Here is a 54543-nt window from a genome sequence, read left to right on the forward strand (position 1 = left end):
GCCGAGTCCGCGCCGCCGGACCCGGCGGGGGCGGGTTCGTGTCCCTGGGTGTCCGGTCGCGCGCTTTCCGTGACGCATGGTGGCCGAATGCTTCGGCAGTATGTCGAGTGCATGGCAGGGGTGGCCGAAAGCTGGTGCCGTCCGACGGTGCGGACCAGGCTGGAGCTCGCACATTCGTGCCCCTGATCCATCCGCAGAAAGTCCACGCCGCAGATGCACACGCCCCTTCGACCCGGCATCCCCGAAATGCGCCCTCCACGCGCGGGGAGGAGGTGGCGCGCGTGGTCCGCCATGTGATCCGCAAGGCGACCGGCTGGCTCCTGATGATCGTGGTCGCCACCAACGCAACCTACTTTCTGGCCAGTTGGTTCCTGGACCCGAAGTCGAACTTCAGGGAGCTGCGCCCGGTCCGTACCGAGGAGCAGATCGACCGGGCCCTCGCGCCGTACAACCTGAGCTCGCAGGAGCCGCTGGTGCACCGCTGGTGGGACTGGCTCACCTCGGTGGTGCTCCACTTCGACTGGGGCAGGTCGCCCACCGGCGTCTCCGTCAACGGGGAGATCGGCTACCGGGCGCTGATCAGCGGGGAGCTGGTCATCATCGCGACCGTCCTGTCCGTGGTCATCGGCGTCGCGCTGGCCGTGTACACCGCCTCGCGGCAGTACGGCTGGGCCGACCGGATCTCGCAGGCCGTGTCCATCGCGGTGTTCAACATCCCGACCGCCGTCGCCGCGCTCGCCGTGGTCTTCGTCGCCATCTGGCTGAACCAGCACGCCGGACTGACCTTCCTCTACGTCGCCGGGGAGAACTCACCGGGCGTGGAAGGGGTGTTCGCGACGGTCGTCGACCGGCTGCTGCACCTGATCCTGCCGACCGTGAGCCTGACGCTCATGGGCTACGTCGGCTACCACCTGACGCAGCGGTCCCTGCTGCTCGACACCATCAACGCCGACTTCGTCCGCACCGCCCAGGCCACCGGACTCACCCGGTCCCGGGCGATCCGCAGGCACGCCCTGCGCGCCGCGCTCATCCCGACCGCGACCTCCGTGGCGTTCAGCATCCCGGCCATGTTCACCGGCGCCGTCATCACCGAGACGATCTTCGGCTGGAACGGCATGGGCCGCTACTTCATCCAGACCATCAGCAAGAACGACGTGCACGGCACGGTCGCGACGGCAGCCTTCGCCGCTGTCCTCACCGCGATCGGCGCGATCCTCGCGGATGTCGCCACCGTCTTCCTCGACCCCCGAGTGAGGGTGAACTGACGTGGCGACAGACCTCGGGGCCGACGCCCCGCGGAAGACCGGGGGCGCGCCCCACCTCGGCCTCGGCCGCCTCTACCTGCGGCGCTTCCTGCGCAACCGGCTCGCCGCCGTCGGCGTGGTGATCTTCCTGCTGCTGGTGCTGTTCAGCGCCTTCGGCGGGACGCTCACCCCGTACACCTACTCCGACGCCGACTTCGCCGCGCTCACCCAGCCGCCGAGCGGCACGCACTGGTTCGGCACCAACCAGGGCGGCAACGATGTCTACGCCTCCGCCGTGCACGGGCTCCAGCGCTCCCTGGCGATCGCGGTGAGCGTCTCCGTCCTGACCGTCGTCGTCGCCGCGGTGATCGGCTCCAGCGCCGCGTACTTCGGCGGCCGGGTGGAGAAGGCGACCCTCGCCGTCATCCACTTCCTGCTGGTCGTCCCCTCGTTCCTGATCCTCGCCCTGGTCTCCCACCGGCTCGCCGGGGACTGGCGGGTCCTCATCGTCGTCCTCACCGTCTTCGGCTGGATGTCGACCGCGCGGGTCGTCTGGTCCGTCTCCACCTCGCTGCGGGAACGGGACTACGTGACGGCCGCCGAGTTCATGGGTGTCGGCGCACCACGCATCATCCTGCGCCACATCATCCCCAACCTCGGCTCGCTGCTGATCGTGAACCTGACGCTCGGCGTCGTCGCGACCGTACTCAGCGAGACCGCCCTGTCCTTCCTCGGCTTCGGCGTCCAGACCCCGGACGTCTCCCTCGGCACGATGCTGGCCGACGGCGCGGGCACCGTCACCAGCGCCCCGTGGCTCTTCGCCTTCCCCGCCGGGCTGGTCGTGCTGCTCACCGTGTCGATGACCTTCGTCGGCGACGGACTGCGCGACGCCCTCGACCCCACGTCCGTGACCGGTGCGGCAGGAGGCCGACGATGACCCTCACGACCCTGGCGCAGACCCGGGAGCCCACGGCCGCCGAACCGGTGCTCTCGGTACGGGACCTGCGGGTCACCTTCCCCTCGGAGGCCGGGCCCGTCGAGGCGGTGCGCGGCGTCGGCTTCGACCTGCTGCCCGGCCGGACCCTCGGCATCGTCGGCGAGTCCGGCTCCGGCAAGTCGGCCACCGCGATGGCCGTGATGGGCCTGCTGCCGCCGTCCGCCGAGGTGGGCGGGCAGGTGCTGCTCGGCGGGCGCGACCTGGTCGGCCTCGGGGACAAGGAGATCTCCGCGATCCGCGGCAACTCCATCGGCATGGTCTTCCAGGACCCGCTGTCCGCGCTCACCCCGATCTTCTCCGTGGGCCGGCTGCTCTCCGACGCCCTGCGCGTCCACCAGGACCTGACGAGGAAGGCCGCCTGGGAGCAGGCCGTCGAACTCCTCGACCTCGTCGGCATCCCCGACCCCCGGGGCCGGGCCAAGTCCTTCCCGCACGAGTTCTCCGGCGGCATGCGCCAGCGCGTCGTCATCGCGATGGCCATCGCCAACCGGCCCTCGGTGCTCGTCGCGGACGAACCCACCACCGCCCTCGACGTCACCGTGCAGGCCCAGATCCTGGACGTGCTGCGGCTCGCCCAGCGGGAGACCGGCGCCGGGCTCGTCCTGATCACCCACGACCTCGGCGTGGTGGCCGGTCACGCCGACGACGTCGCCGTGATGTACGCGGGCCGGATCGTGGAACGGGCCGGTGTCGACCAGCTCTTCCGCCGCCCCGCGATGCCCTACACCGCCCGGCTGCTCGCCGCCGTGCCCACCGTGGACAGCGGCGTCCACCGGCCCCTGGTCCCGATCGGCGGCGAACCGCCCGCACTCGTGGACCTCCCGGCCGGCTGCCCCTTCGCGAGCCGCTGCGCCGTCGCCCAGGACGCCTGCCGGGCCGACGAACCCGCCCTGCGCGAGATCACCGGACACGGCCACGCGGCCTGCCTGCGCGCCGACGAGATCGCCGCCGGGACCCTGGACCCCGCCGGTGACCCCGCACCGGAAGCCCGGCCCGACGCGCCCGGGGAACCGGCCACCGGCGAGGTGGTGCTCCGGGTCGAGGACCTGGTCAAGACCTTCCCGGTCACCAGGGGCGCCCTCCTCAAGCGCCGGGTCGGCACCCTGCACGCCGTCAACCGGGTGAGCTTCGAACTGCGCGCCGGGGAGACCCTCGGGCTGGTCGGCGAGTCGGGCAGCGGCAAGACCACCACCCTGCTGGAGGTCCTCCGGCTGAAGCGGCCCGAGAGCGGCCGGATCGAGGTCTCCGGCACCGACATCGGTACGGTCGGATCCGCGTCCCGGATGCGGGAGCTGCGGCAGGACGTGCAGATCGTGATGCAGGACCCGCTCGGGGCCCTGAACCCGCGGCTGCCCGTCTTCCAGCTGCTCGCCGAACCGCTCCGGGCCGCCGGGAAGGACCGCGAGGCGATCGCCGCCCGGGTCGGCGAACTGCTCACGCTGGTCGGCCTGGACCCCGCGGTGAGCGGCCGCTTCCCGGCCGCGCTCTCCGGCGGCCAGCGCCAGCGGATCGGCATCGCCAGGGCCCTGGCCACCGAGCCGAAACTGCTTGCGCTCGACGAGCCGCTGTCGGCCCTGGACGTGTCGGTGCAGGCCGGGGTGATCAACCTGCTGGCCCGGCTCAAGCGCGAACTCGGCCTCGCCTACCTGGTGGTCGCCCACGACCTGGCCGTGGTGCGCCACATCTCCGACCGGATCGCGGTGATGTACCTCGGGCACATCGTCGAGACCGGGGAGACCGAGGCGATCTTCTCCGATCCCAGGCACCCCTACACCCGGGCGCTGCTGTCCGCGATCCCCGTGCCCGACCCGCGGCGGGAACGCGCCCGCGAACGGACCGTGCTCCGGGGCGAGCAGCCCAGCGCCAGCCGCCCGCCCGCGGGCTGCGTCTTCGTCGACCGCTGCCCGCTGTACCGCCTCGCCGACGAGGACGTACGCGCCCGCTGCCGCACGGAGCGCCCCGAACCCACCGAGGTGGCCACCCGCCCCGGCCACCAGTACGCCTGCCACGCCGTCTGAGCCCGCTCGCGTACGCCCCGCTCACCCCACGAGCACGAACCCTTCCCACCCCGAACCAGTAAGGAGCCCTTCCGCCATGCGCGCAAGACTGGCCCTGCCCCTCGCCCTCGTCGCCGCCGTCTCCGTCGCCGCCACCGCGTGCGACGCCTCGTCGGGGAAGGACGGGGGCGGCGCCGGAACGGCCGCCCCCAAGGCCGCCTCCTCCGTGACCGACTACAACCCGGTCCCGTACGACAAGGTCAAGGACGGCGGCACGTACACCACCGCCGGGACCTTCGACGACCAGGGCAACCCGTTCAACGTCAACGCCACCCTGACCGCGTCCCGGGTCTGGTCCTGGTACAACGCCGACGCGATCACCTACTCGCCCACCGGCGAGGTGCAGTACAACCCGGACTACTACAGCGACGTGAAGGTCACCACCGAGGGCGGCGACCAGAAGGTCGTCCTCACCATCAACGAGAAGGCCGCCTTCAACGACGGCACCCCGATCGACTGGACCGCGATCGAGGCCACCTGGAAGGCCAACAACGGCTCGGACAAGGGCTTCGACGCCTCCACCACCGACGGCTACAGCCAGATCACCTCGGTGACCAAGGGCGAGAACGCCAAGCAGGCCGTCATCACCTTCAAGGGCGTCAACCCCGCCTGGTCGACCCTCTTCACCACCTTCCTGCACCCCGAGGCCGCCACCGTCGCCAACTTCAACAAGGCGTACATCAAGAAGGCCCACCCGGAGTGGGGCGCGGGCCCGTACACCGTCGGCGAGTGGGACACCCACTCCGGCGGCATCACCTTCGTCCGCAACCCGAAGTGGTGGGGCAAGAAGGGCAAGCTCGACAAGCGCGTCTACGTCAACCTGGAGTCGACCGCCGCGGTCAACGCCTTCAAGAACGGCCAGCTCGACTACACCTCGGCCGTCGACGCCGAGAGCCTCAAGCAGGTCAAGGGACTGAAGGGGACGGAGATCCGCAGCGGCGGCAGCCCCTTCGAGTACTCGCTGCACTTCAACACCAAGTCCGCGAACCTCGCCGACACGGCCGTCCGCAAGGCCGTCCAGCAGAGCATCGACCGTTCCCAGATCGCGAAGATCCAGTTCCAGGGGCTCGACTACAAGGAGCCGCTGCCCGGCTCGGCCGTGCTGTACAGCTTCCAGAAGGGCTACGAGGACAACGTCTCGAAGGTCCTGACGTACGCGCCGGACGAGGCGAGGAAGACGCTCGACGAGGCCGGCTGGAAGCCCGGCGCCGACGGCATCCGCGCCAAGGACGGCAAGAAGCTGACCATCGGCTACACCATGGTCGGCGAGGACCCGCTGGACAAGGCCGTCGCCGGTGCCTTCGCCGCGATGCTGAAGCCGGTCGGCGTCGATCTGGTCATCAAGAAGGCCGACGAGGCGGACTTCGCGAAGGTCATCAGCGAGCGCAGGTTCGACCTCTTCCTGTCCGGGAACCGCTCCATGGACCCGTTCGGCGCCCGCTACCTGTGCGACTTCTACTGCTCCGACCGTGACTCCAACATCACCGGCGCCGGAACCCCGGAGCTGGACAAGAAGATCCGCGACGTCCTCGGCATCGAGGACCTCGGCAAGCAGACCGCGGCCGCCAACGAGGTCGAGCGCGAGGCGCTCCAGCAGTACGCCTTCCTGCCGCTGTTCAGCGGTCCGTCGACGTACAGCGTGAAGAAGGGCCTGGCCAACGTCGGCGCCACCATCTTCTACAGCCCGCTCCCGGAGACGGTCGGCTGGGAGAAGTAACCCGCCCGCGTACGCCCGTCCCCGCCCCGGTGCCGCCGTCCGGCCGCACCGGGGCGCGGTGCGTGCGCGGGAGAGCGCGGGAGGCGTCCGGGAACGTGCCCCACGAACGGGCTTGACCTCAAGTCGAGTTGAGGTACGAAGCTCTTCGCATGGACCACACCACAGCACCCACCACCCCCGCCACCGCACCCCTGAAGGTCGCGGTCGTCCTCGCCAGCAACCGGGAGGGCCGGTTCGCCCCCGTCGTCGCGGACTGGCTCCTCGCCCACACCGACGCCCACCCCGACATCGAGACCGACCTGGTCGACGTCGTGGAGGCCGACCTCCCGACCGCCATCTCCTTCCGGCCCGAACCCGGCGCGCAGGCCCGGCTCGACGCCCTCGCGCCCCGGCTGGCCGCGGCCGACGCCTTCATCGTCGTCACCCCCGAGTACAACCACTCCTACCCGGCCCCGCTGAAGAACCTCATCGACTGGTACCGCGAGGAATGGCACGCCAAGCCCGTCGGCTTCGTCTCGTACGGCGGGGTCTCCGGCGGACTGCGCGCCGTCGAGCACCTGCGGCAGGTCTTCGCGGAGCAGCACGCCGTCTCCGTCCGCGAGACCGTCTCCTTCCACAACGCGGGCGCCCTCTTCGACGAGCAGGGAAAGCACCGCGACCCGCAGGGCTGCGACGCGGCCGCCAAGGTGCTCCTCGACCAGCTGCTCTGGTGGGGGCGGGCGCTGCGCGAGGCCAGGTCGGCGCGTCCCTACGGCGGCTGAGCGCCCGGACCCTACTCGGGAGCCGCCAGCGCCTCCACGATCCCGGTCTCCCGCGGGCCCAGGAAGTGCGGATCGGGCCTGAACACGGCGTCCAGCGCCGCCTTCCCCGCCGCGAACACCTCCCGGGTCCCGCCGTAGTACCAGGTCGCGTCGTGCACCGCGTCCACCCCGACCCCGTACGCGTCGATCCCGGCGGTCCGGCAGAGGGCGACCGCCCGGCGGATGTGGAAGCCCTGGCTCACCAGCACCGCGCGGTCGACCCCGAAGATCTTCTTGGCCCGTACACAGGAGTCCCAGGTGTCGAATCCGGCGAAATCGCTCACGATGTGCCGGTCCGGCACCCCGTGCTCCCTGAGATAGGTGCGCATGGCGTCCGGCTCGTCGTACTCCTCGCGGCCGTTGTCGCCGGTCACCAGCACGACCCGCACCTTCCCGTCCCGGTACAGCCGGGCGGCGGCATTCAGCCGGTTCGCCAGATACGGGGTCGGCCTGCCCTCCCACAGGCCGGCCCCGAACACCACCGCCACCTGCCGCGCGGGCGCGTCCGCCACCGTCCCGACCCGGGCGCCGGCGGCCGCGTACGTCCAGGTCATGGGCGCCAGCCCCAGCACGCACGCGGCCATCACCCCCTGCACGGCCCGCCGCTGCCCGCGCCGCGTCCGCGGCCACCTCGGCCATCCCACCCGCATACGAGCCCTCTCGTTCCGTGCCCCTTTGACCTGATGGACGATCAATCGGTCGAAAGGGTTCTCGAACCGGCGGAAGAGACCGGCAGCAGGCGGCGGAGCGCCCCGGCGTGGCTGTCGGTCCGGCCGTCTACTGTCGGAACCATGGACGGTACGCACGGCACCCACGGCACGGCCCCCTACAGCTCGGCGGACACCGAGCGCTGGGACACCGAGCCGGACAAACGCCCGGGCCGCACCGCGTTCCAGCGCGACCGCGCCCGGGTGCTGCACTCCGCCGCGCTGCGACGGCTCGCCGGAAAGACCCAGGTCCTCGCCCCCGGCACCCGAGGCCGCTCCTGGGACGCCAGCCCGCGCACCCGGCTCACCCACTCCCTCGAATGCGCCCAGGTCGGCCGCGAGCTCGGCGCGGCGCTCGGCTGCGACCCCGACCTGGTCGAGACGGCCTGCCTCGCCCACGACCTCGGCCACCCGCCCTTCGGGCACAACGGCGAACAGGCACTCAACGACTTCGCCTCCGACTGCGGGGGCTTCGAGGGGAACGCCCAGTCGCTGCGCCTGCTCACCCGGATCGAACCCAAGCGCTTCGTCCCCGACACCCGCACCGGCCGGCCGGTCAGCGTCGGCCTCAACCTGACCCGTGCCGCCCTGGACGCCGCCACCAAATACCCCTGGCCGCGCGGCGGACACCCCACCGACCCCGGCTCCCCGAAATTCGGCGTCTACGAGGACGACCTCCCGGTCTTCACCTGGGCCCGCGAGGACGCCCCGGAACACCGCACCTGCTTCGAGGCCCAGGTCATGGACTGGTCCGACGACGTCGCCTACTCCGTGCACGACTTCGAGGACGGGCTGCACGCCGGCCACATCGACCCCGACCGGCTCTGCGCCGCACCCGAGCGCGACGGGATCTGGACGGTCGCCGTCGGCCGCTACGTACCGGCCGACACCGACCCCGCCGAGCTGACCGCGGCACTCGAGCGGCTCACCGGCCAGGAATGGTGGCCGCGCGGCTACGACGGGACGGCCGTCGCCCAGGCCCGGCTGAAGGACGCCACCAGCCAGCTGATCGGCCGGTTCTGCCTCGCCGCCGAGCGCTCCACCCGCCGGGCGTACGGGACCGGCCGCCTGGGCCGCTACGCCGCCGCCCTCGTCGTCCCCCGCGAGGCCCGCCTGGAGTGCGCGGTGCTCAAGGCCGTCGCCGACCGGTACGTGATGCGCCGCGCCGAGCAGGAGGCCATCCGCGCGGAGCAGCGGATCGTCATCGCCGAGCTGGCCGCCGCCCTGACCGCCCGCGCCCCCGAAGGGCTGGAACCGCAGTTCCGCGCGCTCTTCGACGCCGCCCGCGACGACACGGCCCGCAAACGCGTCCTGGTCGACCAGATCGCCTCCCTGACCGACGCCGCCGCCCTCTCCCTGCACGCCGCCCTCGCCTGAGGGCCTTCCGCCCGGACCGGACGGACCGGACAGGAGCGTGCCGGACCGGATCAGGCCGGAGCGGACCGGATCAGGCCGGATCGGGCCGGATCAGGCCGGGCTCGCGTGCCGTGCCCCGTCCGGCGGGCCGGGCCCAGCAGACTGGTGGCCGGGTACACCTCTTCCGCCATCACGCCGCGTGCGGGACGCTCGCAGTGGCGGCGGAGCGCAGCAAGCACCGAGGAGGCATCACATGGTCGACGCACACCAGACGTTCGTCATCGTCGGCGCAGGACTGGCCGGAGCCAAGGCGGCCGAGACGCTCCGGACGGAGGGATTCAGCGGCCGGGTGATCATGCTCGGGGACGAACGCGACCATCCCTACGAACGGCCCCCGCTCTCCAAGGGCTATCTGACGGGCAAGGAGGAGCGCGACAGCGTCTTCGTCCACGAACCCGCCTGGTACGCGGGCGCCGAGATCGAGCTGCACCTGGGCCAGCCGGTCACCTCCCTCGACCGCAAGGCCCACGCGGTCGTGCTCGGAGACGGCACCGTCGTCCACTACGACAAGCTGCTGCTCGCCACCGGGGCCGAACCGCGCCGCCTCCCGATCCCCGGCACCGACCTGGCGGGCGTCCACCACCTGCGCCGCCTCGCCCACGCCGACCGGCTGCGTCACGTGCTGGCCGCACTCGGCCGCGACAACGGGCACCTGGTGATCTCCGGGGCCGGGTGGATCGGCCTGGAGGTCGCGGCGGCGGCGCGCGGATACGGCGCCGAGGTCACGATCATGGAGCCGGAGCCGACCCCGCTGCACCGGGTCCTCGGCCCCGAGCTCGGCCAGCTCTTCACCGACCTCCACAGCGACCACGGGGTCCGCTTCCGCTTCGGCGTCCGCCTCACCGAGATCATCGGCCAGGACGGCCTGGTCCTCGCCGTCCGCACCGACGACGGCGAGGAGCACCCGGCCCACGACGTGCTCGCCGCGATCGGCGCCGCCCCCCGCACCGCGCTGGCCGAGACCGCCGGGCTCGCCATGGCCCCGCGCGCGGACGGCGGCGGCATCGCCGTGGACGCCTCGCTGCGCACCAGCGACCCGCACATCTTCGCCGCCGGGGACGTCGCCAACGTGGCCCATCCGCTGCTCGCCACCCGGCTGCGGGTGGAGCACTGGGCCAACGCGCTGAACAGCGGACCGGCCGCGGCCCGCGCCATGCTCGGCCAGGAGGTCTCCTACGACCGGGTGCCGTACTTCTTCTCCGACCAGTACGACCTCGGCCTCGAGTACTCCGGCTGGGCACCGCCCGGCAGCTACGACCAGGTGGTGATCCGGGGCGACACGGGCAAGCGGGAGTTCATCGCCTTCTGGCTGAAGGACCAGAAGGTGCTGGCCGGGATGAACGTCAATGTGTGGGACGTCACCGAGACCGTGCAGGCGCTGATCCGGTCCGGCCTGTCGTACCTCACCCGTAGAATTCACTCGTGGCAGGCAGGATCAATGACGACGACGTGAAGGCGGTACGGGACGCGGTCCCGATCGACGCCGTCGTGTCCGAGTACCTCCAGCTGCGCAACGCTGGCGGTGGCAACCTCAAGGGCCTCTGCCCGTTCCACGACGAGAAGTCGCCCTCCTTCCAGGTCAGCCCGAGCAAGGGACTCTTCCACTGCTTCGGCTGCCAGGAGGGCGGCGACACGATCGCCTTCGTGCAGAAGATCGACCATCTGACGTTCGCGGAGGTCGTCGAGCGGCTCGCCGCCAAGGCGGGCATCACCCTGCGGTACGAGGAGGGCGGCTACAACCCCTCCCACCAGCGCGGCGAGCGCATCCGGCTGGTCGAGGCGCACAAGGCGGCCGCCCAGTTCTACACCCAGCAGCTGGAAGGGCCCGAGGCCGAGATCGGCCGCAAGTTCCTCGCCGAGCGCGGTTTCGACCAGGCCGCCGCCGCCCACTTCGGCGTCGGCTACAGCCCGGCGGGCTGGGACCACCTCACCCGCTATCTGCGCGGCAAGGGCTTCAGCGACAAGGAGCTGATCGCCTCCGGCCTCTCCCAGGACGGGCGCCGCGGCCCCATCGACCGCTTCCGCGGCCGCCTGATGTGGCCGATCAGCGACACCTCCGGCGATATCGTCGGGTTCGGCGCCCGCAAGCTCCGCGAGGACGACAACGGCCCGAAGTACCTCAACACCCCCGAGACCGCGATCTACAAGAAGTCCCAGGTGCTGTACGGCATCGACCTCGCGAAGAAGGACATCGCGAAGGCCAGCCGGGCCGTGGTCGTTGAGGGCTACACCGACGTCATGGCCTGCCACCTCGCCGGGATCACCACCGCCATCGCCACCTGCGGCACCGCCTTCGGCGGCGACCACATCAAGATCCTCCGCCGCCTCCTGATGGACAACGGCAGCGCCCGGGTGATCTTCACCTTCGACGGTGACGCGGCCGGCCAGAAGGCCGCCCTGCGCGCCTTCGAGGACGACCAGAAGTTCGCCGCGGAGACGTACATCGCCATCGCCCCGGACAGCATGGACCCCTGCGACCTGCGCCTGGTCAAGGGCGACGAGGCCGTCCGGGAGCTGGTCGAGCCCCGCACCCCGCTCTTCGAGTTCGCGCTCCGCCAGATCGTCGCCCGGTACGACCTGGAGACCCCGGCGGGCCGGGCCGCCGCGCTCGACGAGGCGGCACCCGTCGTCGCGAAGATCAAGACGCAGAGCGTCCAGCGGGAGGTCGCCGTCCAGCTCGCCGGCCTCGTCGGCATCCTCGACCAGGAGTTCGTCGTCCACCGCGTCGCCCAGTTCGCCCGCTGGGCCCGCGACCGCGGGGAGCGGGGCGACCGGGGCGACCGGAACCGCGCCCCCGGCCGCCGCGAGCAGCAGCAGCCCGCCGCGCCGGCCCCCCGAGGCCCCTCTGGCCCCGCGCTCCACCTCCGCAGCCCCGCCTTCCACACCGAGCGGGAGCTGCTGAAGCTCGCCCTCCAGCGTCCCGAGCTGGTCTCCCCGGCCTTCGACGCCTACGGCGAGGACGAGTTCACCGCCCCGCCCTACGCGGCGGTGCGCCGGTGCATCGAGGAGGCGGGCGGCGCGGAGCGCGGCCTGGCCGAGGCCCGCGAATACCTGGCCGCCGTGCTGGACGTGGCCCCCGACGACTCCGTACGGAGCCTGGTCACCGAGCTCGCCGTCGAGGTGTTCCGCGGCAAGTCCATCGACGAGACCTACGCGGGCATCCAGCTCGTCCAGGTCCGGCTGCGCGCCGTCGACCGCCGCATCGGCGACGTACAGGGCAGCCTCGCCCGCCTCGGCAGCAATGTCGCCCCCGACCACCTGGCCGCCGCGCAGAACGAGGTCTGGGTCCTCCAGCAGTACGCCCAGTCCCTGCGCAACCACGGGGCCGCCGCGCTCTGAGCGCCGCGGGCCCGGGAGCCGTCGCGTAACCGGCCGGTCACGGACCGGACCCAGAAAGTCGCCGCACGCCCCTCGTGGCGGGGATGTGTCTTCCCCCACACTGGTGGCGGTGCCTGAGACATCGGAGCGCGGCCGGCCCGCCGAGTGGTGGGCCTCCCTTCCCGCGGTCCGGCAGCGATCACCTGGAGGTCGCCCCCGTGCAGACCCGGACCCCGACCAAGACCGAGCGCGTCTCGGCCATCCCCGCGCAGAACCGGGCCGTGCGCCATCCGGAGACCGCGGTGGAATCCCCGGAGGCGTCCGAGCCGCCGGAGCCGCGTGAGGCACCCGGGGAAGCCGGGCCGCCCCGGCGCGGGAGCGGGCCGGAAGCCGCCGGGCCGTCCGCCGACCTCTTCCGCCAGTACCTGCGGGAGATAGGCCGGATCCCCCTGCTCAGCGCCGAGGACGAGGTGGAGCTGGCCCGCCGGGTCGAGGCCGGACTCTTCGCCGAGGAACGGCTGGCCGGTACCCCCGACCCCGACACCCGGCTCGCCGTCGACCTGGACCGGCTGGTGGTCATGGGGCGCACGGCCAAGCGCCGCCTCATCGAGGCCAACCTCCGGCTCGTCGTCTCCGTCGCCAAACGGTACGTGGGCCGCGGGCTGACCATGCTCGACCTGGTCCAGGAGGGCAACCTCGGGCTGATCAGGGCCGTGGAGAAGTTCGACTACGCCCGCGGCTACAAGTTCTCGACGTACGCGACCTGGTGGATCCGGCAGGCCATGTCCCGCGCCCTCGCCGACCAGGCGCGGACCATCCGGGTCCCGGTCCATGTGGTCGAGCTGATCAACCGCGTCGTACGCGTACAGCGCCGGATGCTCCAGGAGCGCGGCTGCGAACCCACCGCCGAGGAGATCGCCGACCAGCTCGACCTCACCCCGGAACGGGTCGGCGAGATCCTCGTCCTCGCCCGGGAGCCGATCTCGCTGCACGCCCCGGTCGGTGAGGAGGACGACGTCGCCCTCGGCGACCTCATCGAGGACGGCGACGCCGCGTCCCCGGCCGAGTCCGCCGCGTTCCTGCTGCTGCGCGAACACCTGGAGGCGGTGCTCTCCACCCTCGGCGAACGCGAACGCAAGGTGGTCCAGCTGCGCTACGGGCTGGACGACGGGCGGCCCCGCACCCTGGAGGAGATCGGCCGCATCTTCGGCGTGACCCGCGAACGCATCCGCCAGATCGAGTCCAAGACCCTGGGCAAACTGCGCGACCACGCCTTCGCCGACCAGCTCCGCGGCTACCTCGACTGACCGCGCCGCGCACGCGCGGGGGCCCGTACCGTCGGTACGGGCCCCCGTTCTCCGGCAAGTGGCGGAGTTGCTAGTCGACTTCGGCGACCGCCTGGGCGAACTGCGCCGAGTACAGCCGGGCGTACGCGCCGCCGGAGGCCAACAGCTCCTCGTGCGTGCCCTGTTCGACGATCGAGCCGTTCTCCATCACCAGGATGACGTCGGCGTCCCGGATGGTGGAGAGCCGGTGCGCGATCACGAAGCTGGTACGGCCGTGGGCCAGCCGCGCCATCGCCTTCTGGATCAGCACCTCCGTACGGGTGTCGACGGAGCTGGTCGCCTCGTCGAGCACCAGGATCACCGGGTCGGACAGGAACGCCCGCGCGATGGTGATCAACTGCTTCTCACCCGCGCTGACCCCGGAGCCCTCGTCGTCGATCACCGTGTCGTAGCCGTCCGGCAGCGTACGGATGAACCGGTCGGCGTGGGCCGCCCGCGCCGCCTCCTCGATCTCCTCGCGGGTGACCTCGCGGGAGGCCCCGTACGCGATGTTGTCCGCGATCGAACCGCCGAACAGCCAGGTGTCCTGGAGGACCATGCCGATGCCCTGCCGCAGCTCGTCGCGCGACATTTTCGCCACGTCCACGCCGTCCAGCGTGATCCGGCCGCCCGTCACCTCGTAGAACCGCATGAGCAGGTTGACCAGAGTGGTCTTGCCCGCGCCGGTCGGGCCGACGATCGCGACCGTGTGACCGGGCTCGACGTTCAGCGACAGGCTCTCGATGAGCGGCTTCTCCGGCTCGTAGCGGAACGACACCTTCTCCAGCGAGACGCTGCCCAGCAGCTCCTTCGGCCGCTCGCGCTCCTCGGGCAACGGGTCGGCGCCCTGCTCCTCGGCGTCCAGCAGGTCGAAGATCCGCTCGGCCGACGCGACACCCGACTGCACCAGGTTCGCCATCGAGGCGACCTGGGTCAGCGGCATCGAGAACTGCCGCGAGTACTGGATGAACGCCTGCACGTCACCGATCGACAGCGCACCCGAGGCGACCCGCAGGCCGCCCACGACGGCGATCAGCACGTAGTTCAGGTTGGAGACGAACATCATCAGCGGCTGCATGATCCCGCTGTTGAACTGCGCCTTGAACCCGGCCTCGTACAGCGCCTCGTTCTGCTCGGCGAAGTCCTTCGCGGACTCCTCCTGCCGCCCGAAGACCTTCACCAGGGTGTGCCCGGTGTACATCTCCTCGATGTGGGCGTTGAGCTTGCCCGTCACGTGCCACTGCTGGACGAACTGCGGCTGCGAGCGTTTGCCGACCTTCGCGGCCACGACCGCCGAGAGCGGCACCGTCACCAGCGCGACCACCGCCAGCAGCGGCGAGACCCAGAACATCATGACCAGCACACCGACGATGGTCAGCAGGGAGTTGATGAGCTGCCCCATCGTCTGCTGCATCGTCTGCGAGATGTTGTCGATGTCGTTCGTCGCCCGGCTGAGCACCTCGCCGCGCTTGGCCCGGTCGAAGTACGACAGCGGCAGCCGCGACAGCTTCGTCTGGATGTCCTCGCGCAGCTGGAAGACGACCCGGTTGATGATCCGGATCGACAGCCGCGTCGCCACCAGCATCAGCAGACCGGCGCCGACGTAGACCGCCAGCGCCACCAGCAGCACGTCGCGCACCGCGCCGAAGTCGATGCCGTGACCGGGGACGAAGTCCACCCCGGCGAGCATGTCGGCCAGCTTGCTGTTGCCCTCGCGCAGGCCCGCGACGGCCTGCTCCTTGGTCGCCCCCGCGGGCATGTCGCGGCCGATGACCCCGGCGAAGATCAGGTCGGTCGCCCGGCCGAGGATCTTCGGCCCGACCACCGACAGTGCGACGCTCAGCGCACAGGCCACCAGCATCACGTACAGCGAGGTCTTCTCCGTCGCGAAGCGCTTCAGCAGCCGCTTCGAGGACCCCTTGAAGTCCATCGACCGGTCGGTCGGCGCCCCGCCCGCCATCATGCGTCCGCCAGGCCCGGCCATTACGCGGCCTCCGCTTCCGTCAGCTGGGAGAGCACGATCTCCCGGTACGTTTCGTTGCCGTCCATCAGCTCGTGGTGGGTACCGGAGCCGACGACCCGGCCCTCGTCGAGCACCAGGATGCGGTCCGCGTCCCGGATGGTGGAGACCCGCTGGGCCACGATCACCACGGTCGCCTCGGCCGTCTCCCGCGTCAGCGCGCCGCGCAGCGCGGCGTCGGTGGCGTAGTCGAGCGCGGAGAACGAGTCGTCGAAGAGGTAGATCTCCGGCCGCTGCACCAGCGTCCGGGCGATCGCCAGCCGCTGCCGCTGCCCGCCCGAGACATTGGTGCCGCCCTGCGCGATCGGCGCGTCCAGGCCGTGCTCCAGCGCGGAGACGAACTCCTTGGCCTGCGCCACCTCCAGCGCGTGCCACAGCTCCTCGTCGGTCGCGTCCGGGTTCCCGTAACGCAGGTTCGTCGCCACCGTCCCGGAGAACAGGTACGGCTTCTGCGGCACCAGGCTCACGGTCCGCGCCAGCAGCGCCGCGTCCAGCGTCCGCACGTCCGTACCGTCGACCAGCACCTGGCCGTCCGTCACGTCGAACAGCCGGGGCACGAGCCCGAGCAGCGTCGACTTCCCGCTGCCGGTCGAGCCGATGATCGCGGTGGTCTCACCGGGCCGGGCCACCAGGTCCACGGACCGCAGTACCGGCTCCTCCGCCCCCGGGTAACGGAAGTCCGCGCCACGCACTTCCAGATGGCCTCGGGCGCTCAGCTCGTGGACCGGCTTCACCGGCGGGACCACACTGGACTCGGTCTCCAGCACCTCCTGGATGCGCTCGGCGCACACCTCGGCGCGCGGCACCATCATGAACATGAAGGTGGCCATCATCACCGACATGACGATCTGCATCAGATAGGCGAGGAACGCGGTCAGCGCACCGATCTCCATGCCGCCGCTGTCGATGCGGTGGGCACCGAACCAGAGCACGGCGATCGACGAGACGTTGACCACCGTCATCACGGTCGGGAACATCAGCGCCATCAGCCGGCCGGTGGACAGCGCCACATCGGTCAGCTCGGTGTTGGAGCCCCGGAAGCGCTCCTCCTCGTACTCGTCCCGGACGAAGGCGCGGATGACGCGGTTGCCGGTGATCTGCTCGCGCAGCACCCGGTTCACCGTGTCGAGCCGCTCCTGCATCGTGCGGAACAGCGGACGCATCCGCTTCACGATGAGGCTCACCGCGATGCCGAGCACCGGCACCACCGCCAGCAGCACCGCCGACAGCGGCACGTCCTGGCCGAGCGCCATGATGATGCCGCCGACACACATGATCGGCGCCGACACCATCAGCGTGAACGTCATCAGCACCAGCATCTGGACCTGCTGGACGTCGTTGGTCGTACGGGTGATCAGCGAGGGTGCCCCGAAGCGCCCGACCTCGCGCGCCGAGAACGACTGCACCCGGTCGAAGACCGCCGCCCGGACGTCACGGCCGAGCGCGGACGCGGTACGGGCGCCGTAGAAGACGGCCCCCATGTTGCAGACCACCTGGCCGATGCTGACGGCGATCATGATGGCGCCGAATTCGAGGATGTAGCCCGTGTCCCCCTTCACGACACCGTTGTCGATGATGTCGGCGTTCAGGGTGGGCAGATAGAGGCTGGCGCAGGTCTGGAGCAGCTGCAGGACGACCAGTAGCAGGATCGGCTTTCTGTACGGACCGAGATGGGCCCGCAGGAGTTTTATGAGCACGCGTGTCTCTCGGAGTCGGCAGAGGTCGGGAGTCCATCCATTTTCCGGCACCGGTGACGGAGGCCGCGACCGATTTTACTCAAGACCAGGTCAAAAAAAAGACCGAGTACACAAGTAGGGGGAAGTCGCCCCACCGGTGCACTCGGCCCTGCCGCACGGACCCGCTGCTCAGGCCGTCTTCGTTCTAGTCCGTGGGGTCGAATGCCCCCGGGTGGATCTGGTCCCGCGTCGCCGCGTACTGCTGGCGCACCGCCTGCCCGACCGCCAGCTCCTCGCCCGGCTCCAGCACCTGCGCGACCGCTCCCTGCCAGGCCGGCGGGACGAGCGGATCGGCCGTACCCCGTGCGACCCCCAGCGCCCAGGCGGCCTGCCGTGCCGCACCGAGCGCCGCGTACTCCGCGGGCTCCGGCACGACCACCTGCGTACCCAGGAGCGCCGGAGCGATCGTCTGTACGGCGTGCAGCGCCGCCGCCGCCCCCAGCAGGAACACCCGCCGCACCTCCACACCCCGGCCGCGCAGCACGTCCAGCGCGTCGGCCAGCGAGCAGAGCATCCCCTCGAAGGCGGCCCGCGCCAGGTGCTCCGGCTTCATCGACTCGCGCCGCAGCCCGCACAGCGTCCCGGCGGCGTGCGGCAGCCGCGGCGTGCGCTCGCCCTCCAGGTACGGCAGCAGCACCAGCCCGGACGCGCCCGGCGTGGACTTCAGCGCCAGCGCGGAGAGCTCGTCGAGGCTCTCGACGCCGAGCATCTCGGCGGTCCCGCGCAGCGCCCGCACCGCGTTGGAGGTGTGCACCACCGGAAGGTGCCGCCCGGTCGCGTCGGCGAACGAGGTGATCGTCCCGGTCGGGTCGGAGAGCGCCTCCCGGTGCACCGCCATGACCGACCCCGAGGCCCCCAGCGACACCACCGCGTCACCGGCCCCGACCCCGAGCCCCAGCGCCGCCGCCATCGTCTCGCCGGTCCCCGCGGAGATCAGCAGCCCCTCGGGCGTCGTCCCGGCCGCGTCGGAGGGGCCGAGCACCTCGGGCAGCGCGGCCTGGTGCCCGAGCGCGAGCTCCACCAGATCGGGCCGGTAGGCCCCGGTGCCCGCCGACCAGTAGCCGGTGCCGGACGCGGCTCCCCGGTCCGTGGTCCGCCGTGCGGGGCGCCCGAGCAGCTGCCACACCAGCCAGTCGTGCGGCTGCAGCACCGCGGCCACCCGCTGGGCCGCCTCCGGCTCGGTCCGCGCCATCCAGCGCAGCTTCGACACCGGCTGCGCGGCCTGCGGCACCGAGCCGACCGCCTCGGCCCAGGCCTGCCGCCCGCCGAGCCCGTCGATCAGGCCGGCCGCCGCGGCCTGTGCCCGCTTGTCGTTGCCGAGCAGCGCCGGACGGACGAGGTTCCCCTGGTGGTCCAGGGGAACCGTGCCGTGCTGCTGGGCGGAGACGCCGATGGCCTCCACCCCTTCGAGCAACCCGCCGCCGGCGGCCTCGCCGAGCGAGAGCAGCCATGCCTGCGGGTCCACCTCGGTGGCCCTCGCCTCGACGGGATGCGCGGCGAACCCCTGGCGCAGCACGGCGCCCGTGTCCGAATCGCAGACGACGATGTGTGTGAAGGCGGAAGAACTGTCCAGACCGGCGACTATCCCCATGGACAAGATTCTGCCGCACCGCGGGAGCTTCTCCGTACCCGTGGCGCGGCAGCGGCGGGACACCCGCCGGATCGCGTCTACGTGTTGCTGGTGCCCCAGTCGTCCTCCCCGCTCCCGGCGCGGTCCCGGCGCGGACGCAGCCGGGAGGCCACCGAAGCGGGCACCTTGTCGCCGACCTTCTCGCCCACCGCCCGGCACGCCTTGTCGGCCAGGTCCCGGCCGCCCCGGGCGGCGGATTCGGCGGTGTTACGGACGGCCGGGTTCCGGGCGATCCGGCGCGCGGACTCCTTCAGCTGCTCGTAGCGCTCCCGCCCGGCCCGTGTCCCGATCACGTATCCGAGGGCCAGTCCGGCGATGAACGTGAGCCGGTACCGCATGGGTGCCACCCTTCCTTGTGACGTGTGCTGCCCGCGTGCCTGCGGGCACCGGAGATCACCCCGGGGGATACCGATTGGCAAAGCACCCCCCTGCTTGCGCTAATGTATGTGTCGCAGCAAGCACGCGCCGCCCGGCAGTAGCCAGGAGGGGCGGGTTCGGTGCACACGCAGCAATCCCCTGTAGCTCAATTGGCAGAGCAGCCGGCTGTTAACCGGCAGGTTACTGGTTCGAGTCCAGTCGGGGGAGCGCGATCCCCTGTAGCTCAATTGGCAGAGCATTCGGCTGTTAACCGGAGGGTTACTGGTTCGAGTCCAGTCGGGGGAGCAGATCGGAAGAGGACCCCACGGGGTCCTTTTTCGTATGCCCGCCCCCGCGCCCGTCCGAGGTCCCCGGGCCCGGGTGCGGGCGGGGTGTCCATGACTCTTTCGCATGTACTTCGCTCCGCCCGGAACCACGCGGAGCACGGCGGAGTCTTCATGGTCATGCGAAGCCGACCACCCGGAGCGGGAGATCGTATGACCGGCTATGCTGCGGCAGACGGCGCGCACACTTGTACGCGCCACGCCGAAAAGGGGCGGTAGCTCAGCCGGTTAGAGCAGCGGACTCATAATCCGTCGGCCGTGGGTTCGAGTCCCACCCGCCCCACCCGGTATCCCCAGGCAGAATCGTTCTGACCTGGGGAAACGTAAAGGTCCCCGTGTCGGCGGGGGCCTTTTTGCGTCTCTCGTGATCATTCGCTCGCCCATTGCTCGCCCGAAGCGTCGGAGGAGACGGATCGGGTGGGGCGGGCGTCGTCCGTCCTCGGAAGGGGCAGAGGTCCAGGGGCGGCGGGGGCTGATCCCCAGACCGTCGCAGGTGTCCTTCGACGGGGTTGTGGCCGTCGGCGTCGTGGGCGTCGCGGCCTATGTCTGTGGCGGCGCCGTGTAGACCTGGGCCGTGAACGCGTACACCTGCTCTTCCGGCAGGTTTCGTGCGACGTCCGCCTCGGTGATCATCCCGACCAGCTTCTTGTCCTCGATCACCGGAAGCCGACGGACGTGATGCGTGCCCATCTCGTTGATCACGTCCTCCACGCTGGCGCTGCCATCGATCCAGCGGGGTGTGCCTTCGACGATGTCGGCGGCGGTGCATTGGCTCGGATCGTGACCCTCGGCGACGCACTTCACCACGATGTCGCGATCGGTGATGATCCCGCACAAGCGCTCGTCCTCGTCACTGACCGGCAGCGCGCCGACGTGCAGTCGGCGCATCCGCTGCGCGGCGTGGAGCAGCGTCTCCGTCTCGGGGACCCACTGCGCGCCCTCGTGCATGATGTCCTTGGCTGTGGTCATGGCTGTCTCTCCCGCCTGGGTGCGGTGCGCCGCCTCGTACCGGGAGGGGCGCCCCGCGTCCCTTCAATCGTTGCCCCCGCGGAGGGGTTCGGCGAGCGGGCGCTGTCGCGTTCCCGCGCGGTTCCGAAGATCGGCCCTGCCGGGGCCCGTCCGACGGTTGACGGTTGACGGGACGGCCCGTCCCTTAACGTGTTGACCGCACCCGGCAGGCAGTGCTGGAGTCGGCACGTGGACAGCACCCCCGCCAACCGGCGGCTCTGGAACCGGATCAGCAGCGCCTACCAGCACGAGCACGACCCGCACATCGGTGCCGCACCCAGGCTGTGGGGCATGTACTCCATCCCCGACGCGCACCTGCACGCCCTGGGCGACGTCACCGGCAAGCGCGTCCTCGAACTCGGCTGCGGTGCCGGCCAGTGGTCCAGGGCGCTCGCCGCCGAGGGCGCCACCGTGGTCGGGTTCGACCTGTCCGAAGCCCAACTCGCCGCGGCGGCGCGTGCGATGGGATCGGACCGCTACCCGCTGGTGCAGGGCGCCGCCGAACGACTCCCCTTCGCCGCCGACAGTTTCGACCTGGTGTTCTGCGACTTCGGTGGGCTCAGCTGGGCGCCCCCGAACCTGGCCGTCCCGCAGGCCGCACGCGTCCTGGTCCGGGGCGGGCGCCTGGTGTTCAACGTCGCCAGCCCATGGTTCGAAGCCTGCTACGACGAAGCCGCGGCCCGCGTGACCACGACGCTGCGGCAGGACTACTTCGGGCTGGACACCATTGCCGAAGGCGACGGCGCGACCAGCTATCAGCTCACCTACGGTGACTGGGTCAGGGTCCTGCGCGGCGCGGGTCTCGTCATCGACGACCTCATCGAGCCGCGGCCCGAACCCGGAGAATCCAACGGCTACAACGAGACCGATCCACCCGACTGGGCGCACCGCTGGCCGGCGGAACTGCTCTGGGTGACCCATAAACCGTGAGTTGCGCCGGGCAGGCCCGGGGCCTGCCCGGCCGGTCACGGGCGGAGCCCGAGCCGGACCGGGGGAGGGCGGCAATCCCGTGGAAGACGTAGGCGCGTTCGTCGAAGCGTGCCGCGCTCCGCCGGTCATGGCCCGAGGCGAACCGGCAGGTCGCCGACGACGGCACACGGCCGGGCACCACTGGCGCGGGTCACCCCCGCTCGTGCGGAGGCGCCCCGGTCCTTGCGCGAGGCGCGCCGGACACGCACCGCTAGGTGGTCGTACAGGGTGGGTCGTAGGGAAGTTGGGGAACGTATCGGCTCCATTGCTGCCGGCTCAGGGCTCCTGAGCTCCCGGTGCAGATACGGCTGACGGCGGATTCGACGTTCAGGTCCCAGAGCGTGGCCACGCCGTCGTCGGTGGTGGCAGCCAGGGTGTGACCGTCCGGGCTGAATGCCAGAACGGCGACGAATCCGGTATCGACGGTCAGCGGCAGGCCGATGGGTTTGGGGTGGTCGGGATCGGTGACGTCCCACAGGTTGATGGTGCCGCTGTCGGTGTCGCCGGCCGCCGCCAGGGTCTTCCCGTCGGGGCTGAACGCCACCGACCACAGGCTGCCGCCGGGCACGGTCAGGGGATTTCCCCTGCGCGTGAGGTGATGGGGGTCGGTGGAATTCCACAGGGTGACGGTGCCACGGCTGTTCCCGGTGGCGAGAGTGCGGCCGTCCGGGCTGAAAGCCACCCAGGCGCCGGTGGAGGAGGGCTGGCTGATCGGCTGCCCGATGCGGACCCCCGCGTCGGTCGTGCTCCACAGGCCGACGGTGCCGTTGCTGCTGTCGCCACCGGCCGCGAGCATGGTGCCGTCCCGGATGAACGCCAGGGATTTGACGGACGACGTGTGTGAATTGCGGATGCCGGGCTTGGAGACGGGGCGCGCGGGGTCACTGACGTCCCACAGGGCGATGCGGCCGTACTCGTCGTCGCCGGCCGCGGCCAGGGTGCGGCCGTCCGGGCTGAACGCCAAGGAGAAGATCAGCCCGTCCGCCCCGGTGAGGGTCTCGGTGAAGCGAACGGGATGGTTGGGGTCGGCGGTGTTCCACAACGTGACGGTGCCACCGCCGTCGCCGGCGGCCAGGGTGCGGCCGTCGGGGCTGAACGCCACGGCGTCGACCGGCTCCCCGGGGCCGGTGAGCGGATCGCCGCGGGGAGCGGGGTTGTTGGGGTCGGAGGTGTTCCACAGGGAGACGGTCTTGTTCTGGTTCCCCGCGGCCAGGGTGCGTCCGTCGGGGCTGAACGCCACGGATGCCACATTGCCGCCGGCGCCGATGATCCGGGTCGGCGGCAGACTCCACAGATCGACGTTGCCGTCGCGGTTCCCGGCGGCGAGGGTGCGGCTGTCGGGGCTGAACACCACGTCGCTGACCGCGTCGCCGGGACCGGTCAGCGGCCGGCCCAGCGGGCCGATGGTCCCGGGGTGGGTGACGTTCCACAGCCGGACGGTGTGGTCCGCGCTGCCGGCCGCCAGGGTGTGGCCGTCGGGGCTGAACGCCACCGACATGACGGGCTGGGCGGGCCCCGTCAGCGGTTTGCCCAGGGGAGCGGGGCGGCCGGGATCGGCGACCTTCCAGAGGTGGACCTTGCTGTCACTGGAGCCGGCGGCCAGGGTGTCTCCGCCGGGGCTGAACGCCAGGGAGTTGACGTGATACCCGGCCTTCAGGGAACGGCCGCGGTCGGGGTGGGCCGGGTCGGCGGTGTCCCACAGGCCGATCGTCCCCGCGTCGTCGTCGCATGCCGTGGCCAAGGCTTTCCCGGTGGGGCTGAACGCGATGCGACCGGAGTGGACCTTGGGGCAGCCGAGGTTCAGGGGAGCCCCCGCGGGGGCGACGCGGTCGGGGCGGGTGACGTTCCACAGGCTGACGAGCCCGGCGTACCATCCGGCGGCCAGCGTGCGTCCGTCGGGGCTGAACGCCAGCGATTCGATGGTGGTCGCGGCGTCGAAGTCCTGGACGGCGGGACTCTTCAGCGGTCCGAGCAGAACGGGGTGGCTGGGGCTGGTCAGGCTCCACAGCTCGACGAATCCGCCGGAACCGTAGTCGCTGTTGTGGCTGGTGTGGCCGCCGACGGCCAGCACCCGGCCGTCCGGGCTGAACGCGAGCGACCGGATCGAATTGACGGAGCGGTCCATGGGTACGGGCCGGCCCAGCGCCACCGGGCGGCCGGGATCGGAGACGTCCCACAGCCGGACGACGTTCTGGTCGAGGTTCCCGGCCGCCAGCATGTGCCCGTCGGGGCTGTAGGCGACGGTGTGCACGGAGCCGCGCGGGCCGGGAAGCCGGGTGGCCAGCGGTGTGTTCTGGGTCGTGATGAGCCGGGAGGCCGCCTTGGGATTCGGGTCCATCCGGTAGGAGGTCAGAGCGAGTTGCGCGGACAGCGAGGGGTCGGTCGGGCCCAGTTGTACGGACGCGGAGGCGACGGCGGCATTGACGGCCTGGTCGCGGGAGAGCAGCGCATCGGCGGCGGATTCCCGGGCCTGGGACTCCTTCCGGAAGGCGAACACCGCGGCCAGCGAGGCGGCCACGGCCAGGGCGGTGATGGTGGCGACCGCGGCACGCCGGAGCCGTTGCCCGCGCCGCTGGTGCCGGCGGGCGGTGGCCAGAAACGCCCGGGCGGCGATGCTGAGCTCCGCCCCGTGCGTTCCGGCCCAGGCGAGGGCGGTCTCCAGACGGTTGCCGCGGTACAGGGCGGCCGCCTCCCGGCCGGCCCGTTCCCAGAGCGCGGCCGCGTCCTCCAGATCCTGTCGTACGAGGTTGCCGCTGCGGTCGTGCTCGATCCAGCCGCGCAGCCGGGGCCAGGCACGGATGAGCACCTCATGGGTCATCACCACCGTGTCCTCGTCCCGGGTCAGTAGCCGGCCACGGGTGAAGTCGTCCAGGACCCTGACGGCCGCTTCCCGGTCCGGTGCGTGACGCAGCAACTCGTCGTACCGGACGCGCCGGCGGCTGTCGTCGGCGTCGCGTCCCACGATGACGAGCCGCAGGAACACCCACCGCGCGGCCTCGCGACAGGGCGGCGGAAGGGTGTCGTAGAGCCTGTCCGCCGTGATGGCGACGGCGCCCTGGATGCCGCCGGTGACGCGGTATCCGTCCACGGTGAGCGTGTGGCCGTGGCGCTGCTGCCAGGTGGCCCGCAGTGCGTGCGCGAGCAGCGGGAGCCGGCCCGTGGTGTTCGTACCGGCCGGTCCGCCGACCGTGCCCAGCTCCGTCAGCAGCACCTCGACCAGGCCGTCCTCGATGTCGAGCCCCACGTTGCCGGCCGGGCGGCGGATCGCTTCCTTGAGCTCGTCCTCCGTCATCGGCTCCAGCAGGACCGGTCCGGCCCGGAGCGCCGCCCGGAGCTGCGGATGGGCCGTGCACGCGGCATAGAAGTCCGCGCGTACCCCCAGCACCACGACCGCTCCGCCCGTGGGACGGGCCAGACGGTCGAGTACGTCGATGAGCCACTGCCGTTCGGTCTCGTCGCCGCAGCTCGTGAAGATCTCCTCGAACTGGTCGACCACGACGACCAGCCCCGCGGAGGGGGACTCCCCGGCGGGCTCCGGATCGCGGGCTCCGGTGATCTCGCGCAGTTCGGTGAGGCATCGTGCGGGGTCGGCCCGCCACACCGGTGCCGTGCGCCGGGCGGTCTCCGCGTCGAGCCCGGCGGCGGTCGCCAGCGCCAGCGCCGGGGAGGCCGTCGGGGTCAGGACCAGCCGCGGCCAGGTGCTCGAACCCGCCGCCGGAAGCCGGCCGTCGTCCAGGGCCGGCAGCACCCCGGCCGCGAGCAGGGACGACTTCCCGGCACCCGAGGGGCCGATCAGCACCAGCGGGCCGCCCTCGCGCATCCGGGCGTCCATCCGCTCGCACACGAGGTGGACCATGCGCCCACGGCCGTAGAACCACTGCTTGTGATCCGCGTCGAACGGGACCAAGCCCGGGTACGGACAACGCACCCGGTCGGCGCCGGGGCCCGGTACGGTTCTGCGCCCCTCGTCGAGGTGACGGATGTGGAGGTCGCGACCGGCCTGGTAGACACTGCCGCCGCCGGTCGCGCTCGCCTCCAGCCGCCTCGGCTGCCAGATGGGCGGCTCGTCGGGGGCCGGGGCATCGGCACTGCGCTCCGTCACGCCGGTCCGCCCCTGGTGACGTTCATGTCCCGGCCGGCCAGGAACGCGTCGCCGCCGGAGACGTGTGCCTCCAGCGTCATCGAGCCCGTGATCTGCTGCTCCGCGGTTCCGGCCGTACCCGGTTCCGTACCGAACAGCGCACGCAGCTCGTCGACGGCGTCCGGCCGCGCGGCCATGAGCCGGACGAGGCGGGCCTGCCACTCGGCGACCAGCAGCCCCTGGAGCTCTCCGTCGTCGCCCGCCTGCCGCGCCTGAAGCAACTCGCTCCGTGCGTCGGTGAGTTCCTCCTCGACACGCTCCGGGTGCGCGGACCGCCACAATGCCAGGACCGAGGACTTGACCGCACCCCAGCCGTCCGTCGCCAGCAGATCGATCAGACGCGCCGCGGCCGCCGATGCCAGACCGGCGAGTTCCACACTCGTCTCCATGTCTTCTCCTTGTCCCTTACCGTCCGTGGGCCGCGATCGCTGTCATGGTCAGCTGGGAGGCGATGAACACGCGGTCGCCTCCCACCGTCCACATGAACCCCACGTCCGGCTGCCCGGGGTCCCTGTATTTCCACCGGGCCCTGCCGGTGGCCGCGTCGATGGCCCACAGCGTCTTGGCACTGTCGGTGGCGAAGACGGTGTCGGCCGAACACTGCGCGTTCCTGCCGCCCAGTCTGAGGGAGGCGTTGAACAGATTGGCACCGCCCATCTCGCCGGCGCCGTCGAGCGTCGCGACCCACCGGAGCGTGCCGTCGGCCGTGGCCAGGGCGGCGAGGTCGCTGCCGACGGCCACGTAGACGGTCGCGCCGTCCAGGCTGGAGAACAGGTAGCCGATCCGGACCTGGTCCCCGCTCTTCGCCTCGAAGCGCTGATGCCACTTCTCGTTGCCCGTGGCGGCGTCGACGGCGAACAGCGTGTCGCCCTTGTCGCCGGCGAACAGGAACAGCCCGTCCGCGTAGCACGTCATCGGCCAGCCGAGGTTGTAGTAGGACGATTTGAACGGGAGGGACACCTTCCAGCCGCGGGCACCCTTCCTGCCGGCGTCGATCATCTGGACGCGGCCGGGTTTCCTCGCCGGGACGGCCGAGGCGGCCAGCAGGTGTGAACCGACGGGCGGCACGAGCACGTTGTTGATGTCCGTGCCCTCGACCTGCCACAGCCTCTTGCCGGTCGCGGTGCTGAGCGCGCGGATGTAGCCGGTGGTCGGGGACTCGGCCGAGAACTTCCCGTCCGGCCGACTCACCTGTCCGCACACATAGACGGTGTCCCCCGCGACTGCCACATAGTTGCGCGAGTACATCGAAACGAGCTTGGGGCCACCGGGATCGTAGGCGGCAAGGTTGGTCACCCACTTCACCTTTCCCCCGGCGGCGTCGAACGCCGCCAGCACACCCGTCTGAACCGGTGTGTCGCAGAGCAGGTAGAACACTCCGTCCGCGTACGCCGTCAGGTACGTGAAGTCGCTCATGCGGAACGTGTTGGTCGCGTTCAGTGGGCGGAACACGGATTTTCCGGTCGCGGCGTCAAGGAACGACGTGGCCTTGGCCGTGACCACCATGACCGTCTTGTCGGACGCCTCCAGGCAGGTGGGGGTGCTCTTTCCGATTCCCGACCACGCCTTGACGGCGTCGGGCCCGGCCAGCACGGTCGGTTCCGGTCCGTCCGTCGAGGACGGCGAGGCGGACGTGGACCGTCCGCCTGACGGGGAGACCGGCCGCGCGGTGCGCCCGGGCCCACCGGCCCGGCCGTCGGGTGCCGGTGACGAGTCGCCGGAGAAGGCGAGTGCCGCCGCGGCTCCGCCGAGCAGGGTCACGCCCCCAGCCAGGCCGATGATCAGCTTGCGGCGGCTGACGCCCGGGCCGGCCGCGGCCTGCGGTGGTGGCGCGAGCGGGCCCCGGCCGCCGTCCCCGGCGGACCCCGGTCCCACTGCCGCGGCCGCGGCGGCCAGGTCTGCGGTCACCGCCGGTGGCAGCCAACTGCCCGTCAGCGAAGGAAGGTTCTGATGTCTCAGGTAGGCGATGAGCTGCTCCGCCGTGGGACGGTCCGACGGCTCCGGATACAGGCAGCCGCCGATCACCTCGCGCAGTGACACCGGGAGGGCGCTCGTGTCCGGCTCGCTTCCGGAGGCCGCGAACAGCACGGCCGACCCGAGGCCGAACATGTCGTCCGTCGGTGAGGGAACCGGACTGCCGGTGACTCCCACCGCCCCCAGAGCGGTGATGCGGGGCCCGTCCATGGTCAGCAGCACCGAGTCCGGGCTCACCTCGCCGTGGACCGCCCCGGCCGCGTGGAGTACGGCCAGCGCGTGGGCGAGGCCGTCGGCGAGCGTCCGCAGCGCCGGTTCGGACAGCGGACCGTGCCGGTCCACCGCCTGCCGGAGCGGCAGCCCGGCGGTGAACCGGGTCGCGGACCAGGGAACCGGCGCGTCGGCGTCCGCATCCACCACCGGCATGAGGAAGGCACCGGACAGCGTCCGTGCCGCCTCGACGGCGACTCGGAACCGGTCCCGGAACCCCGGGTCCGCGGCGAGCTGGGGCCCCACGACCGTCACCCGGACGAGGAGCCCCTCGTCCGTGCGGGCCGCGAAGACTTCGCTCCCGCCGTCCGTACGCTCTCTTCCGAGCAGCGTGTACGGCCCGATGCGATGCGTGCCGTCTGCTCCGCGATGATCCATCGTCAGCCCCTCACGTCAGCCTGATCGTCTGGTCACGGGCCGCTTGGTAGGCGCTGCCGCCGCCGGACACATGGGCGGTCATGGTCGTGGACGGCTCCGGACCGGTGGCCGGCGCCGTGCCGTGCCCGGGTCCGGGTCCGGCAGTGGGGCCGGCATCGGCGTCGGCGTCGGACAGGAGAGCGGTCAGGGCATCGCCCAGGCGCGTCAGCCCGTCCGGCAGATGGGTCTCCGGAACGCGGAGGAACTGCAGGCGCGCCAGCTCCGCGATCTCGGCCGGCAGCGCCGAGGCGTCGGGCAGCATCGTCGCGTCCCCCAGAAGGACCGGGACGACGCGGTTTCCCGCGCGCAGAGCTGTCGCGATCTCCAGGCGGACCCAGTCGTGGGCCCGGTCCAGGAGCCGCACTCCGTCCCCGTCCCGCGCGTCGAGCCACCCTGTCCCGATCAGTACGCACATGAGCTCGCAGTCGGCGGCCTGCCGTCGCAGGATCTCGGCGAAGTCCGCCCCGGGCGGTATCGACCGGCCCGATTTGAAGATCTCGTCGGCACCTAGCCGGTCGGACAGCGCGCGGTGGACGCGGTCCCGCATCCACCGGGAGTCCGGTTTGCGATAGCTGAGGAAGATGCGCGGCACGATTTCCCCCTCTCTGGGAAGCCTTGACGTCAGGCATCGTGCTCACTCCGGATGCGGAGTACACGCTCGGTGGCTATTCGCCGAGGATTGAATAGCCGCCGCTGGGTTCCGTACGCTGACGGGTATGGAACCGGCGGACGGCACGGCAGAGACGGTCTTACCAGGAGGATCGGCCGGCACTCGTCTGCCACCGGGCGACTTCGGCGTCGTCCTGGCCACGCTCCGGGCTCGTCGGGGGTGGAGCGTGCGCGAGTCCGCCCGGCGTGCGAACGTGTCCGAGGGGCAGATCTGCAATCTGGAGAGCGGCGCGCGCAACCCGACGCCCGCCGTGGCGGCGGCCTGCGACGCGGCCTTCGGCACCGGCGGGAAGCTCGTCGAACTGGCCGGGGGCTGCCGCCGCGGCGCCCGGGCCGGGGATGCCGTCGACGCCGACCCCGTGATCGCGGGGTACGAGCGGGTCCTGCGGGAGCTGAGGGACATCGGCAGATCCACCGGGCCGAGATTCGTCACCGCTTCGATGAAGTCGATCACGCGGGTACTGACGGACGCCGGTTCGCACGCCGCTGACGAACAGCGCTCCAGGATCTGGCTGTTGGCATCGAGGTTCGCCGAGTACACGGGGTGGATGGCGCAGGAGGCGGGAAATCCCGCGGAGGCGTTGCGCTGGACGAATCTCGCCGTTCGCTGGGGCACGCAGGGCGGAGACGAAACGGTGGCCGCGTACGCCCTGGTCCGCAGGGCGTTCATCGCCCAGCACCGTGGTGACACCGATGCGGCGATCCAATTCGCCGACCGGGCAGCCGGGCACCCGGCGGCCAACCCGGTGATCCGCGCCCACGCCGCGCGACGCGCCGCCCAGGGGCATGCGCGTCGTGGCGATGCGCGGGCGTGCGGGGAGGCACTGGAGCGGTTCAGGAGCCACGCCGCCGAGGGTGCCGACGGCCGGACCCCTCACTGGGGCCCGCGCATCGAGAACGGCAACCCCCGGCTCATCGAGGCGTCCTGCATGCTCAGCCTCCGTCGCTTCGAGCAGGCCGCCGACCTTTTCGCCGCCGAGCACCGGTGTCGGCCGACTTCCCCGTCCGACAGCAACTCCCGGGCGCGTTTCGCGGTTCGGCAGGCGACGGCCCTGGCTGGTACGAGCCGTCTCGACGACGCCTGCCAGATCATCGAGGCCACGCTGCCCGTGATCAAGCGCATCGATTCGGCCACTGTCCGCGTGGAGCTGATTCGTTTCGTGGAACAGGCCCGGACCCGGAGAGCCAGCCCGGGCCAGCTCGCCCTCATCGACGCATCGGCCGCCCTCGCGACGGGCTGACAGCACGGACGGATCCGTGCTCTTCGCATGAGCGGTGATGCCCCGTGCGCCGAAGCCGACGCCCCTGCGGCAGCAGGGAGATGCGGACCATCACCGTCACCCGCGCGACGGGTCGCCTCTCGGCTCCCCGGGGAATCCGCGAGCGGGCGGTGTCGCCGGGATCGGATCGCGTCTCCCGCCCGCTTCCGGATGAACGTTCCGCCCTGCGGGATCAGTTCGGCGGGTGCGCGCGTGCGGTGTCGTCCGCCGCGCGAACGCCGCGTCGACCCGCTGGAGGCTCCTCCGCATGGCCGGCAGCAGGGCTGGTCAGCGCTTTTCCGTATGGCGCGGTGCGGCGGGCCGACCGGTGTTGTGCCCGGCGGACGGCGAACGGTGCTGCCAGGCCCGTCAGGGCGAACATCGCCCCGACGACGTACCAGCCGGGGCGGCCCCAGGTGATGCAGAGGGAGATGAGCAGCGTCGGTCCGACGGCTTCGGCCAGGCCCGCCCCCAGGCCGAACACGCCGAGGTACTGACCGGTGGCGTGCTCCGGGGCCAGCGCGAAGGACACCTCGAAGCCCGCCGCGGAGTGCCACAGCTCACCGACCGTATGGACGAGCACTCCGGCCAGGAGCAGGCACACGGCGGCCCGGGCCGGTACCCCCGCGGACAGCGGGATCAGCGAGCAGGAGACCAGGAAGGCCAGGCCCGAGCGGCGGTAGGCGTGCGCGCCGGCCATGGCGGAATCGATGCCGCGGCCGGCTCTCACCTGAAGGACGACGACGAGGGCGGTGTTGGCGAGCATGGTGCCCGAGATGAGCCAGGGCGGGGCGGTGGTCGCCTTGACGAGCCAGAGCGGGATGGCCACGGTGAGGACCTTGAACTGGATGGCCATGATGCCGTCCAGGGCTGTGATCAGCAGGTAGGGGCGGTCTCTCAGGGCGATCCGGCGCGGACCGCCGGCGGCGGGCACGGGTTCGACCGCGGGCAGGCGGACCAGGACGGTCGCGGCCGCGACGAAGGAGAGCGCGTTGCCGAGCACCAGCATCCGGTAGGCGGACTCGGTACCGATCTGTACGGCCCAGCCCGCGAACAGGGCCCCCAGGGAGATGCCGACGTTGGAGACGGCGCGGAGGTAGCCGCGGAACTCCTGCGGCCGGTCGCCTCCGTAGTGCCTGATGAGCGGGGAGCGCGCGGCCAGTCCGGCCGCCTTCGCGCCGGTGGCCATGGACACCACGAGGACGAACGGCCAGAAACTGTCCGCCAGTACGAAGCCGGCGGTCGCCAGCGCCTGGACGGCCAGGGTGGCCACGTACACGCCGCGGGCCCCGCGTCTGTCCGCGAGATGGCCGACGGCGATGCCCACGGCCAGCGAGACGGCCCCGGCGATGGCGAGCCCGAGTCCTACCTGGCTGGCCGGGAGGTGGGCGGCCTGGGTGAAGTACAGGACTCCGGCGGTCAGGTAGAGGCCACTGCCGACGGTGTAGACGAAGTTGGATGCGGCGATGACCTGTTGGGGCTTGCTGGTCGGCACTAACTGGGGCATGGGAGTGCTCCGCGTCCTGGACGTGGTGTAAGTGTTGCTGAAGGGTATTGCTTATTACCGATAGAGGGAAGGGGCCTCTCTCGGCCGATGAGGAGCTGACTGGTCGGGCAGAGGACCGCACCGATCACGGGCGCGGTGATGACGCGTGGCACGGCTGCGGTCGGGGGCCGGCCGGCCAGGGGCTCCGGCAGGTGCCGGACGACGCGGGAGCGAAGCCGGGTGGCGTGCCGCGTCCTCGGCCCGGCGGACGCGTTCGCCCGTCGAGCCTCGGTCCGGCGGACACTTCCACCCGTCGCGCCTCGGCCCGGCGGACGCGTCGCACCTCGGCCGCAACTCCCGGCCCGTACGGGGCAGATGGCCGGCCCGCGGCCCTCCGCGACAGGTCTCAGTACGCGGCCGTCTGCGTGGCCAGGGCCGACCGGAGCCAGTCGTGCGACGTGCCCGGGTTCGGCTCGGACGACAGCTCGGTGACCAGCTGCCAGTAGCGGTCGATGCGTGGGTCCGCCGCCAGGGCGTGGCTGAGGCCCGCCCGGAAGCCGGGGGTGTCGCGCATCCCGCTCGCGCCGGCGTACGCGGCCACGAAGCAGTCCAGGGCCTCTCCCGCGCCCGGCGTCCGGCCCGCCCGGATCGCGGGTGCCGCCAGCTCGAAGGCCTCGCCGAGCCCGGTGTAGAGGACGGCCGGGCGGGACCCGTCCGGCTCCCGGTGCGCGGCGGGCTGGCAGTCGTCGCGGGTCGCGCCGCCGGGGCAGGGCGCCGTGACGAAGGCGTGCAGCCGGGCGAAGGCCAGGACCTGGTGCGGCGCGGGGGCGTCGGGCAGCGCGGGCACCGCCTGCTCCACGACCGCCGACCGCACCCGGGCCGGGAGCCGGGGCGGCAGCCAGTGCCGCCAGAACCGGGCCAGGGCGTCCGTGTTCGGAGGCACCGTCACGGCGCCGACCAGGCGCAGCCGTTCGGCGCGCTCCTCGGGGGCGCAGTCGTGCACGAGGCGCAGCGCGGCCTCCCGCCAGCGGAGCGCGGCGAGGTGCGTGCCGATGTCCCGCAGCCGGTCGGCGACCACGCCCTCCAGGTCACCGTCCGCGTCGAGCACCCGGCCCACGTCCGGCACCGGCAGGTCGAGGGTGCGCAGGGCACGGATCGTACGGAGCCGGTCGAGGGCGTCGTGGCCGTACCGCCGGTGGCCGCCGGCGCTGCGGGCGGCTTCGGGGAGCAGACCGCGGTCGGAGTAGAACCGCACGGTCTTGACGGTCACGCCCGCGCGCTCGGCCAGTTCTCCGATGCTCCACAGGACTTCGGTGGGCAAGGCTTGAACCTCCCTCAGGGGGAGTTCCTACCGTACCGGCGAGCACGGGCGGCCCAGGTGGCCGGGCCCGTGGGGCGCGGTGACGAGGAGAGAGACATGAGCGAGGAGAGGGCCATGGGCACGGAGAGCGGCGCGACGGCGTTCGTACTGGTGCCGGACGCCCACACCGGTGGCTGGGTGTGGGCGCGGGTCGCGGACCGGCTGCGCGCGGCCGGGGCTCGGGCCCTGCCGGTGACGCTCACCGGCATGCGGGACGAGCCCGGCGCGGCGGTCCCGGAGGGCGGCACCCCCGAGACGCACGTCGACGACGTGGTCCGGCTGATCGACGGCCTGCCCGAGTCCACCGGCGTGGTCCTCGTCGGCCACGGCTACGGCATCCACCCCGCACTCGGCGCCGCGGCCCGCCGCACCGGGCGCGTGCGCCGGATCGTGTACGTCGACACGGCCCCGGCGCAGGACGGCGCCCCGGCGCTCGCCCTGCTCCCCGACCCCGAGGCCCGCGCCCTCCTGACCGCGCCCGGCGCGCCCGGGCACCTCGCCCCGCCGGACCGTGCGGGCTGGCAGCGCTGGGGCCACCTCGCGGACGTGCCCGCCGAGGCCCTGGACCGGCTCGCCGAGCTGGCCGCACCGCAGCCGGCGGGCACGCTCACCGCACCGCTGCGGCTGCCCGCCGAGGTGGCCGCGCTGCCCTCGACCGGGGTGCTCTGCACGGCGAACGGCTCCTCCCTCGCCGTGCTCGGGTCCCTCGTCGGCCTCGGCGACCCCGGCCTGGTGGCGCTCACCGAGCCCCGGGTGCGGTTCTTCGAACTGGCCGCCGGGCACTGGCCGATGCTGTCGGCACCGGACGAACTGGCCGGCGTACTGCTGCGCGCGGCCGACGGCGGGGGCGAGCGGCTGGCGGCGCCGACCGGGCCCCCGCCGCACCTGCGGCCGTTCCTCCTGGACGTGCCGGAGCGGCCGCGCGAGCGGACGGGCCGGGTCGACCTCTACCCGCCGGACGCGGACGGGCCGCGCCCCGCCGTGCTGCTGGTGCACGGCGGCCCGGTGCCCGCCGAGGCCCGCCCGACGCCCCGCGACTGGCCGTCGTACACGGGGTACGCGCGGCTGCTCGCGGAGCGCGGTGTGCTCGCGGCGACCGTGGACCACCGGATGCACGACGTCACGGACTGCCCGCGCGCCGCCGCCGACGTGGCCGCGGCGGTCGACCTGCTGCGGGCCGACCCCCGGGTGGACCCGGACCGGGTCGCGCTGTGGTTCTTCTCCGGCGGCGGACTGCTCTGCGCGGACTGGCTCGCCGCGTCGCCGCCGTGGCTGCGGTGCGTGGCGGCGACGTACCCGGTACTCGCCCCGCAGCCCGCCTGGGGCCTCGGCGACGGCCGGTTCGACACGGTGGGCGCGGTGCGCTCGGCGGGGGCGCCGCCGGTCGTGCTGACCCGGGTGGGCCTGGAACTCCCTCAGATCGCGGAGACCGTGGCGGCCTTCCTGGCCGCCGCCGAGGAGTCCGGGGCGAAGGTGGAGGTGATCGACGTCCCGGGCGGCCACCACGGCTTCGAGACCCTGGACCACACGGAGGAGGCGCGCGGCGCGGTGCACCGGGCGCTGGGCTCCGTGCTGGGGCATCTGGGGGCGTGACGGCGCGGGCGCCGCCGTCGCCGGGATCGCGACAGCGGCGCCCGGCGGGCCTCGTCGGGGAGGGACACCGGCCGCGTCTCGGATGCGGTCCGCGTACCGTCGCCGGGCCCGGGGGTGTCGAGGGCGCCGCGGGGGCCTCGGCGGTGCCGGAGCCGACGGGGCTTCGCACGGGAGTGGGGGCCGCCGGGTGCCCGGGACGCGAGGTCGGTGTGAGCGGCCAAGCCCGTACGGCAACGGCGACCGGCGTGTGCGGGCCCGTCCCTGCCCTCCCGCCGCTCGTACGGCCGGCCGGACGGTTCAGGGACCGTCGGCCGGCGGGGCGCCGGGTGTGGCCCGCCGCAGGAGTTCGATGCCCAGTTCGTCGGTGCGGTCGGCCCGGCCGGTGAGGCGGTGGATCAGTACCCATCTGCCGTCCGGCGTAGCGCCGGCGAAGGCGGAGGCGTCACGCGTGGCGCCGTTGTGCCAGAGCAGGGTGCCGGCCCGCTGCCAGGACAGGGCGGGCTCTCCCAGCTTCCGTTCCACGAGGAGCGCGTTCACCAGGTCGGCGGTGGCCCGAGGGGTGGCCCAGAGCCCGCCGGCGGGCAGGACGGCGCCGCTCATGGTCCAGGGGCGGCGCCGGCGGCCGAACAGCCCGCGACCGTGGAGGCGTCTGTCCGGTGGCGGAGCGACGGCCACCTCGGTGATGCCCAGCGGGGCGAGGACGTAGTGGTCCAGCAGGTCCTGGTAGGGCATGCCCGCGGCGGCGGTCAGCGCGGCTCCGAGGACGGCGTACCCGAGGTTGGAGTATTCCTCGGCCCGGCCCGGGGCCGTGGTGGTGAGGGTGTCCAGTCTCCGGAGCAGGGCTTGCAGGGCGTCGTCGTCGAAGGCGGCGTACGGGTCGTGCCGCTTCAAGCGCGGGGGGAGCCGTGGCAGGCCGGAGGTGTGCTGGGCAAGATGCTCCAAGGTGATGCCGGTGCCCGGTGGAACGGGCAGGAACCGTTCCACCGGGGCGTCCGCCTGAAGCACGCCCTTGGCCGCCAGTCGGGCCAGCGCGGTTCCGGTGAGCGTCTTGCTCAAGGACCCGATCTGGACGTACGCGTCGAGAGCATGTCCGTGCAGGGCCTGGGGCGCTTGACCGCTGCCGATTATGCAGGTGGGGACGGGGCGCATGGGGGGCTTTCGGTGAGGGGACGGGGAGGAGGAGAGCGGCGCGGGCCGCTCGTCCCGGCAGGCGCTCGGTGCCGGTTGACGGCCGTTCACCGGTGGATCCACCCACCCGGCGGACTTTCGGCCGGAGGACACAGGCGGATTGCCACCCTCGGTGACTCGTGCGGGGTGCGACCGTATCGGGCCGGTCGTCCGGGTCGGTTATCGTGCGATGCGTTTCGGCCGTTCGGGGCGCCGCTGCCGCGCCGCCGTGTGCGCGTGCCGCGCGGCAGCGGGCCGGGGCGGAATCCGTAATCGAATGGGGTGGGGAATTGTCCAGACACAGGCTGTCCAAGAAGGGCCGCTACCTCGCGTGGGCGACCGCGGGCGTGGTCGTGGCCGCGGGTGCCGGGATCGCCGCGCAGTCGTCCATGGCGGCCACCACGTGGCCCGCGCAGAAGACCTACACCGGGCGGGCGTTCGACGCCTGTACCGCGCCCTCGCTCGCCGCGATGAAGGCGTGGCACACCGGGTTCTACGGCGCCGCCGCCGTCTACATCGGCGGGAAGAACCGCGGCTGCGCCCAGCCCAACCTGACCAAGTCCTGGGTGAAGTCGGTCAGTACCACCGGATGGAAGCTCATTCCGCTCTACGTCGGAGCCCAGCCGCCCTGCCAGAAGAGCGCGAACCCCGAGAAGTTCACCGCCGCCACGGCGGCCTCCGTCGGCGCGAGCAACGCCAAGGACGCGGTGGCCAAGGCGTCGGCGCTGGGGATGAGGACCGGCAGCGCGATCTATCTGGACATGGAGCCGTACGACATCACCGACAAGGCGTGCAACGACGCGGTCCTGACGTATGTGCGCTCCTTCACCAGGACGCTGCGCAACGCCACTTACCGCGGCGGCTTCTACGGTTTCAGCAGTTCCAGCGCCAAGGCCGTCGCGACCGCCACGAACAAGACGGACCTGCCGGGCAACCTCTGGTACGCGCTGTGGGACAAGAAGAACACCACCACCTCGGACTGGCCGTGGAAGCCGGACCAGTTCACCGGGCACAGCCGCGGCCATCAGTACATGGTCAACAGCAAGGAAACTCGCGGCGGTTACACCATCACCGTCGACCGGAACGCCTGGGACGCCCCGGTCGCGATCGTCGGCTGACCGAGGAGGCTGACCGAGGAGGCCGGCGGAGGAGGCTGACAGGGGAGGGGGCCGGGAGCGGCTCTCTCCGTCCGCCCCGGCGGGCCGGGCACGGTCCGGTGCCCGGCTCCCCCGCTCCGCCCCGCCCCGCCCCGCGATCGATCGCATCGCACGGCGGAATCGCGGTGCGTGGGAGGGGAGGAAAGACGGCGCCCTCCACGAGAAAGATCGCCCGGAAAGGCCCTCGAGGAGGGTCCTCCGGCCGCCGTCGCCGGCCCGCCCCGCCGCCGTCGCCGCTGCCCCGCGCGGTTCGCGCCGGCCCTGCTCGCCCCCCTGCGCGGGAGGCCGGATCCACGTCAGCGCGGCCCGCGCCGCACCCGCCCCGAACACCCCCTTCGGTGTCGTCGGGCTGCCGCGCACACCCGGTCCGGCCACGGACAGCGGCCGGCGGTGACCTGCGGCGATCTCCGCTACGGAATGTAGCTTGTGACAACGCTTCGGAGAATTAAGACGATTCGTCACTATTAATCCTTGATTACGGCTTCTACGACTTGTTGGCCGCAGAGGGCGGACGTACTGTCGGAAGTGCCGCAGCAAGAGCAAGGAGCGGCGAGATCAATACCTCCGGAGGAGGCGAAGATGAAGGTTCGTAGCATCTTCGACCGCAGAGACAGGGGCGGCCACGGCGGACGCGGTGGATACGGCCGTGGTGGTTACGGACGCGGCGGTTACGGTCGCGGACGTGGATTCGGTGACTACGGTGACTACGGCGACTACGGCTACGGCCGGTTCGGTCGCGGGCGTCGCTGGGGTTGCTGACCCTTCACTCTGAACCCGAATCGAGGCAGGCTCGCGCAGTTCGCGCGGGTCCGCCTCAATTTTTTGGCCCATGCCGGCCCATCCGGGCCCATGTCCGTGACGACGGCCTCTCCGTGGTGTGATGCCCATGCGCTTCCGCAGCCCGCTCGCGAATCCCGACGGTTCCGACGAACCGCCCGGAAATCCGGTGACCGATGTCCCGATCCGCACCGACCCGGTCAGCATCCTCGTCTCCTTCCGGCGGTTCTGGCCGCTGACCAGGGGAGACCGGCGCTGGCTCGCCATCGTCTTCCTCTGCGCGATCCTGGCCGCCCTGGCCGAGACCGCCACCGTCCTGCTCTTCGCCGAACTCACCGACAAGGCACTGACGAGCGGCGACGTCAGCGCGTTCTGGCGGCCCGCGGGCCAGTGGCTCGCGGTCGCGGTCGCCGGTGCCGTGGTGGGGTACCTGGGCAGTTCGCTGGCCGCCTGGACCGCGGAGCGCTTCGTGCTCCGCCTGCGGGCCCGGGTGTTCGGCCACCTCCAGAACCTTCCGCCCCACTTCTTCCAGCGCAACCGCCGCGGCGACCTGGTGGAACGGCTGACCGGCGATGTGGAGGCCATCGAGGCACTCGTGGTCTCCGGCATCGTCGGCGCGGCCTCGGCGCTCTTCGGCACGGTCTTCTACGCGGCGGCGGCCCTGTGGCTGCGCTGGGACCTGGCCCTCGCCACCTTCGTCATGGTGCCGATCCTCCTGTTCGTCACCCGCCGGTTCGCCGGGCCGCTGCGCGCGGTCTCCCGGCGCGGTCGCGCCGCGGACGGCGCCATCACGGCGGTGGTCGAGGAGACGCTGGTCAACGTCGTCATGACCCAGGCGTACAACCGGCAGCGGAACGAGGAGGAGCGGCTGCAGGACAAGGCGTGGACCCGGTTGCGGACCGCGGTGAGGGCGGTCCGGCTCACCGAGTTCTACGGGCAGTTCATCGAGGTCCTCGAAACGGTGTGCGTGCTCACCATCATCGGCCTCGGGGCCTGGGAGATCTCGGCCGGCCGGATGACTCTCGGCCAGCTGTTGGCCTTCGCCGCCTTCATCGGCTACCTCTACCCGCCGATCCGCCAGCTCGGCACCCTCGGTCTGACGGCCACCGCCGCCACCGCGGGCGCCGAACGTCTGATGGAGATCCTCGACGCCGAGCCGGCCGTCACCGACCCGGCCGGGTCCGTGCCCGAACCGGCGCACGACAGGGCGCTCGGCGAGGTGGAGGCCCGCAAGGTGTTCTTCCACTACCCCGGAAGCGACGAGCAGGTGCTCCAGGACCTGTCGTTCACCGCGAGCCCCGGCGAACTGCTGGTCGTCACCGGCCCCAGCGGCGCGGGCAAGTCGACCCTGGCCGCCCTGCTGCTGCGCTTCTACGACCCGGACACCGGCACCGTCCTGCTGGACGGGGTGCCCCTGGACCGGCTGCCGCTGACGTACCTGCGCCGGAACGTCACGCTGCTGCCGCAGGACACGCTCGTCCTGCACGACACCATCGAGGAGAACATCGGCTGCGGCAGCCCCGGCGCGAGCCACGACGACGTGGTGCGTGCGGCGCGGGCGGCCGATGCGGACGCATTCGTCGAAGCCCTTCCGGAGGGATATGACACGGTCATATCCACCGGCACGTCCCGGCTCTCCGGCGGACAGCTCCAGCGCATCGCCATCGCCCGCGCCATGCTGCGCGACGCACCCGTCCTCCTCCTCGACGAGCCCACCACCGGACTGGACCGGCTGGCCGCCGAACGCATCCTCGAACCCCTTCGCCGGCTGGCCAAGGGCCGCACCACCATCGTCATCACCCACGATCTGGCCCTGGCCGCCGACGCCGACCGCATTCTCGTCCTGGACGAGGGGCGGCTCGTGGAATCCGGTACGCACGCCCAACTCCTCGGCCGCAGCGGCCTCTACGCCACCCTCTTCGAGCGCCGCGGTCAGCCGCGGCACAACGGGACCGTCCACAGAGCCGTCCGGACGACCGGAATCGACCGGCCCTAGAGACTCCTCGGCAACGCACCCTTCCGCCCCGGCACGGGCCGGTCGCTACCATCCGCTGTGACCGAAACGACCGATGAACCCGCCGCCCGCCGCCGCATATTCGCCGATCTGACCCCTTTGCGGAGCTCTCCCGACTACCGGCGGCTCTGGTTCGGGAACACGGTCTCCTGGATCGGGCAGGGCATGACCTCGCTCGCCGTGTCGCTCCAGGTCTACGACATCACCGGCTCCGCCTTCTCGGTCGGGCTCATCGGCTTCTGCTCGTTCCTGCCCCTGGTGGTCTTCGGCCTGTACGGCGGGGCCGTCGCCGACATCCTCGACCGGCGCAAACTGGGTCTGGCCAGCGCCTCCGGCTCGTTCGTGCTCTCCGTGGCCCTGGTCGCCCTCACCGTCGCCGGGGTGGAACAGGTGGGGCTGCTGTACGCGATCGTCGCCCTCCAGGCGGCCTGCTTCGCGGTCAACTCACCGGCCCGCAGCTCGATGATCGCCCGTCTGCTCCCCGCCGAGCAGCTGCCCGCCGCCAACGCGCTCTCCTCCATGACCAGCACCACCGGAAACCTGGTCGGGCCGATGCTCGGCGGGCTCCTCGTCGGCTGGTGGGGCTACCGGGCCGCGTACACCGTCGACGCCGTCACCTTCACCGCCTCCCTCTACGCGATGTGGCGGCTGCCCGCGATGCTGCCGGAGCGGGAGGAGGGCGGGTCCGGCAAGCGGGCGTCCGTCGCGGACGGGCTGCGCTTCCTGGCGACCCGGGCCAACCTCCGGATGACCTTCTTCACCGACATGTGCGCCATGGTGCTGGCCCAGCCCAAGGCGCTGTTCCCGGTCGTCGCCGTCCTCTGGTACGGGGGCGACGCGAAGACCACCGGACTGCTGGTCGCCGCCCCGGCGTTCGGAGCGCTGCTCGGCGGGGTGTTCTCCGGATGGCTGGGGCGGGTGCGGCGGCACGGGCTGGCCGTCCTGGTCGCCGTCGCCTGCTGGGGCGCGGCCATCGCGGTCTTCGGGCTGACCCGGCAGCTCTGGCTCGGGCTGCTCTTCCTGGCGCTCGCCGGATGCGCGGACACCATCTCGATGGTCTTCCGCAACACCATGCTCCAGGCTGCCGTCCCCGACGAGATGCGCGGACGGCTCCAGGGCGTGTTCATCGTCGTGGTGGCGGGCGGGCCGAGGCTCGGCGACTTCTTCGCGGGCTCGGTCTCCGACCTGGCCTCGCCCGGCCTGGCGGTGACCGGCGGCGGGATCGGCTGCATCGTCGCCGTCGGGCTGCTGGCGCTGCGGTGGCGCGGCTTCGCCCGGTACGACGCCCGCGACCCGCGGCCGTGACCGCCGCACACTCCGGCCACGGCCGCGGCCCGGTCCGCTACGGGCCCACGACCGACCGGGCGAAGCCCAGCTCCACCAGGTCCTGCGGGCGCAGCCGCAACTGGTCGGCGGTGGCCCGCACCTGGTCCGGGGTGCGCTTCAGGATGGCCGCCGCGAGCTCCGGGGCGATCACCGAGAAGTAGCTGTCCGGGGTGACATGGGTGTTCCCCGGCGCCGCGAGGGCCAGCGCGCCGCCCGAGCCGCCCTCGCCGATCACCAGGGTGGTCAGCGGCACCCGGGCCGCCGCCACCGCCGCGAAGGCATCGGCGATCGCGGCGCCCGCGCCCGCCCGTTCCGCCTCCGCGTCGTTCGCCGCGCCCGGGGTGTCGATCAGGGTCAGCACAGGCAGCCCGAGCCGGTCCGCCAGCCGGATCACCCGGGCCGCCGTGCGGTACCCGGCCGGGCGGGTCGCGGTGCCGCACTGGGCGACGTAGGCGACCGACCGGTCCTCCCGCCGCCCGAAACCGGCGAGCAGCCCGGGATCCGTACCCCCGCAGCGGTCACCGACGAGCGGCAGCCGGTACGAGAAGTACGCGTCCAGGTACGCCTCGGCACGCGGCCGCGACGCCGAGCGGGCCTGGCACACCGCGTCCCAGCCGGTCCCCGGAAGACCCGCCGCCGACAGCGCCCGGGGCACCGGGGCGGGCGGCGGCGGGTCCTTCGGCAGGTGCAGCGCCCGCAGCCACCGGCCCACCGTCCCCGGCAGCTCCCGCGGCGCGACGACCGCGTCCACCTGCCCCGCCGCCAGCTGGCCCTCGGCGGTGTACGCCGCCGGGTCCGCGTCCGGCGGCCGCACCCGGGAGCCGGCGAAGCCGACCTGGGCGCCCGGCAGCGCCAGGACCACATCGGCGCCCGCCCCCAGCGTGGCCCAGCCGCCGCCCGTCGTGGGGTCCCGCAGGACCGCGATCTGCGCCGGGCCCGCCGCCCGCAGCCGCGCGGAGGCGTGGGCCACCCGCTGGAGCTGGGTCAGCGCGATCATGCCCTCCTGCATCCGGCTGCCGCCCGTGGCGATCAGCGAGACCAGCGGCAGCCCCCGCCGCCCGGCGGCCTCGTAGGCGGCCACCAGCCGGTCCCCGGTGCGCTGCCCCAGCGAACCGCCCAGGAAGCCGAACTCGAAGGAGACGAGCACACAGCTTTGGCCGCCGAGCGAGGCGAGGCCGTGCACGACGGACTCCCGCTCGCCGGTACGGGCGGTGGCGCGGGCCCGGGAGTCCGCGTACCCGGCCCAGGACAGCGGCCCGTCGTCCCCGGTGCCGTCGTCGAAGGCGTCGTCGGTGAGTTCCTCGAACTCCGTGGTGAGGGCCGCGATCGCCGCTCTCGCGCTCAGCCGGTCAGCCATGGAGCGCCCGCTTCATGATCTTGCCGAGGTCGTTGCGCGGCAGCGCGTCCAGGTAGCGGACCGTGCGCGGGCGCTTGTGCGGGGCGAGCTGGGCGGCCACATGATCGGCCAGTTCCCGTTCGGAGGGCGGTGCGGCCGGGTCGGCGGGCACCACCCAGGCGACGATCCGCTCGCCCAGGTCCGGGTCCGGCTCGCCCGTGACGGCGGCCTCGCGGACCCGGGGGTGGTCCAGCAGGGCGTTCTCGATCTCCCCGGCGCCGATCTTGTAACCGCCGCTCTTGATCAGGTCGGTGGCCCGGCGGCCGACGATCCGTACGTAGCCGTCCGGGTCGCGGGTGGCCATGTCGCCGGTCCGGAACCAGCCGTCCCCGGTGAACGCGGCGGCGGTGGCGTCGGGGCGGTTCAGATAGCCGGTGAAGAGGTTCGGCCCGCGCACCTGGATCTCGCCGATGGCCTCGGGGCCGGTGCCGGTGAGGACGGTGCCGTCCTCCTCGGCCAGCCGGAGCTCCACCCCGGCCAGCGGGGCGCCCACGGTGCCGGGGCGCGGCTCGCCGTCCGCGCGTACGCCGGTGTTCATCAGGGTCTCCGTCATGCCGTACCGCTCGATGACCCGGCGGCCCGTCGCCGCCGCGATCCGCTCGTGGTCGTGGACCGGCAGCGCCGCCGAGCCGGACACCAGCAGCCGGGCCCCGGCCAGCGCCTTCGCCAGCCCGGCCGCCTCGGGCCCGGAGCCCTCCAGGACCTCCGCGAGGCGGTGGTACATCGTCGGCACGCCGAACAGCATCGTGCCGCCGGACGACAGTTCCCGGGCCACGCCCTCGGCGGAGAACCGGCCCAGGTGCCGCACCGACCCGCCCCGGCGCAGCGGCCCCAGCACCCCGAGGATCAGGCCGTGCACATGGAACAGCGGCAGCGCGTGGACGAGCACGTCCTCCCCGGTCCACCGCCAGGCGTCCTCCAGCGCGTCGAGCGAGGCGGCGATCGCCCGCCGGGGCAGCACCGCGCCCTTCGGCGGACCCGTGGTGCCCGAGGTGTAGACGATCAGGGCGGGGGACTCGGGGCCGGGCTCGGGGAACGTGGCCGCGGCGCCCTCCCCGGTCGGCTCCACGTCGATCCGGTCCAGCGCGTCCAGCGGCGGCGGAAGGGTGTCGCCCGCCGGGGCCAGCACCACGGCCGGTTCGCTGTCCGCCACGATGTGGGCGAGCTCGCGCGTTCCCGTCCGCGGGTTGAGCGGTACCGCGGGCACCCCGGCCCTTAGCGCGGCCACCACGGCGACCACCGTCGCGGGTGTCGGGGTGGCCCAGACCGCGACCCGTCCGGCGCCGGAGATCCGGGCGGCGAGCGCGGCGGACGCGGAGGCCAACTCGTCGTAGGTCAGGCTGTGTTCGCCGAACCGGATGGCTTCCCGGCGCGAACCGTCATCCGGTACGAACAGAAGAGGAGTCGTCACTCTCCGCACCTTAGGGCCTTTCGTGAACGGAAGGCCCTACTCCCTCCGAAGGCCCCGCATCCGCCCGTACGCGTACACGCAGCCCGCGAGCGCCAGGTCCGACAGCAGCATGAAGCCGATCGAGTACGAGTCCTTCGCGCTGTAGATCGCCCCCATCACCAGCGGCGGTACGAAGCCGCCCAGGCCGCCCGTCGCGCCGACGATCCCGGTGACACTGCCCACCTGCGCCTGCGGTGTCACCTGCGAGACCAGGGCGAAGATGCTGCCGCTGGAGGTGCCCAGGCCCGCGGCCATGCAGAGCAGCGCGATCGTGCCGCCCGGGGCCAGCGGCGGGTCGAAGGCCTGCACGATCGCCGTCAGGGCGGCCAGACCGAGCGCCCCCGCCGTGACCACGGCCGGGTGGACACGGTCCGAGAGCCAGCCGCCGATCGGCCGGAAGACGACGGTGACCAGGGCGAAACCCGCCGCCTTCGTGCCGGCGTCGGTGGGCGTCAGGTCGTACCAGGTCTTCAGATACGTGGGCAGGTACACGCCGAACGCGACGATCCCGCCGAAGCCGATCGCGTACAGCGCGGACAGCTCCCAGGTGACCCGCAGCCGCGCGGCGCGGCCCAGCCGACGGGCCGGCGACTCGGTCGGCACCGGGCGGCCCGGCCGGTCGGTGACCAGTACGGCGGCGAGCGCCGCGTACACCACGAGCGCCGCCGCGACCACCAGGTACGGCAGGTTCTTCCCGTGCTCCGCGATCCGCGGGGTGAAGTACCCGGACAGCGCCACACCGCCCATGCCCATGCCGAACACACCGAGCGCCAGACCGCGTTTGGCGGGCGGGAACCACGAGTTGACCAGCGGGATGCCGATCGCGAACGTGGTGCCGCCCAGGCCCAGCAGAAAGCCCACCACGAGCATCGCGCCGAACGACTCCCGCGCCGGGATCAGCAGCAGCACCGGCACGACGGTGAGCGCCGAGACCAGCGGGAACATCAGCCGGGCACCGTACTTGTCGGTGAGCGCGCCCGCCGGGATCCGGCCCAGCGAACCGACCAGTACCGGCACCGCCACCAGCAGCGACTGCTCGAACGAGGTCAGCCCCAGCCGCTCCTTGTAGTCGCCGGACAGCGGTGCGATCAGGTTCCAGGCCCAGAAGGTGAGCCCGAAGCCGATCGTGGCCATCACGAGATTGCGGTACGCGGCCGAGGACGGCGCTTCGACCGCTTCCGGGGACTGCTTGACGGCTGTATCCACGCCTCAAGTCAAGGTCGGGGCCACCTGGGCGGCCCGCCGGAGTACGCCGGTCGGGTCACGCGCGGTCACGCCATCTCACGCGCCTCAAACACCCGTATGCCGGACAAAGCTGCGACAATCGCAGTATGGACCGTCTGGACAGGGACATTCTCGGCATCCTCCAGGAGGACGCCCGGATCTCGTACCGCGATCTGGGCGAGCGGGTCGGCCTCAGCGCCAACGCGGCGGCCGACCGGGTGCGCCGGCTGCGCCGCGACGGAGTGATCCGGGGCTTCACCGTGATCATCGACCCGGCCGCCGACACCCGCACCGGGCTCGTCGTCTTCATCGACGTGTCCCTGCGGATCGACACGGCCAACGAGACCTTCGAACGGGCGGTGCTGGCCCTGCCCGGCATCACCGAGGTGGTCCATGTGACCGGCGCCCACGACTACCTCGTACGCGCGGCCGTCGCCGACACCGCGGCCCTGGACGGGCTATTGCGCCGCCTGAAGCGGGAGGCGGGGGTGGCCCACTCCAACACCAGGGTCGCGCTCAGAGCGGCGCCTGCCAGATGACCGCCGGGGCGCGCGAGCCGTCCTCGGCGCGCCCGTCGTCGGCGACCGTCAGCCGGACCGCCGCCCGCCCGTCCGGGGTCACGGCGGTGGCGTCCACCGCCACCTCGATCGACGACACCCCGGTCCTGCGGTGCGCGGCCGCCAGCGCCCCGCGCAACGCCGCCAGCAGCCGCCCGTCCACCGGGGCCCGCACCAGCGCGTCCACCGCCCCGGCGAACCGCACCGAGGGCCGGAAACCCAGCACCGCGGCCGCGCCCCCGGTCTCCCGCAGCACCCGGCCCCGGAAGGTGGCGGGCGCGTCGGCGGGCGGCTGCTGGAGGGCGAAGATCGCCGTCCGTACCTCCTGGATGGTGGAGTCCAGCTCGTCCACGGCCCGGCCGAGCAGTTCGTCGGTCTCCGGGGCCGGGCCCCGGCGCCGGGCCGACTCCAGCATCATCTCGGTGGCGAACAGCCGCTGGACCACCAGATCGTGCAGATCGCGGGCGATCCGGTCGCGGTCCTCGTACACCGCGAGCCGCTCCCGGTCGTGCGCGGCGTCGGCCAGCACCAGTGCCAGCGCGGCCTGCGAGGCGAACTGGGTGGCCAGCAGCCGGTCCACCGCCGTGTAGGGGCGCTCGCCGCGCCGCCGGGGCAGGGCGAGGGTGCCGATCAGCCGCCCGCCGCTCCGCAGCGGCAGCATCATGCTGGGGCCGAACCGCGACCGCACATGCGTCGTCATCCGCGGGTCGGTCGCCGAGTCCTCGATGAACACCGGCTCCCCGCCCAGCAGCTGGACCAGCACCGGGGAGCCGGGTTCGATGACCGTGCCTACGATCCCGGCCGGGTCGTCGGGGGTGGACGCGGTGACGATCTCCATGCCGCCCGCCGCGTCCGGCTGGAGGATGACCCCGGCACTGGCGTCGGCGAGTGTCCTGGCCCGCTCCGCGACGGTCGTCAGCGCGTCCTTCGCGCTTCCGCCGGCCAGCAGGGCGGTGGTCACGGCGGCGGCCCCCTCGATCCAGCGCTCCCGCTGCCGGGCCGCCGCGTACAGCCGCTCGCTCGCGATGGCGAAACCGGCCAGCGAGGCGAGTGCCGCCAGCATGGTGGTGTCCGCCCCGGTGAAGGGCCGCCCGTCGTCCGTCCCGGTGATGCGGAGGTGGCCGAGGGTCTGGTCGTGGACCCGGATCGGAGCCTCGGCGCGGGGCCTTGGCTCCCGGGCCTCCCCGGGCCCCGAGGTGTACCGCTCGCCGACGGTGCCGCGGTCCGGGTCGAGCAGGCCGAGCACGCTGTGCCGGGCCCCGGTCAGCGTCGCGGCGCTGTCCGTCAACTGCTGGAGCATCGCCCGGAGTTCAAGGTCGGAGCCGAGCCCGAGCACCGCCTCCAGCAGCATCGACAGCGCGGACCTGCCCGGGGCGTCGGCGGCGGAGCCGGCAGAGGCGTCGGCGGGGATGCCGGCGGGGACGTCGGCCAGGTCGTCGGTCATCCGCCGTGCTCCGCCCGCTCCATCCGCTCCGCCGTGCTCCGTCCGCCCGGTCGCGCTCCGCCCGCTCCGCCGCGCTCAGCAGCCGAGCGGGTCGAGGACCATCGGCTCGATCTGCCCGTCCAGCATCGCGCCGAGCCCCATCACCGCGCAGGTGTCCGGCCGCTCCGCGATGTGCACCGGCAGCCCCGTCGCGTTCCGCAGCATCTGGTCGAGACCGGGCAGCAGCGCGCTGCCGCCGACCATCATGATCCCGCAGTCCACCAGATCGGCCACCAGGTCGGGCGGGCACTCGCGCAGGATCTTGCCGAGCCCGTCCAGCACGTTGGTGAGCGGGGCGTGGATGGCCTGCCGTACGGCGGCGGTGTCGACCCGCACCGAGCGGGCCAGGCCGGTCGCCACGTCCCGGCCGTGGATCTCGGTGGTGGCGGGCCCCTGCGCGGTCAGCCCGCTGTCGCTGAGGGCCAGCTGGAGCGGGCGCACGGACTGGCTCGGCAGCATCAGCTCGTGGTGCTGGCGCAGGTGCTGGATGACCGCGTGGTCGATGGCCTCACCGCCGACCGGGATGCGTACGGCGCTCACGATCGAGCCGAGCGAGAGCACCGCGATCTGGGTGGTCGCCGCCCCGCACACCATGATCATGGTCGCGGTCGGCTGCTCGACCGGCAGCCCGCAGCCGACCGCCGCCGCGATCAGGGTGTCGATCAGCTCGACCCGGCGGGCCCCGATCCCGACCATCGTCTCGACGGTGGCCCGCTGGGCGAGCGGGTCGCTGCCGTGCGGGGTGCAGGCGGCGGCCCGCAGCCGGGGCTTGCGGCGCAGCTGCCGGCGGAGCTTGTCGCCCAGCAGGTGGCGCAGCATGCGCTGGGCCATCTCGATGTCGATGACGGTGCCGCCGGAGACCGGCCGGGTCACCTTGATGTAGTCGGGGGTGCGGCCCGTCATCTGCTCGGCGAAGGTGCCGACGGCGATGAGCGAGCCGGTACGGGTGTTCACCGCGGCGGCGCTCGGCTCGTCGACGACCAGCCCGAGCCCCTTGACGTACACCCGGGTCCGGGCCGCTCCGAGGTCGACGGCGACGTGGCAGCGGCGCAGCTGCTCAAGACTGACGGTCACGGCGGATCTCCCGGGGCGCGGACGGTGGCACCGGCGGCCGCCGGTTCCTTCGCATCGTGCGCCGCCCGCCGACGCGCCGCGCGCTGGGCTGAGCCGTAGGGGGTGCCGCCGCGCCCGTACGAGCCCGTGGTGAACCCGGACCGGCCTTTGGGCGTCCCGTCTCCGGCCCCGGGACTGGTAACCCCTCATGTTGAGGTGACGCGTATTCGAGTGTGGAGCACCGCAGTGGGTCACTCTGAGTGGCGAGCTTTCATGTCTGCTGGCCTGCTCTCGGCTTAGTTCACGGCCGCCGGGCTGGAGAATGTTATGTTCCAGGCCGCGGTGCCCTGGAGGGTGCTCCTGTGCAAGTTTGTGTCTCGTCGGTAACACGTCTTCCAGGTGGAGGGGCTTGTGGCAGTGGGAAGGGCGGCTCGTCGGGCAGAACGCACGGCGAGAGTCGAGGCGGCGGTCGGGAAGAGTGCGGCTCCCGCGGCGCTCGATTTGCTGGAACTGGTCGAGTTCGCGTGGCACGACTGCTATGGCGACATCACGCCGAGCGAGAATGTGGTTGAGGACATCCTGACGTGCTCCCAGGGTGATCTCGCGCGGATGATCCGATTCGCCCGGCTGGCTGTCGAGGATTGGCGGGATCTGCGGATGACCGCCGACGAGATCAGGTCCGTCGAGAACGGCCGCGGGACTGGTGGGCTCGCCTGCTGAGGTGTCACGTATTCCTGGGCGCGGCTGGTACCGGTGTCACCGCGCGTGGTCGCCAGGTGCGTATCGGCTCCAGGTTCCTCCGGCTTCGGTGACAAGGCGGGTGACTGTCTTGTCGTGGTAACCGAGGGCCTTCGCGATAACGGGGGCCGGGGCCTGGAGGACGAGTTGGCGGATCGCGGAGGTTCTGCCGCGCTGTGGCGGGACCCCGATCTTCCGTAGGTGGACTTGAAGGCTGACCGGATTCATCGGCTGTCCGGGCTGGCGGCCGGGGAAGAGCCACCGTGAGCTTCTGCTGCTGGCGTAGGGCAGGTGATGGCAGGACCGGACGTATGCCCGCATCAGGTCAGCGACGGGCTCCGGAAGCGGGGAGGGCGGGTCTCTCAGGCAGACGGTGACGGTGACTCCGTCGTCGGTGATGTCGTCGACAGTGAGGCGGACGATGCGGGTGACGGGTTGCGCGCAGAGGAGAACGAGCGCGGCGGCGACCCGGGCCCGCAAGGGCAGAGGGAGCCGTCGTTGAGGATCCGCCGGAGCATGGCGAGTCGGCGGTGCTGGTGCAGTGGCGCTTGGTCCTGGTTGATGACCTGGGGTGGCAGGGTTAGGCGGGGCAGCCGGCTCGACTTCATGCACCAGCGCAGGAAAGTCTGGGCAGGGTGCCCGGTGGTCAGCTTCTCGGTGTGCCAGGCGTCGAGGTCGGCCTGCTGGCAGTGTTCGATGGCGCGGCCTCGGTCAGCGAGCCGGGCGAGGAAGGCGCCGGCCTGGGTGATCTCTTGTTTCGCCTGTCCGGTCTGAGAACGTCCCAGAGGCCCCTTCTCAGCCTTGCTCAGCAGGCGCCGCATCTGGTGCCAGGTGGCGAAGTGCTGGAGATGCCGACGGTGTTCGGGATCCTCGATGACAGCGAGCCGTTCGGTCAGCCATCGCTGATAAAGCATGAGTTGCCGGTCGACGCGTGGCAGCGCGCCGCTGTCCATCAGCAGGTCACGCAGGTGAGCGACGGTTCGCCGGGGTGTTTCCAGGTGCAGCCCTTCGTGGGTGAGCGGGATGGTGCCGGAGGCCAGGCCTCGGAGGAGGCGGACGACATCGGGGTTACGGAGCCAGATCAGGCGGCTCTTGGGCCGGTCTGTCTCCAGCAGGGCGGTGACCAGTGGTTGCAGTGAAGGAGCGACACGGCCGGTGCCATCGTTGAGGAGTTGGCGGAGGGCGTCCGCGAGCGTGCAGCGTTCGCGGAGACGCCCACCGAGGAGCAACCCCTCGAAGCCACAGCGGTCGCAGAAGAAGTCGCGGACAATCCCCGCACAGTCACGGCAGATCGGTGTGCCAGCGACGTCCCGGCCCGGCAAAAGTCGGTCGGATCGTCAGCCTGGGCAGCAGCCGCGAACGCGCATCGCGCGTTCGTAGCAGGTCCGGCAGATCGGGCCGTCCGACCACTCGGCGGACTTCGAGGCTCGACGGCCGCAGCGTGCGCAGTCGCGGATCATCCACCGCTCGTACTCCTCCGGCGTCACCGCTCACCGCTCGGGCGTCAGCCGGACCCGTGTGGGCCGCCGGGCAGCGAGATTGATCGGCGCCTCTTCGCCGGCCGTGCGGCGGGCGGGGAGATTCTGAGCCGAGGTGGCGATCAGATCGGTGGGCGTGCAGTCGAGGATGTCGCAGAGGGTGGCCAGCACCGGCAAGGACAGCTGTTCCGGGGTGCCGGAGACCAGACAGTGAACCTGGGAGGAGGACAGCGTGATGCCGCGTTCGGTCAGGTGTGGCATGAGCTCGGCGACGGTGAACATACCTCGGGCGGCCATCAGCTCTCGCAGGCGCCACCGATAGCTGATCCGGCGTGGCATCACGAGATCCCTCCCGGCCGCAGAGCGGCCTCGACGGTGGCGTCCAGGACACGACGCAGGGAGCGGGTGCGGAAGTCTGAGGAAACACAGGTGTAGATCGCGGTGGTGGACGCGTGGTCATGGCCGACCTGCTGCTGGACGAACAGCGGGTCGTGGCCGTCCTCGATCAGATGAGTGATGTAGGACCGACGCAGCGAGTGGAACTCCAGCGCAGAATCCAGGCCGAGGGCGTCCCGGTAGGCAGCGAATCGGGAGTCCAGCCGCTGGACCCCGATCCGTGGGCCTCGCTCGGAGGGCCAGAGGGCCCGGCTGCTCGAGTGCCGCATCCCGGGCCGGACCTCGCTGATCCATTCCTCGACGGTGCCGGGTGTCCAGTGCCAGACGGTCAGCACGGTGCGACGCTTGGGCGGCGAGCCCTTCTTGGCCTTGCCATAGCGGACCAGCAGGGTACCGCACTCACCGAGCTCCCGGCCCTCCGGATTGCGGCCGAAGTCCGCACCAACAGGCTGCTGCGGCAGTACCTCCCCAAGGGCGCGGACCTCCGCACTTTCAACCAGGCCGACCTGGACGCTGTCGCCCACGAGCTCAACCACCGTCCGCGCAAGACTCACGGCTACCGCGCTCCCGCAGAGGTCTACGCTGACCTTCTGAACAGCGGTGATGCGCTGACCGTTTGAGCTCGCCATCCTTTGCCGACAGGGAGCCTGAGGTCACGAGCCTCCGGTCAGATCGCTGCACCCGCCCCTAGTAGTCGTTAGTGGGCCGGACCTTGAAGCTGAGCTTCGCGTCCTGCCCGGCCTCCTCCAGACGCTCCGCCATCAGCTGCCAGGCCGCGTCCAGGCCCGCACCCGCCCGGCCAGGTGTTCCTCGACCGGCTCGTCCAGGCTCAGGCCGTGCAGTACGTCCTCGGAGACGGCCTCCCATTGCTCGCCGTCCAGCAGCCGCGCCCGAGGGTCCGCCCACCGGTTCGACGGCGAGGCGAACACGTCGCGCCGGTTCAGGCCGCGGAACAGCTGCTCCAGCACGCACACCACATACGCGTCACGGTCCACCGCCCCCTCGGGAAGCTCCGGATTGGAGTACACCGCCCTCTTCCACGCAGCCGGCACCAATTTGGCGTCGATCTCACGCGGCAGCAGCGGCTTGGCCTTAATCCGCCGCCCCTCCGGCACCCCGAGCAGCGCCACCAGATCCTCCGACAACGACGCGTCCGCCCGCCGCGCAGCGCCTGCCACCGTCGCGTACAGCCGCTTCTCCGCGACCTGACGTACGGATGCGACCTGCTTGGCCAACACGCTCACGCCCGGCAGCAGCACCCGGTGGCGGCGCAGCCATCCCACCGCTTGGTTGAACAGAGCCACCGGTCCCTCGGCGCCCGTCCACGCCCGCCCGTGCAGGAACGCGCGGAACTTGCGCCCCACTCCGCGTCCTCGAACGGGTGATAGCCGTAGGCGTCCCGGATCTCCCACGCGTGCTCGTACGCCGTCTTCGCCCGCCCGGTGTACCGCTTCGCAACCGACGCGTCCTCGATCTGCAACTGCGCGGCCAAGTGCTCGATGACCGACCACGGCACGTCCACCAGGAACCGGCCGACGTACCGGACGGTGCGCATCTGCATCGCGAACCCCAGCTGGTGCGCCGTCGTACGGCGCAACGCGATCAGGTCCCGGTCCACGCCGTCCAGGAAGGAAAACCGCTCCAGCTCCGGCCGCGTCGGCTCCTCCACGAACCGTCCGTACGCCGCCTGCACATCAGTAGGAAATTCCACCGGCACCCGGCGGACGGTAGCCACCCGTCATCCGAGCCCACCGGACTTCCAGAGAAACCTGCCGCCCATCCCGGAACTGTGTTAAACGACCAAGATCGATCTCAACGCCAACCACGGTTCGATTGACCCCCTGGGCCGGTCTCCTACGCGTCCGGCCCCGGCTCGCCCAGCATCCGGCGCAGCAGGTCCCGCAGCACCGTCCGTTCCGCGTCCGACAGCTCGGCCAGCGGCTCCCGGGCGAAGGTCAGCGAATCGCGCAGCTCGCGCGCCGTCCGCGCGCCCAGCTCCGTCGGCGCGGCCAGCTTCACCCGCCGGTCGGCCGGATCGGGCCGCCGCTCCACCAGGCCGCGCGTCTCCAGGCGGTCGACGATGCCGGTGACGTTCGACGGCTCGCACTTCAGCTTCCGGGCGATCCGGCGCATCGGCATCGGCTCCACGGCGAGCAGCCCGAGCACCCGGGCCTGCGCGCCGGTGAGCGAGTGGGCGGCGGCCGCCTCGTCGTACTCCTCGTAGTAGCGCGCCACGACGGTGCCGATGAGCTCGACGACCTCGAGGGTCAGTGGGTCCGTACGGGGGAGTGCCATGACACCCAGGATAGCCGGTTGCTTGACAAGGTGAAATATTCAGGCGCATGGTTGTTTCATCATCTGAAGTAATCCGGAGGGAATCCATGACGGAATTCCCCCGTTCCGCAGGACACCGTGTGACATCGACCGATATCGAGTGACACCGAGTGACACCGAATGGCATTGAGGAGAACCCGAGCCCATGTCAGCAGCACTTCCCACGTCCGGCCGCGAATGGCACCTCGTCGCCCGCCCCCACGGATGGCCGAAGGCCGAGGACTTCGCGCTGCGTGAGGCCCCGGTCGCCGCACCCCGCGAGGGCCGGGTCCTGGTCCGCAACCTGTACTTCTCGGTCGATCCGTACATGCGGGGCCGGATGAACGACGTGAAGTCGTACACCCCGCCGTTCAAGCTCGACCACCCGATGGACGGCGGAGCGGTCGGCGAGGTTGTCGCCTCGAACGCCGAGGGCATCGCGGTCGGCGACCACGTCCTGCACGGCCTCGGCTGGCGGGAGTACGCCGAGGTCCCCGCCCAGCACGCGGTGAAGGTCGACCCGTCCGTGGCCCCGCTCCCCGCCTACCTCGGGGTGCTCGGGATGACCGGGCTCACCGCCTACGCGGGCCTCTTCGACGTGGCGTCCTTCAAGGAGGGCGACGCGGTCTTCGTCTCCGGCGCGGCCGGTGCGGTCGGCAGCCAGGTCGGCCAGATGGCCCGGATCAAGGGCGCCTCGCGGGTCATCGGCTCGGCCGGTTCCGACGAGAAGGTCAAGCTCCTCGTCGAGGAGTACGGCTTCGACGCGGCCTTCAACTACCACGACGGCCCGGTCGTCGAGCAGTTGCGCGCCGCCGCCCCGGACGGCATCGACGTCTACTTCGACAACGTCGGCGGCGAGCACCTCGAAGCGGCCATCTCCGCGCTCAACGTGCACGGCCGGGTCACCGTCTGCGGAATGATCGCCCAGTACAACGTGACCGAGCCGACCCCCGGCCCGCGCAACCTCGCGCTCGTCATCGGCAAGCGGCTGCGCATCCAGGGCATGCTCGTCACCGACCACGCCGCGCTCCAGCCGCAGTTCGTGAAGGACGTGGCGGGCTGGCTGGCCTCGGGCGAGCTGAAGTACCGCGAGACCGTCGTCGAGGGCATCGAGAACGGCTTCGACGCCTTCGTCGGCCTGCTGCGCGGCGAGAACACCGGAAAGATGATCGTCTCTCTCGCCTGACGCGAGTACGGCGG

41 protein-coding genes, 3 tRNA genes and 1 pseudogene are annotated in these 54543 nt (G+C 72.0%); 22 read left to right on the forward strand and 23 right to left on the reverse strand.

The window, feature by feature from the left end:
• Positions 1-281: 281 nt before the first annotated feature.
• From ACFCV8_RS09230 to ACFCV8_RS09250, 5 genes are all read left to right on the forward strand, one after another.
• On the forward strand, positions 282-1265 hold the full coding sequence (locus ACFCV8_RS09230; protein WP_376684662.1) for an ABC transporter permease: 984 nt from the start codon (positions 282-284) through the stop codon (positions 1263-1265).
• Between the two features lies 1 nt (position 1266).
• A complete protein-coding gene (locus ACFCV8_RS09235) occupies positions 1267-2181 on the forward strand; it encodes an ABC transporter permease (RefSeq protein ID WP_376684663.1) in 915 nt (304 codons plus the stop codon).
• A complete protein-coding gene (locus ACFCV8_RS09240; protein WP_376684664.1) occupies positions 2178-4259 on the forward strand; it encodes a dipeptide ABC transporter ATP-binding protein in 2082 nt (693 codons plus the stop codon). The genes ACFCV8_RS09235 and ACFCV8_RS09240 overlap by 4 nt, the downstream gene beginning before the upstream one ends.
• A 76-nt stretch (positions 4260-4335) precedes the next feature.
• Positions 4336-6015 carry an ABC transporter family substrate-binding protein gene (locus tag ACFCV8_RS09245; RefSeq protein ID WP_376684665.1) on the forward strand — a complete coding sequence of 560 codons (1680 nt, stop codon included), beginning with the start codon at positions 4336-4338 and terminating at the stop codon, positions 6013-6015.
• A gap of 149 nt (positions 6016-6164) precedes the next feature.
• Positions 6165-6776 (forward strand): NADPH-dependent FMN reductase, encoded by a 612-nt coding sequence (locus tag ACFCV8_RS09250; protein ID WP_376684666.1) that lies wholly within the window; start codon positions 6165-6167, stop codon positions 6774-6776.
• 11 nt (positions 6777-6787) lie between these two features.
• Here ACFCV8_RS09250 and ACFCV8_RS09255 read toward each other — a convergent pair whose 3' ends face one another.
• The gene (locus ACFCV8_RS09255; RefSeq protein WP_376684667.1) at positions 6788-7465 is read right to left on the reverse strand and encodes a vancomycin high temperature exclusion protein; all 678 of its coding nucleotides are present in this window, start codon (positions 7463-7465) and stop codon (positions 6788-6790) included.
• A 141-nt stretch (positions 7466-7606) separates the two neighbouring features.
• Between ACFCV8_RS09255 and ACFCV8_RS09260 the strand changes: the two genes are divergently transcribed.
• From ACFCV8_RS09260 to ACFCV8_RS09275, 4 genes are all read left to right on the forward strand, one after another.
• Positions 7607-8899 (forward strand): deoxyguanosinetriphosphate triphosphohydrolase, encoded by a 1293-nt coding sequence (locus ACFCV8_RS09260; RefSeq protein WP_376684668.1) that lies wholly within the window; start codon positions 7607-7609, stop codon positions 8897-8899.
• 232 nt (positions 8900-9131) lie between these two features.
• The gene (locus tag ACFCV8_RS09265; protein ID WP_376684669.1) at positions 9132-10391 is read left to right on the forward strand and encodes an NAD(P)/FAD-dependent oxidoreductase; all 1260 of its coding nucleotides are present in this window, start codon (positions 9132-9134) and stop codon (positions 10389-10391) included.
• A complete protein-coding gene (gene dnaG, locus ACFCV8_RS09270; RefSeq protein ID WP_376684670.1) occupies positions 10361-12277 on the forward strand; it encodes a DNA primase in 1917 nt (638 codons plus the stop codon). Before ACFCV8_RS09265 ends, dnaG begins: the two co-directional genes overlap by 31 nt.
• 197 nt (positions 12278-12474) lie before the next feature.
• Positions 12475-13563 (forward strand): RNA polymerase sigma factor, encoded by a 1089-nt coding sequence (locus ACFCV8_RS09275; protein WP_376684671.1) that lies wholly within the window; start codon positions 12475-12477, stop codon positions 13561-13563.
• A gap of 70 nt (positions 13564-13633) precedes the next feature.
• On the opposite strand, the gene ACFCV8_RS09280 is transcribed toward ACFCV8_RS09275, so the two are convergent.
• The 4 genes from ACFCV8_RS09280 to ACFCV8_RS09295 all read right to left on the reverse strand — a co-directional run bounded on the left by ACFCV8_RS09280 (position 13634) and on the right by ACFCV8_RS09295 (position 19305).
• Positions 13634-15565 (reverse strand): ABC transporter ATP-binding protein, encoded by a 1932-nt coding sequence (locus ACFCV8_RS09280; RefSeq protein ID WP_376684672.1) that lies wholly within the window; start codon positions 15563-15565, stop codon positions 13634-13636.
• The gene (locus tag ACFCV8_RS09285) at positions 15565-17298 is read right to left on the reverse strand and encodes an ABC transporter ATP-binding protein (RefSeq protein ID WP_376684673.1); all 1734 of its coding nucleotides are present in this window, start codon (positions 17296-17298) and stop codon (positions 15565-15567) included. Before ACFCV8_RS09285 ends, ACFCV8_RS09280 begins: the two co-directional genes overlap by 1 nt.
• Before the next feature lie 184 nt (positions 17299-17482).
• The gene (locus tag ACFCV8_RS09290; RefSeq protein WP_376684674.1) at positions 17483-18928 is read right to left on the reverse strand and encodes an FGGY family carbohydrate kinase; all 1446 of its coding nucleotides are present in this window, start codon (positions 18926-18928) and stop codon (positions 17483-17485) included.
• Positions 18929-19005: 77 nt separating this feature from the next.
• Positions 19006-19305 (reverse strand): YtxH domain-containing protein, encoded by a 300-nt coding sequence (locus ACFCV8_RS09295; RefSeq protein ID WP_376684675.1) that lies wholly within the window; start codon positions 19303-19305, stop codon positions 19006-19008.
• Between the two features lie 174 nt (positions 19306-19479).
• On the opposite strand from ACFCV8_RS09295, the gene ACFCV8_RS09300 reads away from it, so the two are divergent.
• From ACFCV8_RS09300 to ACFCV8_RS09310, 3 genes are all read left to right on the forward strand, one after another.
• A tRNA-Asn gene (locus ACFCV8_RS09300) sits at positions 19480-19552 on the forward strand.
• Between the two features lie 5 nt (positions 19553-19557).
• A tRNA-Asn gene (locus ACFCV8_RS09305) sits at positions 19558-19630 on the forward strand.
• Between the two features lie 247 nt (positions 19631-19877).
• Positions 19878-19951: transfer RNA gene (locus ACFCV8_RS09310), tRNA-Ile, on the forward strand.
• A gap of 257 nt (positions 19952-20208) precedes the next feature.
• Here ACFCV8_RS09310 and ACFCV8_RS09315 read toward each other — a convergent pair.
• Positions 20209-20637 carry a CBS domain-containing protein gene (locus ACFCV8_RS09315; RefSeq protein ID WP_376684676.1) on the reverse strand — a complete coding sequence of 143 codons (429 nt, stop codon included), beginning with the start codon at positions 20635-20637 and terminating at the stop codon, positions 20209-20211.
• Between the two features lie 228 nt (positions 20638-20865).
• On the opposite strand from ACFCV8_RS09315, the gene ACFCV8_RS09320 reads away from it, so the two are divergent.
• Positions 20866-21606, forward strand: coding sequence for a class I SAM-dependent methyltransferase (locus ACFCV8_RS09320; RefSeq protein WP_376684677.1), 741 nt, complete (start codon positions 20866-20868; stop codon positions 21604-21606).
• Between the two features lie 250 nt (positions 21607-21856).
• Here the strand turns inward: ACFCV8_RS09320 and ACFCV8_RS09325 are convergent, their stop codons facing one another.
• Genes ACFCV8_RS09325 through ACFCV8_RS09340 form a run of 4 tightly spaced genes read right to left on the reverse strand, consistent with a single transcriptional unit; the run spans position 21857 to position 29039 of the window.
• Positions 21857-25747, reverse strand: coding sequence for a hypothetical protein (locus tag ACFCV8_RS09325; RefSeq protein WP_376684678.1), 3891 nt, complete (start codon positions 25745-25747; stop codon positions 21857-21859).
• Positions 25744-26175, reverse strand: a complete 432-nt coding sequence (locus ACFCV8_RS09330; protein ID WP_376684679.1) for a hypothetical protein — start codon at positions 26173-26175, stop codon at positions 25744-25746. The genes ACFCV8_RS09325 and ACFCV8_RS09330 overlap by 4 nt, the downstream gene beginning before the upstream one ends.
• A gap of 16 nt (positions 26176-26191) precedes the next feature.
• Positions 26192-28408 (reverse strand): PQQ-binding-like beta-propeller repeat protein, encoded by a 2217-nt coding sequence (locus tag ACFCV8_RS09335; protein ID WP_376684680.1) that lies wholly within the window; start codon positions 28406-28408, stop codon positions 26192-26194.
• A 10-nt stretch (positions 28409-28418) separates the two neighbouring features.
• A complete protein-coding gene (locus tag ACFCV8_RS09340; RefSeq protein WP_376684681.1) occupies positions 28419-29039 on the reverse strand; it encodes a toll/interleukin-1 receptor domain-containing protein in 621 nt (206 codons plus the stop codon).
• A gap of 124 nt (positions 29040-29163) precedes the next feature.
• Between ACFCV8_RS09340 and ACFCV8_RS09345 the strand changes: the two genes are divergently transcribed.
• Complete coding sequence (locus ACFCV8_RS09345; RefSeq protein ID WP_376684682.1) at positions 29164-30357, forward strand: helix-turn-helix domain-containing protein; 1194 nt, start codon at positions 29164-29166, stop codon at positions 30355-30357.
• A 211-nt stretch (positions 30358-30568) separates the two neighbouring features.
• On the opposite strand, the gene ACFCV8_RS09350 is transcribed toward ACFCV8_RS09345, so the two are convergent.
• Both ACFCV8_RS09350 and ACFCV8_RS09355 read right to left on the reverse strand, forming a co-directional pair.
• Positions 30569-31882, reverse strand: a complete 1314-nt coding sequence (locus tag ACFCV8_RS09350; RefSeq protein ID WP_376684683.1) for an MFS transporter — start codon at positions 31880-31882, stop codon at positions 30569-30571.
• A 385-nt stretch (positions 31883-32267) separates the two neighbouring features.
• On the reverse strand, positions 32268-33182 hold the full coding sequence (locus tag ACFCV8_RS09355; protein ID WP_376684684.1) for a MerR family transcriptional regulator: 915 nt from the start codon (positions 33180-33182) through the stop codon (positions 32268-32270).
• Between the two features lie 96 nt (positions 33183-33278).
• Here ACFCV8_RS09355 and ACFCV8_RS09360 point away from each other — a divergent pair, with 96 nt between their 5' ends.
• A complete protein-coding gene (locus ACFCV8_RS09360; protein WP_376684685.1) occupies positions 33279-34814 on the forward strand; it encodes an alpha/beta hydrolase in 1536 nt (511 codons plus the stop codon).
• 297 nt (positions 34815-35111) lie between these two features.
• Here ACFCV8_RS09360 and ACFCV8_RS09365 read toward each other — a convergent pair whose 3' ends face one another.
• A complete protein-coding gene (locus tag ACFCV8_RS09365) occupies positions 35112-35963 on the reverse strand; it encodes a serine hydrolase domain-containing protein (protein WP_376684686.1) in 852 nt (283 codons plus the stop codon).
• 308 nt (positions 35964-36271) lie between these two features.
• Between ACFCV8_RS09365 and ACFCV8_RS09370 the strand changes: the two genes are divergently transcribed.
• From ACFCV8_RS09370 to ACFCV8_RS09380, 3 genes are all read left to right on the forward strand, one after another.
• On the forward strand, positions 36272-37099 hold the full coding sequence (locus ACFCV8_RS09370) for a glycoside hydrolase domain-containing protein (protein WP_376684687.1): 828 nt from the start codon (positions 36272-36274) through the stop codon (positions 37097-37099).
• Positions 37100-38024: 925 nt separating this feature from the next.
• A complete protein-coding gene (locus tag ACFCV8_RS09375) occupies positions 38025-39911 on the forward strand; it encodes an ABC transporter ATP-binding protein (protein WP_376684688.1) in 1887 nt (628 codons plus the stop codon).
• Between the two features lie 57 nt (positions 39912-39968).
• Positions 39969-41234 (forward strand): MFS transporter, encoded by a 1266-nt coding sequence (locus ACFCV8_RS09380; RefSeq protein ID WP_376684689.1) that lies wholly within the window; start codon positions 39969-39971, stop codon positions 41232-41234.
• 37 nt (positions 41235-41271) lie between these two features.
• Here the strand turns inward: ACFCV8_RS09380 and ACFCV8_RS09385 are convergent, their stop codons facing one another.
• The 3 genes from ACFCV8_RS09385 to ACFCV8_RS09395 are packed head-to-tail and all read right to left on the reverse strand — an operon-like array spanning position 41272 to position 45307.
• Positions 41272-42612, reverse strand: a complete 1341-nt coding sequence (locus ACFCV8_RS09385) for a carboxyl transferase domain-containing protein (protein WP_376684690.1) — start codon at positions 42610-42612, stop codon at positions 41272-41274.
• Entirely contained in the window at positions 42605-44062 is a 1458-nt protein-coding gene (locus ACFCV8_RS09390; RefSeq protein ID WP_376684691.1) for an acyl-CoA synthetase, read from the reverse strand. Before ACFCV8_RS09390 ends, ACFCV8_RS09385 begins: the two co-directional genes overlap by 8 nt.
• 36 nt (positions 44063-44098) lie before the next feature.
• Positions 44099-45307, reverse strand: a complete 1209-nt coding sequence (locus tag ACFCV8_RS09395) for an MFS transporter (RefSeq protein ID WP_376684692.1) — start codon at positions 45305-45307, stop codon at positions 44099-44101.
• A 125-nt stretch (positions 45308-45432) separates the two neighbouring features.
• Between ACFCV8_RS09395 and ACFCV8_RS09400 the strand changes: the two genes are divergently transcribed.
• Complete coding sequence (locus ACFCV8_RS09400; protein WP_376684693.1) at positions 45433-45864, forward strand: Lrp/AsnC family transcriptional regulator; 432 nt, start codon at positions 45433-45435, stop codon at positions 45862-45864.
• Here ACFCV8_RS09400 and ACFCV8_RS09405 read toward each other — a convergent pair.
• Together ACFCV8_RS09405 and ACFCV8_RS09410 are read right to left on the reverse strand one after the other, a co-directional pair.
• The gene (locus ACFCV8_RS09405; protein WP_376684694.1) at positions 45842-47326 is read right to left on the reverse strand and encodes a GAF domain-containing protein; all 1485 of its coding nucleotides are present in this window, start codon (positions 47324-47326) and stop codon (positions 45842-45844) included. The two genes, ACFCV8_RS09400 and ACFCV8_RS09405, sit on opposite strands and share 23 nt — an antisense overlap.
• A 75-nt stretch (positions 47327-47401) precedes the next feature.
• The gene (locus ACFCV8_RS09410) at positions 47402-48439 is read right to left on the reverse strand and encodes a rod shape-determining protein (protein ID WP_376684695.1); all 1038 of its coding nucleotides are present in this window, start codon (positions 48437-48439) and stop codon (positions 47402-47404) included.
• Positions 48440-48919: 480 nt separating this feature from the next.
• Between ACFCV8_RS09410 and ACFCV8_RS09415 the strand changes: the two genes are divergently transcribed.
• Both ACFCV8_RS09415 and ACFCV8_RS09420 read left to right on the forward strand, forming a co-directional pair.
• Positions 48920-49138 (forward strand): hypothetical protein, encoded by a 219-nt coding sequence (locus ACFCV8_RS09415; RefSeq protein WP_376684696.1) that lies wholly within the window; start codon positions 48920-48922, stop codon positions 49136-49138.
• A 677-nt stretch (positions 49139-49815) separates the two neighbouring features.
• Complete coding sequence (locus tag ACFCV8_RS09420) at positions 49816-50295, forward strand: hypothetical protein (RefSeq protein WP_376684697.1); 480 nt, start codon at positions 49816-49818, stop codon at positions 50293-50295.
• A 142-nt stretch (positions 50296-50437) separates the two neighbouring features.
• Here ACFCV8_RS09420 and ACFCV8_RS09425 read toward each other — a convergent pair whose 3' ends face one another.
• From ACFCV8_RS09425 to ACFCV8_RS09445, 5 genes and pseudogenes are all read right to left on the reverse strand, one after another.
• The gene (locus tag ACFCV8_RS09425) at positions 50438-50620 is read right to left on the reverse strand and encodes a hypothetical protein (protein ID WP_376684698.1); all 183 of its coding nucleotides are present in this window, start codon (positions 50618-50620) and stop codon (positions 50438-50440) included.
• A gap of 26 nt (positions 50621-50646) precedes the next feature.
• Positions 50647-50973, reverse strand: coding sequence for a helix-turn-helix domain-containing protein (locus ACFCV8_RS09430; protein WP_376684699.1), 327 nt, complete (start codon positions 50971-50973; stop codon positions 50647-50649).
• Positions 50973-51584: a tyrosine-type recombinase/integrase gene (locus ACFCV8_RS09435; RefSeq protein WP_376684700.1), complete on the reverse strand. Its 612-nt coding sequence runs from the start codon at positions 51582-51584 to the stop codon at positions 50973-50975. Before ACFCV8_RS09435 ends, ACFCV8_RS09430 begins: the two co-directional genes overlap by 1 nt.
• A gap of 151 nt (positions 51585-51735) precedes the next feature.
• Positions 51736-52747, reverse strand: a pseudogene (locus ACFCV8_RS09440) (DUF4158 domain-containing protein); the annotation flags it as partial.
• Between the two features lie 137 nt (positions 52748-52884).
• Positions 52885-53325 carry a MarR family winged helix-turn-helix transcriptional regulator gene (locus ACFCV8_RS09445; protein WP_376684701.1) on the reverse strand — a complete coding sequence of 147 codons (441 nt, stop codon included), beginning with the start codon at positions 53323-53325 and terminating at the stop codon, positions 52885-52887.
• A 184-nt stretch (positions 53326-53509) separates the two neighbouring features.
• Here ACFCV8_RS09445 and ACFCV8_RS09450 point away from each other — a divergent pair, with 184 nt between their 5' ends.
• On the forward strand, positions 53510-54529 hold the full coding sequence (locus tag ACFCV8_RS09450) for an NADP-dependent oxidoreductase (RefSeq protein WP_376684702.1): 1020 nt from the start codon (positions 53510-53512) through the stop codon (positions 54527-54529).
• Positions 54530-54543 lie beyond the last annotated feature (14 nt).

Origin of the sequence: Streptomyces sp. NPDC056347, from assembly GCF_042262625.1 — a bacterium.
Taxonomy (GTDB): domain Bacteria; phylum Actinomycetota; class Actinomycetes; order Streptomycetales; family Streptomycetaceae; genus Streptomyces.

What these genes read in the sequence shown, in the direction of transcription:
- ACFCV8_RS09400 (WP_376684693.1), top strand. Translation starts at nt 45,433, where the DNA reads ATGGACCGTCTGGACAGGGACATTCTCGGCATCCTCCAGGAGGACGCC.
- ACFCV8_RS09385 (WP_376684690.1), bottom strand. Translation starts at nt 42,612, where the DNA reads ATGGCTGACCGGCTGAGCGCGAGAGCGGCGATCGCGGCCCTCACCACG.
- ACFCV8_RS09375 (WP_376684688.1), top strand. Translation starts at nt 38,025, where the DNA reads ATGCGCTTCCGCAGCCCGCTCGCGAATCCCGACGGTTCCGACGAACCG.
- ACFCV8_RS09360 (WP_376684685.1), top strand. Translation starts at nt 33,279, where the DNA reads ATGAGCGAGGAGAGGGCCATGGGCACGGAGAGCGGCGCGACGGCGTTC.
- ACFCV8_RS09280 (WP_376684672.1), bottom strand. Translation starts at nt 15,565, where the DNA reads ATGGCCGGGCCTGGCGGACGCATGATGGCGGGCGGGGCGCCGACCGAC.
- ACFCV8_RS09345 (WP_376684682.1), top strand. Translation starts at nt 29,164, where the DNA reads ATGGAACCGGCGGACGGCACGGCAGAGACGGTCTTACCAGGAGGATCG.
- ACFCV8_RS09260 (WP_376684668.1), top strand. Translation starts at nt 7,607, where the DNA reads ATGGACGGTACGCACGGCACCCACGGCACGGCCCCCTACAGCTCGGCG.
- ACFCV8_RS09250 (WP_376684666.1), top strand. Translation starts at nt 6,165, where the DNA reads ATGGACCACACCACAGCACCCACCACCCCCGCCACCGCACCCCTGAAG.
- ACFCV8_RS09240 (WP_376684664.1), top strand. Translation starts at nt 2,178, where the DNA reads ATGACCCTCACGACCCTGGCGCAGACCCGGGAGCCCACGGCCGCCGAA.
- ACFCV8_RS09245 (WP_376684665.1), top strand. Translation starts at nt 4,336, where the DNA reads ATGCGCGCAAGACTGGCCCTGCCCCTCGCCCTCGTCGCCGCCGTCTCC.
- ACFCV8_RS09335 (WP_376684680.1), bottom strand. Translation starts at nt 28,408, where the DNA reads ATGGATCATCGCGGAGCAGACGGCACGCATCGCATCGGGCCGTACACG.
- ACFCV8_RS09290 (WP_376684674.1), bottom strand. Translation starts at nt 18,928, where the DNA reads ATGGGGATAGTCGCCGGTCTGGACAGTTCTTCCGCCTTCACACACATC.
- ACFCV8_RS09450 (WP_376684702.1), top strand. Translation starts at nt 53,510, where the DNA reads ATGTCAGCAGCACTTCCCACGTCCGGCCGCGAATGGCACCTCGTCGCC.
- ACFCV8_RS09295 (WP_376684675.1), bottom strand. Translation starts at nt 19,305, where the DNA reads ATGCGGTACCGGCTCACGTTCATCGCCGGACTGGCCCTCGGATACGTG.
- ACFCV8_RS09430 (WP_376684699.1), bottom strand. Translation starts at nt 50,973, where the DNA reads ATGCCACGCCGGATCAGCTATCGGTGGCGCCTGCGAGAGCTGATGGCC.
- ACFCV8_RS09350 (WP_376684683.1), bottom strand. Translation starts at nt 31,882, where the DNA reads ATGCCCCAGTTAGTGCCGACCAGCAAGCCCCAACAGGTCATCGCCGCA.
- ACFCV8_RS09365 (WP_376684686.1), bottom strand. Translation starts at nt 35,963, where the DNA reads ATGCGCCCCGTCCCCACCTGCATAATCGGCAGCGGTCAAGCGCCCCAG.
- ACFCV8_RS09315 (WP_376684676.1), bottom strand. Translation starts at nt 20,637, where the DNA reads ATGACCACAGCCAAGGACATCATGCACGAGGGCGCGCAGTGGGTCCCC.
- ACFCV8_RS09255 (WP_376684667.1), bottom strand. Translation starts at nt 7,465, where the DNA reads ATGCGGGTGGGATGGCCGAGGTGGCCGCGGACGCGGCGCGGGCAGCGG.
- ACFCV8_RS09265 (WP_376684669.1), top strand. Translation starts at nt 9,132, where the DNA reads ATGGTCGACGCACACCAGACGTTCGTCATCGTCGGCGCAGGACTGGCC.
- ACFCV8_RS09445 (WP_376684701.1), bottom strand. Translation starts at nt 53,325, where the DNA reads ATGGCACTCCCCCGTACGGACCCACTGACCCTCGAGGTCGTCGAGCTC.
- ACFCV8_RS09330 (WP_376684679.1), bottom strand. Translation starts at nt 26,175, where the DNA reads ATGGAGACGAGTGTGGAACTCGCCGGTCTGGCATCGGCGGCCGCGGCG.
- ACFCV8_RS09405 (WP_376684694.1), bottom strand. Translation starts at nt 47,326, where the DNA reads ATGACCGACGACCTGGCCGACGTCCCCGCCGGCATCCCCGCCGACGCC.